The organism is Streptomyces sp. NPDC001156, from assembly GCF_053598275.1.
In genome coordinates this window covers 1-41,707 of sequence record NZ_JBSFJX010000077.1, presented here as the reverse complement: position 1 = coordinate 41,707, position 41,707 = coordinate 1, and the positions used below count along the sequence as shown (strand labels likewise).

The 41,707-nt window shown below is 70.0% G+C and carries 38 protein-coding genes and 1 pseudogene; 6 read left to right on the top strand and 33 right to left on the bottom strand.

All coding sequences use genetic code 11. The features are described from left to right. Window positions 1–793, bottom strand: a pseudogene (locus ACWDA7_RS29425) (hypothetical protein); the annotation flags it as partial. Between the two features lie 335 nt (window positions 794–1,128). Here ACWDA7_RS29425 and ACWDA7_RS29420 point away from each other — a divergent pair. After that, on the top strand, window positions 1,129–1,701 hold the full coding sequence (locus ACWDA7_RS29420; RefSeq protein ID WP_450607826.1) for a transposase: 573 nt from the start codon (window positions 1,129–1,131) through the stop codon (window positions 1,699–1,701). A gap of 122 nt (window positions 1,702–1,823) precedes the next feature. Here ACWDA7_RS29420 and groL read toward each other — a convergent pair whose 3' ends face one another. The 3 genes from groL to ACWDA7_RS29405 form a co-directional block, all read right to left on the bottom strand. Continuing rightward, entirely contained in the window at window positions 1,824–3,449 is a 1,626-nt protein-coding gene (gene groL, locus ACWDA7_RS29415) for a chaperonin GroEL (protein WP_450607824.1), read from the bottom strand. 149 nt (window positions 3,450–3,598) lie between these two features. After that, complete coding sequence (gene groES, locus ACWDA7_RS29410) at window positions 3,599–3,907, bottom strand: co-chaperone GroES (RefSeq protein WP_019066754.1); 309 nt, start codon at window positions 3,905–3,907, stop codon at window positions 3,599–3,601. Window positions 3,908–4,289: 382 nt separating this feature from the next. Further along, window positions 4,290–5,123, bottom strand: a complete 834-nt coding sequence (locus tag ACWDA7_RS29405) for a polysaccharide deacetylase family protein (RefSeq protein ID WP_450607822.1) — start codon at window positions 5,121–5,123, stop codon at window positions 4,290–4,292. A 144-nt stretch (window positions 5,124–5,267) separates the two neighbouring features. Between ACWDA7_RS29405 and ACWDA7_RS29400 the strand changes: the two genes are divergently transcribed. Beyond that, window positions 5,268–6,440 (top strand): THUMP-like domain-containing protein, encoded by a 1,173-nt coding sequence (locus tag ACWDA7_RS29400; RefSeq protein WP_450607820.1) that lies wholly within the window; start codon window positions 5,268–5,270, stop codon window positions 6,438–6,440. Here ACWDA7_RS29400 and ACWDA7_RS29395 read toward each other — a convergent pair. The 7 genes from ACWDA7_RS29395 to tsaB all read right to left on the bottom strand — a co-directional run bounded on the left by ACWDA7_RS29395 (window position 6,437) and on the right by tsaB (window position 11,988). Beyond that, the gene (locus ACWDA7_RS29395; protein WP_450607818.1) at window positions 6,437–7,732 is read right to left on the bottom strand and encodes an RNA polymerase sigma factor; all 1,296 of its coding nucleotides are present in this window, start codon (window positions 7,730–7,732) and stop codon (window positions 6,437–6,439) included. The two genes, ACWDA7_RS29400 and ACWDA7_RS29395, sit on opposite strands and share 4 nt — an antisense overlap. Before the next feature lie 44 nt (window positions 7,733–7,776). Next, the gene (locus ACWDA7_RS29390; protein WP_360990603.1) at window positions 7,777–8,133 is read right to left on the bottom strand and encodes a YciI family protein; all 357 of its coding nucleotides are present in this window, start codon (window positions 8,131–8,133) and stop codon (window positions 7,777–7,779) included. Between the two features lie 158 nt (window positions 8,134–8,291). After that, window positions 8,292–9,365 (bottom strand): LCP family protein, encoded by a 1,074-nt coding sequence (locus ACWDA7_RS29385; RefSeq protein WP_450607816.1) that lies wholly within the window; start codon window positions 9,363–9,365, stop codon window positions 8,292–8,294. Between the two features lie 95 nt (window positions 9,366–9,460). Beyond that, window positions 9,461–9,718 carry a hypothetical protein gene (locus tag ACWDA7_RS29380; protein ID WP_450607814.1) on the bottom strand — a complete coding sequence of 86 codons (258 nt, stop codon included), beginning with the start codon at window positions 9,716–9,718 and terminating at the stop codon, window positions 9,461–9,463. Next, window positions 9,715–10,812 (bottom strand): tRNA (adenosine(37)-N6)-threonylcarbamoyltransferase complex transferase subunit TsaD, encoded by a 1,098-nt coding sequence (gene tsaD, locus ACWDA7_RS29375; protein WP_359396357.1) that lies wholly within the window; start codon window positions 10,810–10,812, stop codon window positions 9,715–9,717. Before tsaD ends, ACWDA7_RS29380 begins: the two co-directional genes overlap by 4 nt. Continuing rightward, window positions 10,805–11,302: a ribosomal protein S18-alanine N-acetyltransferase gene (gene rimI / locus ACWDA7_RS29370; RefSeq protein ID WP_450607832.1), complete on the bottom strand. Its 498-nt coding sequence runs from the start codon at window positions 11,300–11,302 to the stop codon at window positions 10,805–10,807. The genes tsaD and rimI overlap by 8 nt, the downstream gene beginning before the upstream one ends. A gap of 32 nt (window positions 11,303–11,334) precedes the next feature. Beyond that, entirely contained in the window at window positions 11,335–11,988 is a 654-nt protein-coding gene (gene tsaB / locus ACWDA7_RS29365) for a tRNA (adenosine(37)-N6)-threonylcarbamoyltransferase complex dimerization subunit type 1 TsaB (protein WP_450607812.1), read from the bottom strand. A gap of 172 nt (window positions 11,989–12,160) precedes the next feature. Between tsaB and ACWDA7_RS29360 the strand changes: the two genes are divergently transcribed. Further along, on the top strand, window positions 12,161–12,718 hold the full coding sequence (locus ACWDA7_RS29360; protein WP_450607810.1) for a hypothetical protein: 558 nt from the start codon (window positions 12,161–12,163) through the stop codon (window positions 12,716–12,718). A 25-nt stretch (window positions 12,719–12,743) separates the two neighbouring features. Here ACWDA7_RS29360 and ACWDA7_RS29355 read toward each other — a convergent pair whose 3' ends face one another. The 9 genes from ACWDA7_RS29355 to ACWDA7_RS29315 all read right to left on the bottom strand — a co-directional run bounded on the left by ACWDA7_RS29355 (window position 12,744) and on the right by ACWDA7_RS29315 (window position 25,470). Then, entirely contained in the window at window positions 12,744–12,926 is a 183-nt protein-coding gene (locus ACWDA7_RS29355; protein WP_450607808.1) for a hypothetical protein, read from the bottom strand. Between the two features lie 230 nt (window positions 12,927–13,156). Further along, window positions 13,157–13,687, bottom strand: coding sequence for a tRNA (adenosine(37)-N6)-threonylcarbamoyltransferase complex ATPase subunit type 1 TsaE (gene tsaE, locus ACWDA7_RS29350; protein ID WP_450607806.1), 531 nt, complete (start codon window positions 13,685–13,687; stop codon window positions 13,157–13,159). Continuing rightward, window positions 13,656–14,885 (bottom strand): alpha/beta fold hydrolase, encoded by a 1,230-nt coding sequence (locus ACWDA7_RS29345; protein WP_450607805.1) that lies wholly within the window; start codon window positions 14,883–14,885, stop codon window positions 13,656–13,658. The genes tsaE and ACWDA7_RS29345 overlap by 32 nt, the downstream gene beginning before the upstream one ends. A gap of 68 nt (window positions 14,886–14,953) precedes the next feature. Further along, window positions 14,954–16,117, bottom strand: coding sequence for an alanine racemase (gene alr / locus ACWDA7_RS29340; RefSeq protein ID WP_450607803.1), 1,164 nt, complete (start codon window positions 16,115–16,117; stop codon window positions 14,954–14,956). Between the two features lie 208 nt (window positions 16,118–16,325). Next, window positions 16,326–17,756 (bottom strand): NAD(P)H-hydrate dehydratase, encoded by a 1,431-nt coding sequence (locus ACWDA7_RS29335; RefSeq protein WP_450607801.1) that lies wholly within the window; start codon window positions 17,754–17,756, stop codon window positions 16,326–16,328. A gap of 47 nt (window positions 17,757–17,803) precedes the next feature. Continuing rightward, window positions 17,804–18,175 (bottom strand): holo-ACP synthase, encoded by a 372-nt coding sequence (locus tag ACWDA7_RS29330; protein ID WP_359396340.1) that lies wholly within the window; start codon window positions 18,173–18,175, stop codon window positions 17,804–17,806. Window positions 18,176–18,431: 256 nt separating this feature from the next. Further along, the gene (locus tag ACWDA7_RS29325) at window positions 18,432–18,800 is read right to left on the bottom strand and encodes a hypothetical protein (RefSeq protein WP_450607799.1); all 369 of its coding nucleotides are present in this window, start codon (window positions 18,798–18,800) and stop codon (window positions 18,432–18,434) included. A 51-nt stretch (window positions 18,801–18,851) separates the two neighbouring features. Further along, a complete protein-coding gene (gene glmS, locus ACWDA7_RS29320) occupies window positions 18,852–20,699 on the bottom strand; it encodes a glutamine--fructose-6-phosphate transaminase (isomerizing) (protein WP_450607797.1) in 1,848 nt (615 codons plus the stop codon). Window positions 20,700–21,114: 415 nt separating this feature from the next. Continuing rightward, the gene (locus ACWDA7_RS29315) at window positions 21,115–25,470 is read right to left on the bottom strand and encodes an Ig-like domain-containing protein (protein WP_450607795.1); all 4,356 of its coding nucleotides are present in this window, start codon (window positions 25,468–25,470) and stop codon (window positions 21,115–21,117) included. Between the two features lie 463 nt (window positions 25,471–25,933). Between ACWDA7_RS29315 and coaA the strand changes: the two genes are divergently transcribed. Together coaA and ACWDA7_RS29305 are read left to right on the top strand one after the other, a co-directional pair. Next, window positions 25,934–26,902, top strand: a complete 969-nt coding sequence (gene coaA, locus ACWDA7_RS29310) for a type I pantothenate kinase (protein WP_450607830.1) — start codon at window positions 25,934–25,936, stop codon at window positions 26,900–26,902. After that, window positions 26,899–27,027 (top strand): hypothetical protein, encoded by a 129-nt coding sequence (locus tag ACWDA7_RS29305; RefSeq protein WP_450607793.1) that lies wholly within the window; start codon window positions 26,899–26,901, stop codon window positions 27,025–27,027. The genes coaA and ACWDA7_RS29305 overlap by 4 nt, the downstream gene beginning before the upstream one ends. Here the strand turns inward: ACWDA7_RS29305 and glmM are convergent. The 3 genes from glmM to rplM all read right to left on the bottom strand — a co-directional run bounded on the left by glmM (window position 27,024) and on the right by rplM (window position 29,635). Next, window positions 27,024–28,382, bottom strand: coding sequence for a phosphoglucosamine mutase (gene glmM / locus ACWDA7_RS29300; RefSeq protein ID WP_450607791.1), 1,359 nt, complete (start codon window positions 28,380–28,382; stop codon window positions 27,024–27,026). The two genes, ACWDA7_RS29305 and glmM, sit on opposite strands and share 4 nt — an antisense overlap. A gap of 254 nt (window positions 28,383–28,636) precedes the next feature. Beyond that, complete coding sequence (gene rpsI / locus ACWDA7_RS29295; protein ID WP_359396322.1) at window positions 28,637–29,149, bottom strand: 30S ribosomal protein S9; 513 nt, start codon at window positions 29,147–29,149, stop codon at window positions 28,637–28,639. Window positions 29,150–29,191: 42 nt separating this feature from the next. After that, complete coding sequence (rplM, locus tag ACWDA7_RS29290; RefSeq protein WP_360972909.1) at window positions 29,192–29,635, bottom strand: 50S ribosomal protein L13; 444 nt, start codon at window positions 29,633–29,635, stop codon at window positions 29,192–29,194. 370 nt (window positions 29,636–30,005) lie between these two features. Between rplM and ACWDA7_RS29285 the strand changes: the two genes are divergently transcribed. Further along, a complete protein-coding gene (locus ACWDA7_RS29285; RefSeq protein WP_450607788.1) occupies window positions 30,006–30,881 on the top strand; it encodes a hypothetical protein in 876 nt (291 codons plus the stop codon). A gap of 150 nt (window positions 30,882–31,031) precedes the next feature. Here the strand turns inward: ACWDA7_RS29285 and ACWDA7_RS29280 are convergent, their stop codons facing one another. From ACWDA7_RS29280 to ACWDA7_RS29235, 10 genes are all read right to left on the bottom strand, one after another. Then, window positions 31,032–32,123 carry a sugar phosphate nucleotidyltransferase gene (locus ACWDA7_RS29280; protein WP_450607786.1) on the bottom strand — a complete coding sequence of 364 codons (1,092 nt, stop codon included), beginning with the start codon at window positions 32,121–32,123 and terminating at the stop codon, window positions 31,032–31,034. A 90-nt stretch (window positions 32,124–32,213) separates the two neighbouring features. Then, entirely contained in the window at window positions 32,214–32,765 is a 552-nt protein-coding gene (locus ACWDA7_RS29275) for a GtrA family protein (protein WP_450607784.1), read from the bottom strand. Window positions 32,766–32,865: 100 nt separating this feature from the next. Next, window positions 32,866–33,627 carry a polyprenol monophosphomannose synthase gene (locus ACWDA7_RS29270; RefSeq protein ID WP_450607782.1) on the bottom strand — a complete coding sequence of 254 codons (762 nt, stop codon included), beginning with the start codon at window positions 33,625–33,627 and terminating at the stop codon, window positions 32,866–32,868. Continuing rightward, a complete protein-coding gene (locus tag ACWDA7_RS29265) occupies window positions 33,624–34,934 on the bottom strand; it encodes a UDP-glucose dehydrogenase family protein (protein WP_450607780.1) in 1,311 nt (436 codons plus the stop codon). The genes ACWDA7_RS29270 and ACWDA7_RS29265 overlap by 4 nt, the downstream gene beginning before the upstream one ends. Before the next feature lie 47 nt (window positions 34,935–34,981). Continuing rightward, window positions 34,982–36,772 (bottom strand): ArnT family glycosyltransferase, encoded by a 1,791-nt coding sequence (locus ACWDA7_RS29260; protein ID WP_450607778.1) that lies wholly within the window; start codon window positions 36,770–36,772, stop codon window positions 34,982–34,984. Then, window positions 36,769–37,785 (bottom strand): glycoside hydrolase family 26 protein, encoded by a 1,017-nt coding sequence (locus ACWDA7_RS29255; RefSeq protein ID WP_450607776.1) that lies wholly within the window; start codon window positions 37,783–37,785, stop codon window positions 36,769–36,771. The genes ACWDA7_RS29260 and ACWDA7_RS29255 overlap by 4 nt, the downstream gene beginning before the upstream one ends. Then, window positions 37,785–39,200 carry a glycosyltransferase family 2 protein gene (locus ACWDA7_RS29250; RefSeq protein WP_450607828.1) on the bottom strand — a complete coding sequence of 472 codons (1,416 nt, stop codon included), beginning with the start codon at window positions 39,198–39,200 and terminating at the stop codon, window positions 37,785–37,787. The genes ACWDA7_RS29255 and ACWDA7_RS29250 overlap by 1 nt, the downstream gene beginning before the upstream one ends. Window positions 39,201–39,581: 381 nt before the next feature. Next, the gene (gene truA / locus ACWDA7_RS29245; RefSeq protein ID WP_450607774.1) at window positions 39,582–40,445 is read right to left on the bottom strand and encodes a tRNA pseudouridine(38-40) synthase TruA; all 864 of its coding nucleotides are present in this window, start codon (window positions 40,443–40,445) and stop codon (window positions 39,582–39,584) included. Between the two features lie 72 nt (window positions 40,446–40,517). Next, on the bottom strand, window positions 40,518–41,021 hold the full coding sequence (gene rplQ, locus ACWDA7_RS29240; protein ID WP_359396300.1) for a 50S ribosomal protein L17: 504 nt from the start codon (window positions 41,019–41,021) through the stop codon (window positions 40,518–40,520). Between the two features lie 179 nt (window positions 41,022–41,200). Next, a partial coding sequence (locus tag ACWDA7_RS29235; protein ID WP_450607772.1) for a DNA-directed RNA polymerase subunit alpha C-terminal domain-containing protein occupies window positions 41,201–41,707 on the bottom strand: 507 nt, incomplete at its 5' end.

Below are 41,707 nucleotides of genomic sequence, written 5' to 3'. Positions count from 1 at the left end.
AAACCAGCGCGAGGGGGCCGGTGTGGTCCCACCAGGTCGCGGCACGGGTCTTCGGTGTGCCTTTCGACGTGGCCTCTGCGGTCGGCACGCGGCCGAAGGGCCGGGCGGGTGTGGGGAGAGGGCGGGGCTGCGCGAGGACGCTCGTGCCGGACGGCAGTGCGGCGGCCTGCTCCGGCGTCGTCACCGCCGGGCCGAGACCGCGGTGCCGGTAGGCGGCGAGGTGTCCGGCAAGGGTGCCGTGCAGGCGGAACGTCTCCCACTTGTGTGCGGTCGTATGCGAGCGGGCCCGGCCAGGGATCCGCGTGTACTCCCACCAGGTCCCGGTCTTGGGTCGGCCGAACCTGCGGCCGGTCGCATCGGGGAACAGGTGCCGGGCGATGCCTTCCCACACCTCGTCGGCCTGATGCATCACCAGCGCTTTCGTCACGTGGTGGCCCAGGTGGCGGGAGCATTCCATGTGCCGGTAGCCGCGGCGTTCCATCCCCTTTCGGGACAGGCCCAGCACCTGCCGCCACGCCTTCGCGTCCGTTTCGCGGCGCATGTCGCCGGCCCAGTACGCGTCGACTGCGGCGCGAGCATCGCGCTGCAGGGCGCGCTTGAGCGACCACATCGCCGAGTACAGGTTCTCCACCCGCTGCAGGTCCTCAAGACGGTGGACGTCCAGGGGCAGACGGATCACCGCCGGCTCGGTGTCCTCGCCGCGCTTCCAGCGTTCGCCCTTGTTCTTACCCCGGAACCGGCGAACGGGCGCGGCATCGGAGGCGGGCGCGGCATCGAGCAGGCTCGTGCTCATGGACTTTCCCGCCTCCTTGTGGACCCGCCAACGATGGAGACCCGTCCGGGCATGCGCCGCCTCGGCAATCACATCAAAGCTACCTGCCGTCACTGACAACGCCCCCTGCAGCCGGTCAGCTTGACTTCGTATGCTGTCGGTAATGCGCCTGCCTCTCGCCTCCTGCACCGCTGCCGACCTGCGGGCCTAAACCGGGCTGACCGGGCCGCAGATGCACCGGCTCGTGAGGCAACTGTGGGAGAAAACGCCCGACACCGACCGCGGCCGGCCCTGGGGCGCTGCCGTTCACCGACCGGGTCCTGCTGCTCGTCCTCGCCTACCAGACCAACCTCACCATGCAGCAACTCGGCTCCCTGTTCGGCATCTGCGACTCCGCAGACCACCCAGTCGTCGACCCTCTCGCCGGACCCCTCGCCGAGCTCCTCCGCCCGCCGCCCACCGACCGCAGGGAACTGTGGGTCATCGACGGGACTTTGATCCCTGTCCACGACAAGAAGAAGACCGCAAAGTCGAAGAACCACCGGCGCAGCGTCAACGTGCAGGTCGTCTGCCGGGTCCGCGACCGAAGGGTCGTCGCGGTCGGGGACGCGCGGCCAGGAAACCGCAACGACATCGTCGTCTTCCGGGAAACCGTCGCCAGGACCCTGCCCGACCACCCCAGGCTCTCCGGCGACGGCGGGTATCGCGGCAGCGATCGCATCCGCACACCACGACGTGGCCCAGACGGCCGCATCATCAAAGACCGCAACCACCACCGCTTCCGCCGGCGCCGCGCCGTCGCCGAACACACCATCGCCCGCCTCAAAGACCACCAGGTCCTTCGACAGCGCCGACGCAAAGACGACGGCATCAACCACGCCGTCACGGGAGTTGCCGCACTCCACAACCTGAAGCTCGAAATCCGGTAACCGAGGGTTGGCCGGCAAGGAGACCACGGCCCGTTCCGCATGACGGGATAACTCTTAGGCAGGGCGAAGGCCCGGCACCCGAAGGGGTGCCGGGCCTCGCTCAGTACGGCTTGGCGCCTGGATCAGTGGGAGTGACCGTGGCCGTGGCCGGCCGCGGCCGGCTCCTCTTCTTCCTTCTTCTCGACGACCAGGGTTTCGGTCGTCAGCAGCAGGGAGGCGATGGAGGCGGCGTTCTCCAGGGCGGAGCGGGTGACCTTGACCGGGTCGATGACGCCGGCCTTGATCAGGTCGCCGTACTCGCCGGTGGCGGCGTTGTAGCCCTGGCCCTTCTCGAGCTCGGCGACCTTGGAGGCGATGACGTAGCCCTCGAGGCCGGCGTTCTCGGCGATCCAGCGCAGCGGCTCGACCACCGCGCGGCGGACGATCGCGACACCGGTGGCCTCGTCGCCCTGCTTGCCGAGGCCCTCGGCCAGCACCTTGGAGGCGTGGACCAGCGCGGAGCCACCACCGGAGACGATGCCCTCCTCGACCGCGGCGCGGGTCGCGGAGATGGCGTCCTCCAGACGGTGCTTCTTCTCCTTCAGCTCCACCTCGGTGGCGGCGCCGACCTTGATCACGCACACGCCGCCGGCCAGCTTGGCGAGGCGCTCCTGGAGCTTCTCGCGGTCCCAGTCGGAGTCCGTGGTCTCGATCTCGGCCTTGATCTGGCCGATGCGGCCCGCGACGTCCTCGGACTTGCCGCCGCCGTCGACGATGGTCGTGTCGTCCTTGGTGACCGTCACGCGGCGGGCGGAGCCCAGCACGTCCAGGCCGACCTGGTCGATCTTGAGGCCGACCTCCTCGGCGATGACGGTCGCGCCGGTGAGGACCGCCATGTCCTGCAGCATCGCCTTGCGGCGGTCGCCGAAGCCGGGGGCCTTGACGGCGACGGCGTTGAAGGTGCCGCGGATCTTGTTCACGACGAGGGTGGACAGGGCCTCGCCCTCGACGTCCTCGGCGATGATCAGCAGCGGCTTGGAGGAGCCGGCCTGGATGATCTTCTCCAGCAGCGGCAGGAGGTCCGCGATGGCGGCGATCTTGCCCTGGTGGATGAGGATGTACGGGTCGTCGAGGACGGCCTCCATGCGCTCCTGGTCCGTCACGAAGTACGGCGACAGGTAGCCCTTGTCGAAGGCCATGCCCTCGGTGAAGTCCAGCTCCAGACCGAAGGTGTTGGACTCCTCGACGGTGATGACACCGTCCTTGCCGACCTTGTCCATCGCCTCGGCGATGAGCTCGCCGACCTGCTGGTCCTGAGCGGACAGCGCGGCGACGGCGGCGATGTCGGACTTCTCCTCGATCGGGCGCGCGGTGGCGAGGAGGTCCTCGGAGACCGCGGCCACGGCGGCGTCGATGCCCTTCTTCAGGGCGGCCGGGGAGGCACCCGCGGCGACGTTCTTCAGGCCCTCGCGCACCAGCGCCTGGGCGAGCACGGTGGCGGTGGTTGTACCGTCACCCGCGATGTCGTTGGTCTTGGTCGCCACCTCCTTCACCAGCTGGGCACCGAGGTTCTCGTACGGGTCGTCGACCTCGACCTCACGGGCGATGGTGACACCGTCGTTGGTGATGGTGGGCGCGCCGAACTTCTTGTCGATGACGACGTTGCGACCCTTGGGGCCGATCGTCACCTTGACCGTGTCGGCAAGCTTGTTGACGCCGCGCTCGAGGGCGCGACGGGCGTCCTCGTCGAACTTCAGGATCTTCGCCATGGAGCGTTTCAGTCCTCTCGAATGCGATCATCGGCCGCCTCCGCAGGACGGCCGCCATCGCGGTGAAGAACGAACCGCGCCCCCGGCGCCCGGCTGATCATCGGTCGCGGGGGCCAGGGGCGCAGCTCGAAACAGTCTTCTTCGGTGAATTACTTCTCGATGATCGCGAGCACGTCGCGAGCCGAGAGGACGAGGTACTCCTCGCCGCTGTACTTCACCTCGGTGCCGCCGTACTTGCTGTACAGCACGATGTCGCCGGTCTTGACGTCGAGCGGAAGGCGCTCGCCGTTCTCGAAGCGGCCCGGGCCCACGGCCAGGACGACGCCCTCCTGGGGCTTCTCCTTGGCGGTGTCCGGAATGACCAGGCCAGAGGCCGTGGTCTGCTCGGCGTCCAGCGGCTGGACCACGATGCGGTCCTCAAGCGGCTTGATGGCAACCTTGGAGCTGGTGGTCGTCACGATCCGACCTCCCCCTTCGGAGATCTCACGGGGTCAACTGTCTGAGGTGGCGACCAGGTCGATCCGTCGTCGCGGGTGCCGGACCTGCCCGTCGCTTTGTTGGCACTCTCCAGTGGCGAGTGCCAGGGCCGAGACTATGACCGCGATTAGCACTCGGTCAAGCGGAGTGCCAGTCGCCCGCGTCGCGGCGTGGTCGGCCGGGGTCGCCGGGCCTGTGTCCGGCGTCCCGGGGCGGTGCCTTACGGACGGCGACGGCGCCGGCTGACCCTCTTCATCGGCCTGAACCGCCTTGTCCTCGAACGCCGGGCAGGCCCGCGGAATGCCCGGCTCCGTACCGTCCGGGTCTCCGGGGCACGCGCGCTCGGCGCGGCGCGCGAGCGGACTACACGTAGTCCTCGAGGCTGGCCACCGTGAGCCCCCTCGCCTGGATGCGCCGCAGGAGGTGGCTCGTCTCTACGGTCACGGAGGCGAGGGGACGGCTCGGCTCGTGGGGGCGGACGATGTCGCCCGCGCAGACCAACCTGCCCCTGCCGTGCCGCTCCGATGCCGGGCGCCAGAGGACCAGGGCCGTGATGCCGCAGTCCGCGGCCGCGCGGAGCGTGGTGCGGTCGTAGGCGCCGTAGGGCGGGTGGAGCAGGCGGGGGCGCAGGCCGAGGCGGGCCTCCAGCCGGTCTCGCTGGCCGCAGATCTCGGTGTGCTGTTCGTCGTAGGTGCGGCCGCGCAGCGGGGTGTGGTCCATGGTCTGGTTCTGGATGGCCGCACCGGCCTCCCGGAGCCGTGCGACGTGCGCGAGTCCCGGTTCCACGGCGCGGTCCGTGAGGAACACAGTGACCGGCAGCCGCAGTTCACGGACCATGTCGGCGAACCGGGGATCGTCTTGGACGCCCTCGTCGTACGTCAGGAAGACGACCCTGTCATCAGTGGGGACATGGTCGAGGACCTCCGGCAGCCCCGCTCCGGGCCGGCCCGCACTGCCGGCCCGGGGACGAGCCGGCCGGGGTGCCGGGGCGAGCGGGGCGGTGAGACCCCAGTGGCGGAACGTACGGTCGATCCGCCTGTGCGGCCGGTGCACCTTCTGCGCCGCTTTCCTGCCCAGCCGTTCGATGGGGTCCACGGACTGGGCGCAGCCGGACAGGAGCGCGACGGCGAGCGCCCCGGCGATCAGGGGCCGCACCTTCCTCGCCGAAAGCGGGGACTCGATCAGCGGCAACTTCACTGGTCCACAGAGGTGCTTTACGCGCTTTTTGTACTTTTGTCGTACGGACCGCATGGTGTCGGATCCTTCCAGCCGCGGACGGCCGCGGCGGGCCGACACCGCGGCCGGACACACACCGTCCATCGACTGGCCGACAATGATCCCGTGAACGACCTCTCCTTCGCCTCCCTTCTCACCCCCGAGGGCCGCGCCCTCCTGGACGAGGTCCGCGGCACCGACCCCGCGCAGGAACTGGCCGTCGCGACCCGGCTGCGCCGTACGCACCCCGCCGAGCTCGTCTCGGCGGCCCTCGCACAGGCGCGGCTGCGCGAACGGGCGGCGGCGAAGTTCGCCGCCGAGGACGCGCAACGGATGTTCTTCACCCCGAACGGCGTGGAGCAGTCCACCAGGGCCGCGGTGGCGGCCCACCGCGCCGAGCGGCTGCGGGCCCTTGGCGTGGCCTCCGTCGCCGATCTGTGCTGCGGCATCGGCGGCGATGCGATCGCGTTCGCCCGGGCCGGGATCCGGGTCCTGGCCGTGGACCGCGATCCGTCGACGGCGGCGGTGGCACGGGCGAACGCGGACGCGCTGGGGTTGTCCGCGCTGATCGAGGTGCGCGAGGCGGACGTCACGGAGGTGGACGTGTCCCCGTACGACTCCGTCTTCGTGGATCCGGCGCGGCGCGGCGGGCGCGGCAGGATCTTCGACCCGGAGGCGTACTCACCCCCGCTGTCCTGGGCCGTGGCGACGGCCCAGAAGGCGCCGCACGCCGCGCTGAAGGTCGCCCCGGGCATTCCGCACGAGGCGGTGCCCGCCGGTGCCGAGGCCGAGTGGATCTCGGACGGCGGGGACGTGAAGGAGGCGGTGCTCTGGTTCGGCACACAGCCGGGCCACGTACGGGCCACCCTGCTGCCGGGTCCGCGCGTGCTGCACGGCCGCGGGCTGCCCGATCCGCCAGTGCGCACGCCCGGCCGCTACCTCTACGAACCCGACGGCGCGGCGATCCGTGCGCACCTGGTGGCGGAGGTGGCGAAGGAGCTGGACGGCGGGCTGATCGACGAGACGATCGCGTATGTGACGGCGGACGAGCACCGCCACTCGCCGTACGCCACCGCGTATGAGATCACCGACCGGCTCCCCTTCAACGTGAAGAGACTGAAGGCGCTGCTGCGGGAGCGGGAGGTCGGGGTCCTGACCGTGAAGAAGCGCGGTTCCGCGGTCGAGCCGGAGGAACTCCGCCGGAAGGTCCTGCCCAAACCGCACGGGCCCCACGCGCTGACCGTGTTCCTGACCCGGGTGGCGGGCGCGCCGACGATGCTCCTGGGGCACCGGGTCTAGCCGGAGTTCCCTGCCCGGCGGCATGCCTCCGCCCGTGCCCGCAGCAGCTCCCGTTCCCGTTCGTTGCGGGCGAGGCCGGCGGCGCGCTCGAACTCCGCCCCGGCCTCGGCCGTGCGCCCCAGGCGGGCCAGCAGATCGCCGCGGACGCTCGGCAGCAAGTGGTAGTCGCGCAGGGCCGGTTCTGCGGTGAGACGGTCGACGATCTCCAGCGCCGGGCCGGGGCCCTCGGCCATCGAGACGGCGACGGCCCGGTTCAGCTCGACGACCGGCGAGGGCGTCCGCGCGGCCAGCAGGCCGTACAGGATGGCGATGCGCGCCCAGTCCGTCTCCTCGTAGGCGTAGGCGTGCGCGTGGCAGGCGGCGATCGCGGCCTGGAGAACGTAGGGGCCCGGGGCGCCGGTGGCGACCGTGTCGGCGCGGCCCAGGGCGGCGATGCCGCGGGCGATGAGCAGGCGGTTCCAGCGGGCCCGATTCTGGTCCTCGAGCAGCACGGGCCCGCCGTCCGGTCCGGTGCGGGCGGCCGCGCGGGAGGCCTGGAACTCCAGCAGCGAGGCCAGGCCGTGCACTTCGGGCTCCTTGGGCATCAACTCGGCCAGCACCCGGGCCAGTCGCAGCGCGTCCTCGCACAGGGCGGGGCGCAGCAGGTCGTCGCCGGCGGTGGCCGCGTACCCCTCGTTGAAGATCAGGTAGATGACCTCGAGGACGGACCCGAGCCGCGCCTCCCGCTCGGGCCCGTACGGCACCTCGAAGGCCACGCCCTTTGCGGCCAGCGTCCGCTTCGCCCGGACGATGCGCTGGGCGACGGTGGCCTCCGGCACGAGGAACGCCCGGCCGATCTCGGCCGTCGTCAGGCCGCCGAGCAGACGCAGGGTGAGCGCGATCCGGGACTCTGCGGACAGCACGGGGTGGCAGGCGGTGAAGACGAGCCGCAGCAGATCGTCGTCGATGTCCTCGGGGTCGGCGGGCTCGTCGATGTGGTACGGCGCCGTCTCCAGTTCCCGCCCGACCTCGGCGAGCTTGCGCGCATACCGCTCGCGACGGCGGACGAGGTCGATCGCGCGGTGCTTGGCGGTGGCCATCAGCCAGGCGCCGGGATTGTCGGGCACCCCCTCCCGCGGCCACTGCTCCAGCGCGGCGACCAGCGCGTCCTGCGCGAGTTCCTCGGCGATGCCGACGTCCCGGACGATCCTGGCGACGCCGGCGATCACACGGGGCGACTCGATCCGGAATACGGTCTCGATGGCACCGGCGGGGCCGTCGGGGGGCGGGGCGGCGGTGGGCTGCTGTTCCACAACCCACCATGCAACACCCCCGGCGGCCGGGCGCCAAGGCGGTGTCACCCCTCGGCGATCTCCCGCACCTCGCAGGTCACCGTCCAGTACTCCTCGTGGACCTTCAGGAACCGGGTCGTCCACTCGATGGCCTCGGCCCTGTCCTTGCACTGCATGATCGCGTAACCGCCCACGACCTCCTTGGACTCGGTGAACGGGCCGTCCGTGACGGAGATCTTCCCGCCCTCCCAGCGCACCCGGGTGCCCTGCGCGGTCGGCGTCAGGCCGGCGGTGTCGAGCATCACCCCGGCCTTGGTGACCTCCTCGATGAGCTCGCCCATCCGCTGCATCAGCTCGGGGCTCGGGCCCTCGGCGGGCGCGGTGGTCTCGTCGATGCGCACAAGCGACAGATAGCGCGGCATTGGTGTCTCCTCAGGTGTGACAGCCGGGCTCCTCCCGGCCTCTCACCCAGTGCGTCGAACGAGGGCGACGCGGATCGACACGACACGGGGACTTTTTTCGAAGAATTTTTTTCCCGGAGCTGTTCGCCCAGGTCAGAGGCGCGTCTGCGGTCGGCGCCTCACCGCAGCGACGCCCACAGCCCGCTCGCCGCGGGCTCCTTCGCGACCACTCGGTTGGGGTTCGAGGGGGCCGTCACCACCGGCATCATCACCGTCTTCACGTTCTTCGCCGCCAGGCCCTTCAGGCTCTCGCCGAGGCGTATCAGCTCCGGCAGCGAGTCGAGGCCGGTGTCGGTGGTCAGGCTGCCCGTGACGGCGTCGGCGACCTGGTAGAGCTTGCCGGGGTCGGTCAGCAGGTCTCTCGAGGCGATCTGTTCCAGCAACGCCTTCACCAGCTGCTGCTGGAGCCCTATGCGGCCCAGGTCGCTGCCGTCGCCTATGCCGTGGCGTGTACGGGCCATGGCCAGGGCCTGTTCGCCGTCCAGGTGGTGGGTGCCCGCCTTCAGATGCAGATGGCTCTTGTCGTCGTCGATGTCCTGGCCGGTGGTGACCGTGACCCCGCCGAGCGCGTCGACCAGCTTCGCGAAACCCGAGAAGTCGATCTCCAGGTAGTGGTCCATCCGGATGTCCGTGATCGATTCCGCCGTCTTGACCGCGCAGACCGGGCCGCCCGCCGAGTAGGCGCTGTTGAACATGGCGTTGTACGTCACCGCCGTCGCACCGCCCGAGCCGAGCGGGCAGGAAGGCCGGGTGACCAGGGTGTCGCGCGGAATGCTCACCACCGTCGCCGCGGTACGGCCCGCGTCGATGTGCACGACCATCGCCGTGTCCGAGCGGGCACCGGAGCTGTGGCCGCCGCCGAGTGCCGCGTTGGCCTCGCCGCTGCGCGAGTCCGATCCGAGGACGAGGATGTTCAGGGCGCCGCCGGGCAGGGGCGAGGCGGACGCGGAGGCCGAGGCGGCCGGGGGCGCCGCCGCGCGCACCGGACGGCCGGTGCCCAGCGCGCCGTCGATGTCGACGCTTCGGATGTTGTCGTTCAGGTGCCAATACGCCCAGCCCGCACCCGCACCCGCCACCGCGAGCACGAGGCCGCAGGCCAGTACGGCGCCGACGGCCTTGACCAGACGCGGCCGCCGGCCGCTGTGTCCCTCGGTGTCCCCGTTGCCGTCCCCGCGCTCGTCTTCTGAAGTCACGCGGAGGAACGTAAATCCGAATTATGGTGAGCAGGGATTCCTGGGCACCATTCTTCAGAAAATCTCACCTTTCTCACCGGGGTCTCAGCCCGGGATCAGGCCGTGGCCACCGATTCGAAGCGCCAGCGGTGCACCGGCCGGGTGACGAACTCCTCGCCTGGTTCGGGGAGTTCGGGAAGGTCGGCGGTGTCGTCCGCGTCCCACCAGGTGATGACGAGGACGCGGTCCTGGGGCGCCCGGAACGTCTCACGGCGCAGTGGCGACGGCGTCAACTCCTGGGCCAGCGCCCAGGACAGCAGTTCCTCGCCGCGTCCGGCGGCCGCCCGGGCCTCCCACATCAGTGCGACCGTCATGAGTACAGGTTCTCCCGGCTCACCTCGTGCACGTGGTCGTGGGAGTGCGAAGTGCCCGGCACATGCGGGTCCGTGACCGGCAGCGAAGAGTCCGCCGACAGGTCCCAGTCGGACGCGGACCGTCCCCTCGCGACCATCTCCGCGCCGAGCGCCGCGACCATGGCGCCGTTGTCCGTGCACAGCTTGGGACGGGGCACCCGCAGCCGGATCCCGGCCGCCTCGCAGCGCTCCTGGGCCAGCACGCGCAGCCTCGAGTTGGCCGCTACACCGCCGCCGATCATCAGATGGTCGACGCCCTCGTCCTTGCAGGCCCGCACCGCCTTCCGGGTCAGCACGTCCACCACGGCCTCCTGGAAGGACGCCGCCACATCGCGCACCGGCACCTCCTCCCCCGCCGCGCGCTTCGCCTCGATCCAGCGGGCCACGGCGGTCTTCAGGCCGGAGAAGGAGAAGTCGTACGCGGGGTCACGGGGACCGGTCAGACCGCGCGGGAAGGCGATCGCCCCCGGGTCGCCCTCCTTCGCGTACCGGTCGATGACGGGACCGCCCGGGAAACCGAGGTCCAGTACGCGCGCGATCTTGTCGAAGGCCTCGCCGGCCGCGTCGTCGATCGTCGCGCCCATCGGCCGGACGTCGGAGGTGATGTCCGTGGACAGCAGCAGCGAGGAGTGCCCGCCGCTCACCAGCAGAGCCATCGTCGGCTCCGGCAGCGCGCCGTGCTCCAGCTGGTCCACACAGATGTGGGAGGCGAGGTGGTTGACCCCGTAGAGCGGCTTGCCCAGCGCGTACGCGTACGCCTTCGCCGCCGAGACGCCGACCAGCAGCGCGCCCGCGAGCCCGGGCCCGGCGGTGACCGCGATGCCGTCCAGGTCCCTCGCGCTCACCCCTGCGTCCTTCAGCGCGCGGTCGATCGTGGGCACCATCGCCTCGAGGTGCGCGCGGGAGGCGACCTCCGGCACCACGCCGCCGAAGCGCGCGTGCTCGTCGACACTGGACGCGACGGCGTCGGCGAGGAGGGTGTTGCCGCGGACGATGCCGACACCGGTCTCGTCGCAGGAGGTCTCGATCCCCAGAACCAGGGGTTCGTCAGCCATTGTTCTCGGTTCCTTGTACGGAGGAGGTGCCCGCGGCGGAGCCGCCGTCGGGCGCTGTGGTCAGCCGCATCACCAGGGCGTCCACGTTCCCCGGCTGGTAGTAGCCGCGCCTGAAGCCGATGGGCTCGAAGCCGAAGCGTTCGTAGAGCTTCTGGGCGCGCACGTTGTCGACCCGGCACTCGAGCATGACTTCGGCGCATTCGAACGCGGTCGCCGCCCGCAGCAGTTCGGTCAGCAGCTGTCCGCCGAGCCCCGTGCCCCAGAGGTCCCGGGAGACGGCGATGGTCTGGATGTCACCGAGGTCGCCCTGGGCGGCCAGCCCCGCATACCCGACGATCCGCTCGCCCTCGACGGCCACGACATACCGCCGCGTCGCCTCCGAGCCCCGGGAATGCGCCAGCTCGGACCAGAACATGCCCCGGGACCAGGCGTCCTCGGGGAACAGGTCCTTCTCCAGCTCGAGTACGGCATCGATGTCCCACCAGCGCATCTCGCGCAGCGTGGGCGTCACGGGTGCGGCCGTCACTTGGGGGTGACCACCTTGTAGTTCTTGGGCACCTGCGCGTCGGGGCGGCGCAGATACAGCGGACGGGGGGCGGGCAGTTCCTCGCCGGCCGCGAGCTTCTCGGCCGCCAGGGACGCCAGCGCGGCCGCCGAGACGTGCTCGGGCTCCCGCGCCTGCGCAAAGGTGTCCGGGTAGAGCAGCGCGCCGGCCCCAACGGCGGGCAGGCCCGAGACCGTTTCCGCGATGTCGGCGGGGCGGTCCACGGCGGGCTCGGTCACGCGGGTGCGCGAGTCGTCGTACCGCGCCCAGTAGACCTCCTTGCGGCGCGCGTCCGTAGCGACCACGAACGGCACATGGAGATCGGAGGCGTACGCGAGCCCGTCGAGCGTGCACACGCCGTGCACGGGGACGCCGAGCGCGAGTCCGAACGTGTCGGCGGTCATCAGGCCGACCCGCAGTCCGGTGTAGGGGCCGGGGCCCACGCCGACGACGATGCCGGTGACGGCGTCGAGCCGGGTACCCGCCTCGGCGAGGACCCGGTCGACGGCGGGCAGCAGGAGTTCCCCGTGCCGGCGCGCGTCCACCTGGCTCGACGAGGCGACGACGGACGTGCCGTCGTGCAGGGCGACCGTGACGGCGGGGGTGGCGGTATCCAGAGCGAGCAAGAGCACGCAAACAGCGTACGGCGCCCACGCCCGACACACGGCCGACCCGATGCGGCCCGGGCCTGCTGCTACCGTCACAGCGAAGACGTACGACGTGACCGGTGGACCGATCGGAAGGTCGTACGGACGGATACGGGTGACGAGTCCTTCCGCGTGCGGGGACGAGAGGTGGGCACAGGTGGCTAGGAGCAGCTCGGGATTCGTGGCCGGGCTCACCGTGGCGGCGATCGCCGTGGTCGGTTTCCTGGCCTACCAGGCGTCGGCGAACGTGCCCGACTCGCTGGGCAAGCCGCAGGCCAAGAAGTCGGCGCCGGTCACCACGTCCAAGGGGCCGCAGCAGAACAAGAAGAAGCCAGCGGTCCTGCCCGCCGGTTCCGGCACCGGCGAGCGGGTCGTGTACTCGATCGGCGACGACCGGGTGTGGCTGGTCGGCGCGGGCAACAAGGTGCAGCGCACCTTCAAGGTCACCCCGGGGACGGTGGACCCGCTGCCGGGCACGTACCCGGTGACCTCGCGGACCGCCTCCGCGACCGGCTCGGACGGGACGCCGGTCGAGCACATCGTGCGGTTCGCGAGCAACGGGGGCGTGGTGATCGGCTTCAGCGCGGCGATCGACGGCTCGACGCCCAGGCCCGACACCTCGAAGAAGCTGGGCGGTATCCGCGAGTCCCGGGCGGACGGCACCGCGATGTGGGAGTTCGCGACGAGCGACCAGAAGGTCGTCGTCGTCAAGTAGCCCCGGGCTGCGCAGTACCGGGCGGCTACGCGGCCCTGCGGTCCTTCTCGGGCCCCCGCGCCGCAGCCGGCACCTCGGGAGCCGGGTCCCGCGGCGGTGTCGAGACCGCCTTCGCGGCGGCGCACGACGCCAGCAGGTCCCGCATCGACACTCCGGCCGCCCCTGCCACCACGCGCGGCGGCGCCTCGTCTCGTTCTGAAGCCGGCATGGACGCCTCCTGGTGTCGCGGGGGCGGCATGGTTAGGTAGGCCTAACCATGGACTGATGTCCATGGGACCATGCCCGGCACCTGCGGCGCAAGATTTTCCCGACGCGTTGTCGGGACGTGGGCAGCAAGCGGCCCGGGACGGTGCGACCAGCACAGACGGCCCGGAAGGGAACGACCGCCGGGACCACACGCGGTGTCCCGGGGTTCGGGGCGGCGCCCCGTGACCGCTCTCAGGCCGACAGCACCGTCAGATCCACGGTCGCCCAGCGCCGGCCGACTCCTGTGACGGAGACGTGCCGCACCTCGTCGGTGGTGTCCCCGACGGCACGGTGGATGACCACGTGGAGCCGGTCGTCCGTGAGGTCCTCGACCTTGCCCTCGCCCCACTCCACGACGATCACGGACTCGGGCAGCGAGACGTCAAGGTCCAGGTCCTCCATCTCGTCGAGGCCGCCGCCCAGGCGGTACGCGTCCACGTGGACCAGCGGCGGTCCGTCCCCCAGGGACGGGTGCACCCGGGCGATCACGAAGGTCGGCGAGGTGACCGCGCCCCGCACTCCGAGCCCCTCGCCGAGCCCTCGGGTCAGCGTGGTCTTGCCCGCGCCCAGCTCGCCGTTCAGCATCACGAGGTCGCCGGCGCGCACCAGCTTGGCCAGGCGACGCCCCAGCTCCTGCATCTGTTCGGGGGAGGTGACGGTGAACTCGATGGTGACGCCCGGCATCGGGGCGTCAGCCGGGCTGTACGGTGCTGCTGCTTCCATAGCCACCCACGGTAGCCCCTGCCGGAACCGCTCCCGAGCGCATCAGGAGGTCGGCGAGGCGGTCGGTGACGACCTCTGGGTGCTCCAGCATCACCAGGTGCCCGGCGTCCGGCACCAGCACCAGTTCGGCGTCCGGCAGCAGACCGGCGATCGCCTCGCTGTGTTCGCTGGGCGTGACCAGGTCCTTGATGCCCGCGAGCACCAGCACGGGCATGTCCGCGAAGCAGGCCAGCGCGTTCGTCTTGTCGTGGTCGGCGAACGCGGGATAGAACTCGGCGACCACGTCGATCGGAGTGCTCTCGATCATCCGCTCGGCGAACCGTGCGACGGCCGGGTCGACGTCCCGCAAGGCGAACGAGTACCGCTTGATGATCCCCGCGAACAGGTCGGCGGTGGCCCTGCGCCCCCTCTCCACCAGCTCGGCCTGCTGCCCCAGCGCCTTGAGCACACCGGGGAGGATGCGCCGGACGGCGTTGACGCCCGCGACCGGCAGTCCGAAGTTGACCTCGCCGAGCCGTCCGGACGACGTGCCGACGAGCGCGACGCCGACGACCCGGTCGCGGATCAGTTCGGGGTACTGGTCGGCCAGGGCCATGATCGTCATGCCCCCCATGGAGTGGCCGACGAGCACGAGGGGCCCCTCGGGAGCGGCCGCGTCTATCACGGCCTTGAGGTCGCGCCCGAGCTGGTCGATGGTGAGGGGCGTGCCCTCGGCCTGGGCCATTCCCCGCGCCGAACGGCCGTGGCTGCGCTGGTCCCAGTGCACCGTGCGGACGACGCCGCGCAGCGCCGCGCGCTGGAAGTGCCAGGAGTCCTGGTTCAGGCAGTAGCCGTGGCTGAAGATGACGGTGACCGGGGCGGGAGCCTTGCGGCCGAAGAGCCGACGGCGGCGGGGTGCGGAGCCGCCCTCCGGTTCGACGTCGTCGACCTCGTAGTACAGAGCGGTGCCGTCGTCCGCGTACGCCTTGCCCGGGGTGCCGCGGAGTGTGCCGTACGGTCCCGCGGAGTCGAGGGCGAGCCGCGCCTTGCGGCGCATACCGCGGCCGACCGTCATGCGCTCTATCGCGACTCCGGCGGCTGCGCCTGCCGCGACCACGCCTATCGCGGCGCCGGCGATGCCGGCCACACGCCAGCTCCCGAAGCCAGAGGCAGTGGCGCCGGCGACGGCCTCCACGGCCTCGGCGCTGCTCTCGCTCACGTCCCGCTTCCTCCCCGCCGGGGGCTCCGCCCGTCCGGCCTTCGGTTGCCCAGGTTCACCCGTGTGGGCTACCCAACTTGTTCCGCATTCACATTCACGTAGACGCGGGGAACTCGGGTTCCGATCCGGGTCACGATTTCGTAAGCGATGGTTCCGGCCGCCTGCGCCCAGTCCTCGGCGGTGGGCTCGCCGCGGTCGCCGGAGCCGAACAGGATGCCCTCCGTGCCGGGCGGGGGCTGGTCGCCGCCCAGGTCCACGACGAACTGGTCCATGGCGATCCGGCCGGCGACCGTGCGCAGCTTGCCGTCGACGAGGACCGGTCCGGCGCCCGAGGCATGGCGCGGAATGCCGTCCGCATAGCCGACGGGGATCAGGCCGAGGGTCGTGGTGCCGGGAGTGGTGTACAGGTGTCCGTAGCTGACGCCGTGACCGCCGGGTACCTCCTTCACCAGGGCGAGCGAGGCCTTCAGCGTCATCACCGGGCGCAGTCCGAGGTCGGCCGGGGTGCCGAGCTCGGGGCTGGGCGAGAGACCGTAGATCGCGATACCCGTGCGGACCAGGTCGAAGTGGGACTCGGGCAGGGTCAGCGTGGCGGGCGAGTTGGCGATGTGGCGCACCTCGGGCCGTACGCCCTGCTCCTCGGCGTACGCCACCATCTCGCGGAAGCGGGCGAGCTGGGACTGTACGGAGGGGTGGCCCGGCTCGTCGGCGCAGGCGAAGTGCGACCAGAGTCCGACGACCGTGAGCAGGCCGTCCGCCTGGGCACGCAGGGCCTCGGCGACGAGTTCCGGCCAGTCGGCGGGCTGGCAGCCGTTGCGGCCGAGGCCGGTGTCGGCCTTGAGGTGGACGCGGGCGGGCGCGCCCGCGGCGGCGGCCGCCTCCCGCAGCTCCTCCAGCGCCCACATGCCGCTCACGGACACGTCGACGTCCGCCTCGATCGCACGGCGCCAGGGGCCGCCGGGGGTCCAGAGCCAGCACAGGACGCGCCCCGGCAGGCCGGCCTCACGCAGCGCGAACGCCTCTTCCGGCGTGGCGGTGCCGAGCCACTCGGCACCGGCTTCGAGCGCGGCGCGGGCGCACGGCACCGCCCCGTGGCCGTACGCGTCCGACTTCACCACGGCCATCAGGGCGGCGCCGGGCGCGAGGGCGCGCAGGGAACGGACGTTCGCCCGCAGGGCCCCCAGATCGATTTCGGCACAGGCACGCAGGGGTGCTGTCTCAGAACTTGTCATCGCGCCCCCAGTGTCTCAGAGGGGTCCGACGCGGCTGCGGCGCCGGTCCCGCCCGTGGCCTTCCGCATGCCGGGCCCGCGCCACCGCGGGTGCCGCTGGCGCGCACGCGATCAGCAAAACGCGGAGTCCGGCGGACACCCGGGCGCCGCGCTGACAGGTCCCCCGTACGCAGCGCCGGGGCACCAAGAAAGGGGCGTGCCGCGGCCGTTCAGACCCGTACGTCCCGCCATGCCTCCGGGAGCGCGTCCGCCACGTCATGGGCCCCGGCGGGGGCGCCGTCGGCCGCGTACCGGCCCGCGAGCCCGTGCAGATACGCCGCCACGCTTCCCGCGTCCCGCGTCGACAGGCCGGCGGCGAGCAGCGAGCCGGACAACCCGGACAACACGTCCCCGCTGCCGGCGGTCGCGAGCCACGGAGTGCCGGTGGCGTTCACACGCACCGGGCCGCCGCCGGGGTCCGCGACCAAGGTGGTGGACCCCTTGAGGAGCACGGTCGCCCCATAGCGCGCCGCCAGCTCCCGCGCCGCCGTGAGCCGGGACCCCTCGACCTCCTCGCGCGAGACCCCGAGGAGCGCGGCGGCCTCACCGGCGTGCGGGGTCATCAGCGTCGGCGCACCCCGGCCGCGTACGGCGTCGCGGTCGGCCAGCCGCAGCCCGTCCGCGTCGACGAGCACCGGCACCTCCGCCTCCAGCACCTCCGCCACGGTCGCCGCGTCGTCCCCGGCGCCCGGCCCCACGACCCAGGCCTGCACCCGGCCGGCCTTCGCGGGCCCCCGTTCGGAGACCAGGGTCTCCGGGAAACGGGAGATCACCGCGCCCCCGGCGGGCCCCACATACCGCACGGCTCCCGCGCCGCCCCGCAGCGCCCCCGCCACGGCGAGCACGGCCGCCCCCGGGTAGCGCGCGGATCCGGCGGCGATCCCGACCACCCCGCGCCGGTACTTGTCGCTCTCGGCCTGCGGCAGCGGCAGCAGCGCCGCCACGTCCGCGTGCTGCAGCGCCTCCAGCTCGGGCTCCTCCGGCAAGGCGAGCCCGATGTCGACGAGCCGTACGGAACCGGCGTACTCCCGCGCCGGGTCGATGAGCAGGGCCGGCTTGTGGGTGCCGAACGTCACCGTCAGATCGGCCCGTACGGCGGGGCCGCGCACCTCGCCGGTGTCGGCCTCCACGCCGCTCGGCAGGTCGACGGCGACGACGGCCGCGCCGGACTCCCCGGCAAGTGCGGCCAGCCGTGCGGCGTCCGGCCTGAGGCCGCCCTTGCCGCCGATCCCGACGATTCCGTCGACGACGAGGTCGGCGCTCTCGATCAGTTCCTCGGCCGCCCCGGGCTGCGCCACGGACCCGGCCGCGCGGCGCAACGCCGCCAGCCCGCCGGGGTGTGCACGGTCGGGGGCGAGCAGCACGGCCGTGACCCCGGCGCCCCGCCGGGCGAGCCGGGCTCCGGCGTAGAGGGCATCACCGCCGTTGTCCCCGCTCCCCACCAGCAGCACGACGCGGCTGCCGTACACCCGGCCGAGCAAGTCCGCGCAGGCGGCGGCCAGTCCGGCGGCGGCGCGCTGCATGAGCGCGCCTTCCGGAAGCCGCGCCATGAGCTCTCGTTCGGCTGTCCTTACGGTGTCGACGCTGTAAGCAGTACGCATGCGGTCGAGTCTGCCCCGGATGCGCACGGGGTGCCGCGTTATCGGCCTCAGCCCTCCGCGATCACCACGGCCGACGCCACCCCGGCGTCATGGCTCAGCGACACATGCCACGACCGCACCCCCAACTCGGCCGCCCGCGCCGCCACGGTCCCGGTGACCCGCAGCCGGGGCTGGCCGCTGTCCTCGACGAACACCTCGGCGTCCGTCCAGTACAGGCCCCCCGGGGCACCGAGGGCCTTGGCGACCGCCTCCTTCGCGGCGAACCGGACCGCGAGCGAGGCGATACCCCGACGCTCACCGCTGGGCAGCAACAATTCGCTCTCCAGGAAGAGCCGTTCGGCCAGCCCCGGCGTACGCCGCAAGGACGCCGCGAACCGGTCGATCTCGGCCACGTCGATTCCGACCCCGATGATGCTCATGCCGAGCACCCTACGACCGCCTGTCTCCGGTCTCCGCGAAAGCGTCTGTCACAGCTGACTGTTGGCCTACGGCGACTTTGCTCACGTCAGGTCTTGGGCGCTGTACAAGGCACGCCGGATCCGACGCCGGTGGCGGGGGCGACCCAGTGAGCGGGTCCGGGGATTCGTCGAGCAGTAGCGGCAGATACGGTCGATGACCTGCTTCAAGCAGGTCCGACGGCGCGTTGTGTCGTCTGTTCTGCTGGTCGGCCGACGCTCAGGCCCGCTCAGGAGTGGTCCCCGGAACCTCCGGACCCTCGGTGAACAGGTCCTCGGCCGTCGCGGCTGTCAGGGAGCGGTCGAACCAGATGGCGAGGGTATCGAGGTCGATGCACGAGGTGATGCGCTCCCGCGTGTCCTCGGAGACGGGGATGCCGCGCTTCTCCAGGACGCGCAAGATCAGCGAGGCGCGGTCTTCGGTCTTGCCTTCGGCCTTGCCTTCCAGGTAAGCGGTTTCGCGGACCGTTCCCCGGCCAGGAAAGTAGCTGACGAACGACATGATTTCCCTCAGTTTCTGTCCGGCTGGGGTGTCACCCAGGCTGATTCCCAGGAAGTCGAGTGACCAGAAGGCCCCGGCCAGGGCCACTCACTCCTTCCCGGCCGGAGCCTTCAGCGCCTTCGTCGAAGCCCTGGAAGCTCACTCCACCGTCACCGACTTCGCCAGGTTGCGCGGCTGGTCCACCTCGTTCCCGCGGGCCGTTGCCAGCTCGCAGGCGAACACCTGCAACGGCACCGTCGCGACCAGCGGCTGAAGCAGCGTCGGCGTCACCGGGATGCGGATCAGATGGTCGGCGTACGGGGCCACCGCCTCGTCGCCCTCCTCCGCGATCACGATCGTGCGCGCACCCCTCGCCCGGATCTCCTGGATATTGGAGACGATCTTGTCGTGCAGGACCGAACGGCCGCGCGGCGAGGGTACGACCACGACGACCGGCAGGTCCTGCTCGATCAGTGCGATGGGCCCGTGCTTCAGCTCGCCGGCCGCGAAGCCCTCGGCGTGCATGTAGGCCAGTTCCTTGAGCTTGAGGGCGCCTTCGAGGGCCACGGGGTAGCCGACGTGCCGGCCCAGGAACAGCACGGTGTTCTTGCCCGCGAGCGAGCGTGCGAGCTCCCGTACCGGTTCCATGGTCTCCAGGACCTTCTCCACCTGGCGGGAGATCTGCGACAGGTCGCGGATGACCACGTGGATCTCGTCGCCCCACTTGGTGCCGCGCACCTGGCCCAGGTAGAGGGCCACCAGGTAGCAGGCGACGAGCTGGGTCAGGAACGCCTTGGTGGAGGCGACCGCGACCTCCGGGCCCGCGTGCGTGTAGAGCACGGCGTCCGACTCCCGGGGGATCGTCGAGCCGTTGGTGTTGCAGATGGCCAGCACCTTGGAGCCCTGCTCGCGGGCGTGCCGCAGCGCCATCAGCGTGTCCATCGTCTCGCCGGACTGGGAGATGGCGATGACCAGCGTGCGCGGGTCGAGGATCGGGTCCCGGTAGCGGAACTCGCTGGCCAGCTCCACCTCGCAGGGGATCCGGGTCCAGTGCTCGATGGCGTACTTGGCGATCAGCCCGGCGTGGAAGGCCGTACCGCACGCGACGACGACGATCTTGTCGACCTCGCGCAGCTCGGCGGCGGAGATCCGCACCTCGTCCAGCCTCAGCGAACCCGCGGTGTCGATCCGGCCCAGCAGTGTGTCGGCGACCGCCTTCGGCTGCTCGGCGATCTCCTTGAGCATGAAGTAGTCGTAGCCGCCCTTCTCGGCGGCCGAGGCGTCCCAGTCGACGTGGTACGAGCGCACGTCGGCGGGCCGGCCGTCGAAGCCGGTGACCGTCACGCCGTCCCGGCGCAGCTCCACCACCTGGTCCTGGCCCAGTTCGATCGCCGACCGGGTGTGGGCGATGAAGGCCGCCACGTCCGAGGCGAGAAAGGCCTCGCCCTCCCCGACACCCACCACGAGCGGCGAGTTCCGGCGCGCCCCGACGACCACGTCCGGCTCGTCGGCGTGCACCGCGACCAGCGTGAACGCACCCTCCAGCCGCCGGCACACCAGCCGCATCGCCTCCGCGAGGTCCGCGGTCGCGGAGAACTCCTCCGCCAGCAGATGCGCGACCACCTCGGTGTCCGTCTCGGAGCCGAGCGCGTGACCCCGCTCCTCCAGCTCGGACCGCAGGAGCGCGAAGTTCTCGATGATCCCGTTGTGGACGACGGCGACGCGGCCCGCGTTGTCGAGGTGCGGATGGGCGTTGGCGTCGGTCGGAGCGCCGTGGGTGGCCCAGCGTGTGTGCCCGAGGCCCGTGGTGCCGGTCGGCAGCGGCCGGTCGACCAGTTCCTTCTCCAGGTTGACCAGCTTCCCCGCCTTCTTGGCGGCGGCCAGGCCCCCGTCCGCGAGCACGGCGACGCCCGCCGAGTCGTAACCCCGGTACTCAAGCCGCTTCAGTCCCGCCACGACAACGTCGAGAGCCGACTGCGGTCCCACGTATCCCACAATTCCGCACATGTGCCGCAGCCTACGGTCCGAGTGGCGCCCGGACCTCCCGGAACGTGCCCGAAATCGGAAATTCCCACCGGGGTACGAACGCTCGGACGGGAACTGCGGCCGACCGCGCTCGGCGAGCCACGGTTTCGAACACAGGTTTGCTCCGATCGTTCGTGGGCCGGCTATCCGCGTCGGCTGGCGCGTGAGGGTCTCACCGGCCGACCGACCGACCTACCGACCGAACGGACTGACTGACTACAAGGCGCAGGCGCTGGTGGGGCACGTATACGTGGAGCCCCTGCGCCATGTCCACACCCGGCCTACGCGACCCCTTCGCCCGGCACCCGCGCCGCGCGGGCCCGACCGGCTCTGACGGACAAGTGAAAGCCCCGCCCTGCAGTGCAGGGCGGGGCTTTCACTGGATCGGACTCACTGCTCACTGCCTGACGGTGAAGTACTGCCAGGCGCCCCAGGTGGTGAGGTTGGTGTTGTCCTTGCTGCTGTGGACGTACTCCGCAGCCACGCGGAACCTGCTGTTGACGGCCTTGGTGAGGGACATCTGCTGGTGGCCGGTACTGGTGGAACTGAGGGAGGAGCAGGGGGTGGTGCTCTGCGTGTGCCAGGCGCCGCTGTAGTACCGCTGCACGCGGAAGACAACGCACTGGCCGGCCTTGTTCGGCGAGACGGTGACGGCGAGTTGCTCCTTGGCCGTGTGGTGGTACACCCGGTAGAGGGTGCTGCCGTAGTGCGTGTTCGTGTAGTAACCGGACAGTTTCTCCGAGATCCCCACAGAGGTGTGCACGCTTCGGGCGACGGTCTTCGGGGCGTAGCGGTAGTCGCCGGCGAACACCGCGCTGAACGTGGTGTTGCGGGTGAGTTTGTAAGACCCCGTCAAGTTGCCGTGGGAGTCCACCGTGCCCGACTTCACCAGGATCGCCTTGCCGCCGTACGGCTGAGCGTAGATCGCCACCACACGCCGGTTGTAGGTCGTGCCCAGGTGGGCGGTGACCTTCCCGTACTGGCCGTACTTGTACGTCGAGTGGTCGGTGGCGATGGTCAGGGACGTCGAGGCCCGGGAGACCTGGACGGTGGCGGTACGGGTGCTCGGCTTGTGTGAAATGTCGCCGTTGTAGGCCACCTTGTAGGTGTTGGCGCCGCCGACCTGCGGGGTGTCCGAGAAGCTGAACGAACCGTCCGCGGCGACCTTCGCGTCGGCGAGTGCGACACCCGACGAGTGGGCGAGGTCGCTCTTCGTCACCTTGACGACCCCACCGGCGGCGAAGGGCGAGCCGGAGAGCTTCCCGGACACGGTCAGTGTGCGCGTGCGGGTCGCCGTGGCCGGAGCCGTCAGAGTGACCGAGGTGGTCAGCTTGGACACCTGGACGAGGCTCGCAGCGCTCGCCGACTCGTGGGTCTCGTCCCCCGCGTAGCTTGCGGCGTAGGTGTAGGTGCCCGCCGCCGGCGGAGTGTCGCTGAACGTGAAGGAGCCGTTCGTCGCCGTCGTCGCATCCTTCAGTGCTGCTCCGTTCCGCGTGATGTGCACGACCTGACCCGCCGGAAGCGGCGCGGACGACGTCAGCGTGCCGCCGACGGTCAACGGCCGGCCCGGGACACCCGTGCCCGGGGCGGTGAGGTTGAGCGAGGTTGCCGCCTTGGGCTGCGGAGGCGGAGGCGCCGCCTCGCTGACGACCAGGCCGCTCACGGTCTGCGCGTCAGCACTGTCGCCCGTGGCGCCGGAGAAGGCGACGAGTGCGCTGGAGGTCAGCTTCGGTGTTGCGTCCAGTACCTGCGTCCCGTCGACCCAGACGTACACATGGCCGACGTCCACCTGGACGTCCACCTGGTGCGTGCCCTGGCGCAGGGAGGTGCTGAGTTTCGCCACCGACTGGTAGTCGATCGCCGATGAGTTCGCTGAGCTGTAGCCGACACCCACGAAGTTCATCGTTCGCAGCGTGCTGTTCCAGGCAGTGTCGAGCGCGATCACCACGCCCGGCCGCCCCGCGATGCCGAGGCCGCTGCCGGCCGCGCCCAGTGCCGAGGCGGAGTTCTGGGCGGGGTCGAGGAGGGAGAGCGTCATGCCGTTCCCGCCGCTACCAGGGCCGAACTTCGCGGTGAAGGTGGCCCGCAGACCATCGGTGCGCAGCGGCTTGGTGTACACCACCGTGCCCGCCTGGTTGCCGGTGGCCGGGGTCAGCTGGACGCTGCCGTCGTCGGCCGGCACCGCCGAGCCGTTGGCCTGCCACAGCCCGTCCTTGGCCGAGGTGGTCGTGGCGGTGCCGGTACCGGTGCCCTTCACCGACACGTACATGGCCCCCTGGGCGGTTCCGTTCGCGTCGACGCCGGTTCCGGTGACCTCGTAGAAGGCGCTCAGATCCGCGGCCGAGCGCGGAGTGAACGTCACGCTCTGCACGGCGGTCTGTTCGGGACCGATGACCAGGCCCTCGGACAGCTGCATCGGGCTGTTGAAGTCACCCGTCGGCGCCTTGGCCTTGGTCACGGTCACCGGGATGTTGCCGGTGTTGGTGATGGTGAACGAGAGCGACTTCGAGCTGCCGATCGGGACCGAGCCGAAGTCCAGCGAGCTCGTGGAGAACTCCAGGTGCCCTTGTCCCGTGATGGCCGTTCCGTTGACCGGCACGCTCAGAGTGTGCGTGGCGCCGCCGCTGCTGCTGCTGACGACGAGTGCGTCGCTGTCATCCTGGCTGCCGACCGGCTTGTAGGTGACCGAGAGCACGAACGAACCACCGGCTGGGACGAGCGTGCCCGCGCTCGGCAGGCCCGAGACGGCGAACGAGCCGGTGGGCGGGTCGATCGAGTCGATCGACTCCGCTTCGGTACCGGTGTTGGTGATCTGCAGGTTCAGCGTCGAGGTGCTGCCGGTGGGCACTTCCCCGAAGTCCATGGCGGCTGGTGCCGCCCCGAGACCGGGCCTGGTGCCGACGCCGTGCAGTGCGAAGACCAGCTTCTGGCCGTCCGACAGATTCGCTGTCAGTGTGCCGTTGATGCCGCCGCTGGTCGTGGGAGCGAAGCTGATCGGTACATCCAGCGTGGCATCCTTCGCCAGCGCCGTGGGCTGCTCAGGCGTGGGCACGGCGGACGGGTCGACCGAGAACGCGCCTGAGGCCTTGAGGCCGGTGATACTGACGTCCTGCGTGGCTGTCAGCTTCATGTCGGCCAAGTTGCTGCTGCCCACACCGATCTGGCCGAAGTCGAGAGAGGCCGCGGTCAAGGCGGTCCTGGCCGGGCTGCCGAAACCGTAGAGCACCCCGTCTCGGGTACCGACGTAGACCTTGCCGTTGTTGGCGGTCGGAGTGCTGAACTTCGTCGCCGTGCCGATCGGTGCGGACCACAGCAGCTGCAGCAGGCCGTTGCCGTCCGGGGTGGGGCTGTAGGCGCGCAGGGTGCCGTTGGCCCCGGAGGCGTTGCTCGCGGAGACCACCCACACCAGGGCGCTGGAATCGTCCCTGCCGTTGGACGTGACGAGGGGAGAGCCGCTGGTGTAGCCGAAGGTGTCCTGACTCTGGCCGGTGAGGGTGAGCGCGGGCGTGCCGCCGTTGCGTACGCCGTACTTGAGTGCGCGCAGAGGTCCGTAGTTGCCGACGACATAGACATAGCCGCCGTCACCGCCCCAGAACGCGGGGTGCCCCCACATTCCCTGGTAGGGGCCGGACACGCCTACCGCAGCGTCGCCGCCCGAGCCTCCCTGGCCCATGCCGCCGAGGTTGTCGCGGTCGAGCAGGAACACCCGGCCGTCCTTGCCCTGCTGGACCAGCAGGTGGGGGTGCTCGCTGGTGCCGAAGCCGTCCGGCAGCGCCATCGGGGCGCCCGAAGAGATGTCCTGGTCGTTCAGGTCCAGGGTGGAGGCGTTGCTCGGGCTGAAGAAGTCGGCCGTACTGAGGCTGTTGTCCGCGTTGACCTGGAGGCGGACGACGGACTCGGCCAGGGTTCCCTGCACGGTCTTGCCCGGCCCAGGGGCCGGGCTGATGCCGTTTCCGGTGCTGAAGAAGATCCGGCCGGAACCGTCGGAGACCAGGCCGCCGCCCGCCTGCCAGATGCCGGCGCCGCCCGTGCCGGCACCGGTCACCGAGGCCCACATCGAGGTCATGCGGTGTTCGGTGGTGCTCACGCCGACCACGTATCCGCGGTACGGCCATGCGTCGCAGTGGCCGCCGAAGCCCGCGTAGACAACACCGTCCATCAGCAGCAGGCCGGGGCGCTGCTGCTCGTAGTAGGCGTCGAAACTGTTGCTCGGGTCATTGCTCGGGCTCCCGCTGATGGTGACCGGCCACCCCGAGAGCTCGGTTCCTGATGTCGGGTCCACCGCGTGCATCAGCCACTTCGGATGGCGGTGCGTGGACGTTCCGTCGTCCACCTTGGTGGTGAAGTAGAGGGCACGGGTGGCGGGGTCGTAGACGGGGGTCGCGGTCGCCCCCACATTGGGCACCAGGTCACCGCAGCCGATCGCGGAGGCCGGCCACGCCGGTCCGTAGTTCTTGCTCCACTTGATCGCCCCGGTGGTGCGGTCGAGGCCGTACACCGTGTTGCTCTCGGTGACCGCGATCACCTGGTCACCCAGCACCAGCGGCTGGGCGTATATCTGCCCGTCCAACTTGGTGGCGAAGAGCTGGCCGAAGGCAGACGACTGGACAACCGCCGGGGAGAGCCCGGCTTCGTTCTGGTCCCAGTTGGTGCGCAAGTTCTCGACGCCCTGCGTGGTCTGGTCGGCCCGGGCCGAAGGTATCGCCGGACCGATCAACGTTCCGATGAGTGCCGCACCAGCCACAGCTGCCATGGCGAACAGCCGTCTGTGTCGCCGCTCGCGATTGCGCCCACGGCGTGCGGACGCAAAAAACCCGGCCAAACCGGACCCCCTCCGATATTCGCGCCCGGAGTTGTCACAGGCACGACACAAACGTGAAGAACAAGTGGTTGTTCATACCATCGAATGGCCGATTACCACACTGCTTGCGCACACTTCGTACTAAGATCGTCATCTCTCGCGGTGCGAGCGCAGGAATCCCGCGATGGCGAGGCCCCCCGCCTGAGCCAGACGCAGTCGCGAGATCGGCGCTCGACACCGGCCCGACCCGCCATCCGCCACGTGAGCAGAAAAGCGGGGCCCGAACGACCGCTACTTCTTCTCCAGCAGCTTGGCCGTGATCGCTTACGGATCCCTGGCGCCCACGTGACGCACCCCACCCACCGTCCAGTTCAAACTCCGTTAACAATGGACTGTGATCTCTCCGGTCTCCTCGATGCCCCGGAGCGCCCACCGGCCCAAGCCGGAGGCGACTCCCTACGTCGACCTCACCCGTGCCGAGTGGAGCGCGCTGCGCGACAAGACGCCGCTGCCGCTGACCGCCGAGGAGGTCGAGAAGCTGCGCGGTCTGGGCGACGTCATCGACCTCGACGAGGTGCGGGACATCTACCTGCCGCTGTCCCGGCTGCTCAACCTCTACGTGGGCGCCACGGACGGCCTCAGAGGTGCCCTGAACACCTTCCTTGGTGAGCAGGGCTCCCAGTCCGGTACCCCGTTCGTGATAGGCGTGGCGGGTTCCGTGGCGGTCGGCAAGTCGACCGTCGCCCGCCTGCTCCAGGCCCTGCTCTCCCGGTGGCCCGAACACCCGCGCGTGGAACTCGTCACCACCGACGGCTTCCTGCTGCCCACCAAGGAGCTCCAGGCCCGTGGGCTGATGTCGCGCAAGGGCTTCCCCGAGTCGTACGACCGCCGTGCCCTGACCCGTTTCGTCGCCGACATCAAGGCCGGCAAGGACGAGGTGACGGCCCCGGTCTACTCCCACCTGATCTACGACATCGTCCCCGGCCAGAAGCTGACCGTCCGCCGCCCGGACATCCTCATCGTCGAGGGCCTCAACGTGCTCCAGCCCGCCCTCCCCGGCGAGGACGGCCGCACCCGCGTCGCCCTCGCGGACTACTTCGACTTCAGCGTGTACGTCGACGCCCGTACCGAGGACATCGAGAGCTGGTACCTCAACCGGTTCCGGAAACTGCGTCAGACGGCCTTCCAGGACCCGTCGTCGTACTTCCGCAAGTACACCCAGGTCGACGAGGAGGAGGCCCTCGACTACGCCCGCACCATGTGGCGGACCATCAACAGGCCGAACCTGCTGGAGAACGTGGCTCCCACGCGCGGCCGTGCCACCCTGGTGCTGCGCAAGGGCCCGGACCACAAGGTGCAGCGGCTCAGCCTGCGCAAGCTTTGAACCCGTTCGCCGAGGAGGAGGCGCCGGCGAGGGCGATCGTGCTCGCCGGCACGCTCATCCTGCCGGCCCAGAAGTGGTTCTGGGCCGGACAGCGCGAACATGCCCTCAGGGCCGGGCAGTTCTAACCGAGCGCCGACTTCACGGCGTCCGCAAGCCGGCCCGCCACGGACCTCGCCTGCTCGATGTCGGCGGCCTCGACCATGACCCGGACGAGCGGCTCGGTGCCCGACGGCCGGAGCAGCACCCGCCCGGTGGTGCCCAGTTCACGCTCGGCCTCGGTGACGGCGGTGGCCAGCTCCGCGGAGGTGGCGACCCGGGACTTGTCGACGTCCGGGACGTTCACGAGGACCTGCGGCAGCCGCTCCATCACGGACGCGAGGTCCCTGAGCGTACGGCCGGTCTGCGCGACCCGGGCGGCCAGCATCAGGCCGGTCAGCGTGCCGTCGCCGGTGGTGGCGTGGTCGAGGATGATGACGTGGCCGGACTGCTCCCCCCCGAGGGCGTAGCCCTTCTCCTTCATCTCCTCCAGCACGTACCGGTCGCCGACCGCGGTCTGCACCAGGTGGATGCCCTCGCGCTCCATGGCCAGCTTGAAGCCCAGATTCGACATGACGGTCGCGACGACGGTGCCGGAGCACAGTGCGGAACGCTCCCGCATCGCCAGCGCGATCACGGCCAGGATCTGGTCGCCGTCCACCTCCGCGCCCGTGTGGTCCACGGCGAGGCAGCGGTCGGCGTCGCCGTCGTGCGCGATGCCGAGGTCGGCGCCGTGCTCGACCACGGCCGCCTTCAGCTTGTCCAGGTGGGTGGAGCCGCACCCGTCGTTGATGTTGAGCCCGTCCGGCTCCGCACCGATCGTGACGATCTCGGCACCGGCCCGCGCGAAGGCCTGCGGCGAGACCCGGGAGGCCGCGCCGTGCGCCTCGTCGAGGACGACCTTGAGCCCGTCGAGCCGGTTCGGCAGGACGTCGAGGAGGTGGGCCACGTACTGGTCGAAGCCCTCGTCGTAGGACTTCACCCGGCCGACCCCGGCGCCGGTGGGCCGGTCCCAGGGAGCGCCGGTGCGGTGCTCCTCGTAGACGGCCTCGATCTTGTCCTCAAGCTCGTCGGCGAGCTTGTGCCCACCGCGGGCGAAGAATTTGATGCCATTGTCGGGCATGGCGTTGTGGCTGGCGGAGAGCATCACGCCCAGGTCGGCGCCGAGCGCGCCGGTCAGGTACGCGACAGCCGGAGTGGGCAGCACACCGACGCGCAGCACGTCCACGCCGGCGCTGGCGAGCCCGGCCACCATCGCGGCTTCCAGGAACTCCCCGGACGCACGCGGGTCCCGTCCGACCACCGCCGTCGGCTTGTGGCCCTCGAAGGTACCCGTCTCGGCGAGTACGTGCGCCGCCGCGACGGAGAGACCGAGCGCCATCTCGGCCGTCAAATCCGCGTTGGCGACGCCGCGCACGCCGTCCGTGCCGAAGAGTCGTCCCACTGTGGTGTCCTCCGAACCTTGCTGCCTATGTGCGGCTCTTGCCGAGTGTCCAGACGGGGACGGGATGCGTACACCCTCGGGCCCCTCTTCAGGCTTATCCCCTGCAGCTCTCCCGCGCCTGTCGGGATTGCTCCATAAGCCTGTGATAAGCGACTCCCCCCGAAACGAACCGCCCCGGCTGCACAGAGCGTGCTGCCGGGGCGATGCGTGCGTGCTTCAGGCGGTGCGACGCCTGCCGCGACCAGCGAACGCGATCAGCGCTTGCTGTACTGCGGAGCCTTGCGGGCCTTCTTCAGACCGGCCTTCTTCCGCTCGACCGCGCGGTCGTCGCGGCGCAGGAAGCCGGCCTTCTTCAGCGGGCCACGGTTGTTGTCGACGTCCGCCTCGTTCAGCGCACGGGCGACACCCAGACGGAGCGCACCGGCCTGACCGGAGACGCCGCCACCCGCGATGCGGGCGATGATGTCGTAGCGGCCCTCGAGCTCGAGCACCTTGAAGGGCTCGTTGACTTCCTGCTGGTGCACCTTGTTCGGGAAGTAGTCCTCGAGGGTGCGGCCGTTGATCTTCCACTTCCCGGTGCCCGGAACGATCCGGACGCGGGCGATGGCGTTCTTGCGGCGGCCCAGGCCGGCGGCCGGCTGGGGCTCGCCGAAGCGGGACGCGAGGGACTCGGAGGTGTACTCACCCTCCACCGGGACCTCGGTCTCGGTGGTGTAGCTGTCGATGTCAAGCTCTTCGAGCGGCTGCTCGGCAGTGGTCTCGGCCACGATTCTCCTCAGATTCTCTTCAGTCTTAGGGGGTGGCCGGACTTACTGCGCGACCTGGGTGATCTCGAACGGCACCGGCTGCTGGGCAGCGTGCGGGTGCTGGTCACCCTTGTAGACCTTCAGCTTCGAGAGCATCTGACGGCCCAGGGAGTTCTTGGGGAGCATGCCCTTGACGGCCTTCTCGACGGCCTTCTCAGGGTTGTTGGCCAGCAGGTCGTCGTAGCGGACGGAGCGCAGACCACCCGGGTAGCCGGAGTGGCGGTACGCCATCTTCTGGGTCCGCTTGTTGCCGGACAGGTGCACCTTGTCCGCGTTGATGATGATGACGAAGTCACCGGTGTCCACGTGGGGCGCGTAGATCGGCTTGTGCTTGCCACGCAGAATGGAGGCGGCAGTGGTGGCCAGACGACCCAGGACAACGTCCTGGGCGTCGATGACGTGCCACTGGCGCGTCACATCGCCGGGCTTGGGGCTGTACGTACGCACGGTTCGTAGCCTTCGCTTCTTCAGTGAGGATCCTGACAAGGTCACCGAAGACGATCACGACAGCCCTGACCGCACCGCGGTGACGCAAGCCGCGTGCTGGTCGCTGGTCATCGGCCCGGCGGACCGGTGTAAGGGCCCCTCACGTGAGAATGAGCAAGCCAATACACATAACGAACAGCCAGGATAACGGCGGCACCGACACGGGTCAAAACGGGGCCGCCGCCGGGGAGCCGCCGCGGGTTCGGCCGTTCGGGTGCCGGCCGGTTGCACCCGGGCTGAGGCGTTTTGTTGCCCCGCCTTCGCTGTGCCGTCGCCGTGGTGCCTACTGAGGGGGAACATGACAGTCCACGGCACGTCTAAGATGCGCCGCATGAGTTATGGGCAGGGGGAGCCCCAGTGGGATCCCTGGAAACCGACTTCCCAGCAGCCCCAGTGGGACGGCCGTGGCGGCACCCCCGACTGGGCCGCGCTGGCCGAGGCCTCGGAGGCGCGCAACAGGCGCCGCCGGCTGCTGCTGATCTTCGGCGGTGCCCTGGCCACGGTAGCCGTAGGTGCCGCCGTCGCCGTGGCCGTCGTGTCCGCTGACGGGAGCCCCGGGGCCTCGAACAAGTCGGCCGGCGCCCTGCCGGGCACCCCGGACATCCCGAGCCAGAGCGCCGCCACCGTCCCGTCGTTCGCCCCGACCTCGGCCCCTCCCCCGCTGGACCCGATGGACTTCATCTCCAGCGCCAAGAAGGACACGGCCCCGGTCAGCGCGGACACCCTGTTCCCCGGCACCCAGCTGACCGTGGGCACGAACATCTACAAACGGGGTCCCGCGGCCTCCACGACGAACTGCGCGTCGGCCGCGCAGGGCACCCTGCCCGCTGTGCTCACCAAGAACGGCTGTACCCGTGTCCTGCGCGCCACCTATACCAAGGACGGCGTCGCGGTGACGGTCGGAGTGGCCCTCTTCGACACCGCGGCCCAGGCGACCAAGGTCAAGCAGGAGGCGGGCAACAAGAGCAACATCGCGTCGCTGACCGGCAAGGGCGTGCCCGCCTTCTGCCGTGCGAAGATCTGTCGCCGCACCACCAATTCGTACGGTCGCTACGCCTACTTCACGCTCAGCGGCTTCACCAACGGCAAGGACGTGACGACCAAGGACACGAAGGTCTTCACCGCCGGCGACGACCTGGCCGAGTTCACCTTCCGCCAGATCCGCCGCCGCGGCGAGGCACAGGCGGCCGCGGCCTCGGCCCAGTGACGGCGGGCGGTCGACCGCTGTCCTGACGGCGCCGCTTCAGGACCCCTGGACGTACGACGTCCAGGGGTGGACGTAGAAAGGCCGGAGCGCCGCCCGGCCCGCGCCCTTGCGGCCCTCACCTCAGGCTCGTGGACGGCGCCCTCCCGGGCGTCAGCCGAGATGCGTGGGAGCGGAGACGCGGACGGCCCGTTCGGGAAGGCGGACGCCGCAGTCGACGCGCACGCCTGCGGGGAGCTCGTTGTGCGGCCCGACATGCGCATGGTCACCGACCACCGCGTCGACGACGCTGGTGCCCTCGCCGACGACCGCCTGCCGGCCCACCACGGACCGCTGGACCAGCGCTGCCCGGCCGATGACGGCCCCGGGCAGGACGACGCTGCCTTCGACCACGGCCCCCGCCTCCACCACGGCGCCCGCGCACACGGCCGTCCCCGCCGTCAGCACCGCCAGCGGGTCGACGCGCGCACCCGGCATGACCAGGGCGTCCCCGGCCGGGCCGGGGAGCGCCGGGGAGGACACGTACCCGCGCACCAGGTCGGCGGACCCTGTCACGAAGGCCGACGGAGTGCCGAGATCCAGCCAGTACGTCTGGTCGACGACACCGCGCAGGACGCCGCCGGCGGCCAGGAGCTCCGGGAACGTCTCCCGCTCGACGGAGACGACCCGGCCCTCGGGGATGGCGTCGATGACGGAGCGTGTGAAGACGTAGCAGCCGGCGTTGATCTGGTCGGTGACGATCTCCTCGGGCCGCTCGGGCTTCTCGAGGAACGACAGGACTCTGCCGTGCTCGTCGGTCGGGACCAGCCCGTAGGCCCGCGGATCGGCGACCCGGGTCAGGTGCAGGGTGACGTCGGCGCCGGTGGTGCGGTGACCGTCCCGGAGGCCCCGGATGTCGACGCCGCTGAGGATGTCGCCGTTGAAGACCAGGACGGGTTCGTCTGGGCCGCAGGTCAGATGGCGGGCGGCGTTGCGGATCGCGCCACCGGTGCCCAGGGGCTCGGTCTCGGTGACATAGACCAGCTCCAGGCCCAGTCCGGACCCGTCCCCGTACTCCCGCTCGAACAGTTCCGCCAGGTAGGACGTGGCGAAGACGATCCGGGTCACCCCCGCCGCCGCGGCGCGGGCCAGCTGGTGCGTGAGCAGCGGCACCCCGGCGACGAGCAGCAGGGGCTTGGGCGTGAAGGTGCACAGCGGATGCAGCCGGGTGCCCTTGCCGCCGACGAGGAGAATGGCTTCGCTCATGATCTCTGTGTTCTGTCTTCCGGTGAGGCCGTCAGTGCGCGGGCGAGACGGCGCGGAAGCGGCCGGCCTCCGCCAGGTATGCCAGGTCGGTCATGTCTGCTCCCAGGAGACGTTCCAGAAGGGCTCCGTGGGCGCGGCCGCAGGCACCCGGTAGGTCGGCGCTTCAGCGGGCAGGGCCACCGGGGGCTGTTCCGGTTGAGGGCCGGTGGTCCTGAAGACCCATGTCCGGTACGACCAGAAGCGGAAGAGGGTCGCGACGCCGATACCGACGAACTTCCAGACGTTGTTGGCGAGCGCACCGTCCCAGCCGAATCCGTACGTGGTCAGGTAGAGCACCGAGTTCTCGATGACCAGACCGATCGCACTGAAGAAGAGGAAGAGACCCAGCTCCTTCTTCTTGTCGAGCTGGTCCTCCTGGCCGCGGTCCCGGTAGGCGAAGTACCTCAGGCCGAGGTAGTTGCCCATGATGGCGACAGCCGTCGCCACCACGCTCGCTCTGACGGTCTGCCAGTGGGCGAGATTCCTGATGAGGTTGAAGACCACCAGATTGATCACGAATCCCGAGAGCCCCACCAGGCCGAACTTCGCGATCTCGCGGTACAGATTCCCCAACCGCGAGGGAAGCGCGTGTCGTCCGCCCATGGTGAAGTCCTGTCCTTGTCTCGGGATTCTGGTGACTCGTCGTCCTGGTCGTCGCCCACCGGCCGGCCTCCGGGCGGGCCGGTGGGCGACGCGCTCCGGTTCAGCTCCGCCGGTTGCGCAGCCGCAGTCGCAGCGGCACCAGCGCCGACTCGATCTGCGTCCCGAGGTTCATCTTGGACACGCCCTCGGTGCGCTCCTCGAAGCGGATCGGGATCTCGACCGCGCTGTGACCGGCGCGGACGGCCTTGAACTTCAACTCCACTTGGAAGCTGTATCCGGCGCTGTCCAGGGTGGCCAGGTCGACGTCCCGGAGGGTGCGCGCGGACCACAGGTTGAAGCCAGCGGTGATGTCCCGGATCTTGGTGCCCAGCACCGTGCGGGCGTATCGGTTGGCGAAGCGCGACAGCAGCACCCGGTGCTTGCCCCATTCCTCGTCCAGCGAGCCGCCCTCGACGTACCGGCTGCCGATGACCAGGCCGACTCCGGACGCCACGGCCGTGCCGAGCATCCGCGGCACCGCCTCCACCGGGTGGCTGCCGTCGGCGTCCATCTGGACGACGTACTCGGCGCCCTCGGCGAGCGCGGCACTCATGCCCGCCATATACGCCCGCCCCAGGCCGTCCTTCTCGGTGCGGTGCAGGACACTCATCCTCCACCGGCCGTCCCAGTTGTACTTCTCGGCCAGTTCCTCGGCGATCCGCCCGGTGCCGTCCGGGCTGGAGTCGTCGACGATCTTCAGATGCAGCCCGTCGAGCGGCAGCCCCAGCACCGCCTCGGCCATCCGCGGCAGGTTCGCCGCCTCGTTGTACGTCGGCATCACCACGGTGACCCGTATGTCGCCGTACGCCTCCTGGTCCGTCATCTCCCTACCCCTCCCCTATGGGACGCGGATCTCCCCAGCGCCCGGAATTGCCAGCCCGCCGCGATCCACAGGTCCGCGTCGAGCACCCCCCGGCCGTCCACGATCCGCGGACGGCACACCAGTGATCCGGCCCGCTCCGGGTCGATCTCACGGAACTGCGGCCACTCGGTCAGGTGCAGTACGAGATCGGCCCCACGCAGGGCCTCCTCGAGCGACATCGCGTATCCGAGCAGCGGGAACGCCTTGCGGGCGTTGTCCATGGCCTCCGGGTCGTAGACCGTGACGTCGGCGCCGTCGAGGTCGAGGCGGGCGGCGACGTTCAGCGCGGGCGAGTCGCGGATGTCGTCCGAGTCGGGCTTGAAGGCCGCGCCCAGGACGGCCACGCGGGCCCCCAGCAGTCCACCCCCGCACAGCTCACGGGCCAGCTCGATCACCCGGTCCCGGCGCCGCATGTTGATCGCGTCCACCGCGTGCAGGAAGCCCAGGTCGACGCCCAGCTCGCCGGCCCGGTGGGCGAAGGCGCGGATGTCCTTGGGCAGACAGCCGCCGCCGAACCCGACCCCCGCGCGCAGGAACTTCTTGCCGATCCGGTCGTCGTAGCCGAGCGCCTCGGCAAGCGTCCGCACATCACCGCCGGCCGCCTCGCACACTTCGGCCATCGCGTTGATGAAGGAGATCTTGGTGGCCAGGAAGGCGTTGGCGGCCGTCTTGACCAGCTCGGCGGTCGCGAAGTCGGCGGTGACCAACGGGGTTCCGGCGGCGAGGACGGGGGCGTACACCTCGCGCAGCAGTCTCTCCGCCCGCTCCGATTCCACCCCGAACACCAGCCGGTCCGGCCGCAGGGTGTCCTCGATGGCGAAACCTTCTCGCAGGAACTCGGGATTCCAGGCGACCTCGGCGTCGCAGGCGTCGGCGAGCCTCGCGGCCGTGCCGACCGGCACGGTGGACTTGCCGACCAGCAGGGCGTCCTTCGCCGCGTGCCGCGCGATCGCCGCGAAGGCAGCGTCGACGTAGGTCAGATCGGCGGCGCCGGACTCCTTGCGCTGCGGAGTGCCGACGCACACGAAGTGCACCTGCCCGAAGGCACCGGCCTCTTCGTACGAGGTCGTGAAGCGCAGCCGGCCGCTCGCCGTGTGGCGGGCGATCAGCTCGGCCAGCCCCGGCTCGTGGAACGGCACCCTGCCGGCGCTCAGCGCGGCCACCTTGTCGGCGTCCACATCGACCCCGACCACCTCGTGCCCGAGCTCCGCCATGCAGGCGGCGTGGGTGGCACCGAGGTAGCCGGTGCCGATGACGGTGAGCCGCATGGGTTACGGCCTTTCATGAAACGGAATTGAACAAGGGCGGGCGGTCTTCAGGACGTCTTCGCCCAGATCCGGTACGCACCGGTTACGCCGCCGCTGAACGTGAAGGGGATCTTGCCGATCAGCCGGTAGTGCCCGCTTACGGTCACCTGCTGCTCGATGTACTTGTCCACGTCTGGCGTGGCGACGCCGTCCAGGACGACGAGGTCGAAGTAGCCGTCCTGGATGGCCAGGCGGTATCCCTCGTTCCCGTGATGGATCGTGCCTTTCTTGTCCGCGTACCCGATGCCGTACGTCGACGTCCACTGGGACGGCTTCGTCTTGTCCCGCAGGTAGTAGACGGGCACCTCATAGGTGGCTCCGAGATAGCGGCCCTTGGGCTTCATGTACGGCTCGATCGCCTTGACCATCGGCGTCGAGTCGGGCCACAGGCCGAACCGCCACTCCGACTGCGACACCCCGAGGCACAGCGCCGTGACCCAGATCAGGATGCCCAACTGCGGGTAGCGGAAGTGCTTGCCGACCAGCCGGATCACGCCGACGCCAGCCATCGGGGCGGCGAAGAGCAGACCGAAGTCCAGGTGCTTGTAGAGCGAGACCGAGGTCTGGAGGTGGATCTGGTATGCCGGTGCCAGCAGTGCGGTGCCGGTCAGGGTCAGGCCGAGCAGGACGCGCCAGCGCCTGCCGGGACCATTGAGGTCGTAGGAGCGCGGAGACTCGTTCATACGGCCGCGCACCGCGTAGGCGATCGCGCCGGCGACGGCGGTGGCGAACATCAGGCCACCCCACTGGGCGGACTTGTCCAGCAGGGACGCCGCGGCGTCGGTGCCGTGGGCGCGGTTGGTCGTGGTCTGTCGTACACCCGCCAGCACGTCGGTGTACAACAGGCCCGCTCCGACGAGCGCAGCCGTGCCCACCGCCAGCAGGAACGCCCTGATCAGACAGCGCCAGCCGCGGTAGTGCCAGGCGGTCAGCGCGGCGAGGACAACGAGAGTGGGCACATACAGCGCGGACGCGTACTTCACCGCAACCGCCAGCACCATGACCGGCGCCGCGAGCAGGACCATGAAGGCAGGGGCCCGGTTGGTGCGCACGATGATCCACGCGGACAGCGCCAGCAGGAAGATAGCCGGAGCGTCATAGGTGGCGAACCAGCCGAGCACGATCGTCGGCTGTGTGACCGCGAACAGGGCGGCGGCCACCAGTGCGACTCGCTCGTTGAACATGCGCCGACTGAAGGAGTACAGCAGAGCGGTCGCGCCCAGCATGCACACCAGGCTGAGCAGACGGGCGCCCGACAACCCGAAGTACGCGTCGACCACTGCTGCGGCCACCGGGTACAGCGCCGGCGACCCGGAGAAGTACGAGGCATAACCACTGTGCAGCGCGGTGCCGCTCCTCCAGTGGTCGATGATGTCGTGACCCGCCGCCAAGTAGAGGGCCTCATCCTGGAACGCCGTGTTGGACAACCGGAGCGACAGGAGCGCCTGGACGACGAGAAGCACCGCCAGCAACCCGCGGCTGACCCAGTCGCGGCGTCGGCTGGGCGTGTCGTCCCAGCCGGCCTCCGGTGTCTCCGGGATGTGGTAGCCGGGATCGGCCTGCTCGGCCTCCGGCACCGTGCGCAGGGCGTAGGTCGGCTGGTCGTCGTGCTGACCGTCGTGCTGGCCGTGCCACTGCTCCGGGACCACGGGTGCGTACTGCCCCTGCTGGTCGTCGTACCCGTAGCCGGGCTGCTGCGGAGGCTGCCCGTCCGAGTTGAACCAGGTGAAGGCCGACTCCTCGTCCTCGGCGTACGGATCGTAGGGCTGAGGCGTGTAGTGGTCGTGTCGAGAGGTCATCGCGGCTTCCGTACGTCGAAGCCGAAACGGTCGTCGGCGGCGAGGCGCTTGAACTCCTGCAGCGCCAGCGGGCTCGCCTCCAGTCGCCAGTCGGCGCGTTTGCGGTGGTTGAACCAGATGAAGCCGATCATGTTGTCGTCCGCCTCGACGCCCGTGAACAGGTTGTGGATGTCGGCGCGGCGCCGCTCACCGGGCATGGAGGCGGTCTCCAGCAGCAGCATCGGCTTCTTGGTGAAGGTACGGACCTGGTCCCGGGTCGGCCCGAAGACGCTGTCGAAGGCGTTGGACTCGCCGAGCGTGAAGTAACCGATCAGCCCGACCCAGTCGACGTAGGCATCACCCGGGTAGTACGGCTTCAGCTTCACGTCCGCGACCGGGTTGATGATGTTGGGCGACCAAGCCCAGATGACGTTGGAGGCCCCGATGTCGATGAACGTCTGGTGGATGTGACGCCAGGCCGCAACGTACTGCTCAGGGCTCACGTGATCCGTGCCCCATTTCTCCCATTGGCCGTTGAACTCGTCCGCGAAGTCGATGACCACGGGGAGGTTCAGCCTCCGGACCGCCGTCGCGTACTCCTTGATGTACGCGTCCGACTTGCCCGCCGCGATGTCGGCGACCGTGGTGTCGAACGGCTCCCAGGACATCAGCGTCATGGCGCCGTCGGCCCAGGCGTTGCGGACACCGGTGGCGTCGAATCCGTCACCCCAGCCGGCGTAGTACTCGATCAGGTTCGGCTGTTTGCCGACCATCTTCGCGTACGCGTCCACGTTCTTCATGGAGGTCGGCGCACCGTCGACGGCGGCCCCGAAGTACTTCTTCGCGGGCTTCAGCAGCGGTACGACGTCATAGGGGACGTCGGCGTCGGCGCTCGCCGACGACTTCGCCCCGGGCTGGGCGCGGTCGGCCGACGAACCGCCCGAGTCAGCGCCGGCCAGGGAGCAGCCGCTGAGTACCGACAGCGTGAGCAGACAGGCGGCCGCGGCCGCACGGGTACGGAGGAAACGATGCATCAGGCGGCCGCCCCTGCCCGCGGCTGGACCAGGACACGGCCCACGACCAAGGCATAGAAGAGTCCGGAGGACAGGATCAGCGCGAAGTCCGGCGCGTTCATGGTGAACGTGCGGTACACCGCGGCGGTCACCCACACCAGGGCCGTGCCGCCACTCCACACCCACAGGCCGATCCAGAAGCGCCGGGTCTTGTTCTTCTTCGCACCGGAGGAACCGGTGGGCTGCCAGCCCATGCGGTTCTTGCGCAGGATGTCCCAGATCGCGAACACGTGGGCCCAGCCGTACATCATGCGGGCCGCCCAGGCCTCCAGGCGGTAGGGCGCCTTGTGCCACATCGGGAAGATGATCGCGGTGTAGATGATGCTGGGCACCACCAGGAGCAGATGCTCGACCTTGAGCTTCTCCGGCATCATCAGCAGCAGCACGATCGGGATCACCGGCGCCGCGAAGGTGAACAGCGCGGTGTGGATGTAGTAGAAGAAGCCGGACATGTAGCACAGGCGGCTGGACATCTTGATCTTCGCCTGCCAGAACTTGCGACTCCCGAGCAGGCTCATCGAGCCGGAACACCAGCGGTACTGCTGGTTGAAGAACGCGCCCGCGGTGTCCGGGCACACACCGGTCGAGACGGCGACCGGCACATAGCGCAGGTCCCAGCCGAGGCCCCGCAGGTCGAAGCCGGTGTGCACGTCCTCCGAGTGCTCGATCAGCGTCGTACCACCGTTGGTGTCCAGCGCGGCCCGCCGGTAGATCGCGCACGATCCGACACAGATCGCACCGTCGCTGCCCTGCCGGGACACCTGCACGGACCGGTAGAACAGCTCCTGCACGGCTCCCGCGCCGCGCTCGATCCAGTTCTGCGAGTCGAGCACGCGGAAGTACTGCGGCGACTGGACGATGCCAATGCGCGGATCGGCGTCCATGTACGGCAGCAGTTCCTCGAGCAGGTCGGCGCGAGGCGTGAAGTCGGCGTCCAGGATCAGAATGTACTCGCCGTCGGACTGACCGAACCCGAAGTGCAGGTTGCCGGCCTTCTTGAACCACCCGCGGTTCTCCCGGGTGCCGTAGCGGAACCCGAAGTCGCGCGCCATGGCCTCCAGTTCGGGGCTCGCGCCGTCGTCGAGGACGAACGGCTGGCAGTGACCCGGGTAGCGGTCGGCCATGGCGCGCACATGCGTCCACGTGTTGTGCAGCACCTCGATGGGCTCACCGCACACCGGCAAAAACACATCGACTGTCGGGTACACCGCGGGCCGCCAGTTCTGCACCAGCTGCTTGTGGTACGCGATGTCGAAGTCCCGGGTGAAGCCGTTCACCCGCAACGACACCAGGTAGTAGATGACCGTGAAGACCAGCAGCGGCGTGTAGATCCACAGCACCGGGGTGGACTGCGCCAACTTGAACTGGCTCACCACCAGGCAGCAGAAGCTGACCAGCGAGCTGATCGTCAGGATCCACAGATGCCTGCGCGCGTAGGAGTACTTCTCCTTGTTCGTCGGTGGGAGCGGCAGCAGTCCCAGTCTGGCGCTGTCGCCACGTCCCGCCCTACGTCGCCCGCCGCCCTGACGTACGGCACGGCGTCCCCCGGTCCGCACGGGACCAACTGAAGTCATCACCAATCCAACCCCGGGCCGCAGAAGGCCCGTCACCCCCACGTGTGCTCAGCCGCCCCATTCGAACCAATGGCCAAGCGTCGAAAGAGTAGTCGAACGGTGAAAAATATGTAAGAGGCAACAAGGGGACTATGTCCCAGTAGGGATACATGTGAGGGGAACGTCGTTGAACATTGGATGGGGCTAACAGGTTTCGCAGCCGCCCGAAGCGGCCAAGGTCCGCTTGTTCCGCGCCTGCCTGTTCCGCTCGGCGAGCAGTTCGTCGGCCGGGTAGCCGACCTCCTCCAGCGTCAGACCGTGCGGCCGTACGACATGCACGGCCGAGTCCCGCACCCCCGCGGCCAGCACCTTCCCCGGCCAGTCCGGCGCCCGGTGCCCGTCCCCCACGAACAGCAGCGCTCCGATCAGCGAGCGCACCATGTTGTGGCAGAAGGCGTCCGCGCGCACGGTGGCCGTGATGATCCCGTCGTCGCCGCGCACCAGGCTCAACTCCTGGAGCGTGCGGATGGTGGTCGCGCCCTCACGCTTCTTGCAGTAGGCCGCGAAGTCGTGCTCGCCGAGGAGCCGCTGAGCCGCCTCGTTCATGGCGTCGACGTCGAGCGGCCAGTCGTGCCACAGCACGTGGTTGCGCAGCAGTGGGTCGACACCGCCGGGGTTGTCCGTGACCCGGTAGGCGTAGCGCCGCCAGACGGCCGAGAAACGGGCGTTGAAGCCGTCGGGCGCCTCCCTGAGAGCCCATACGCGGACGTCCTTGGACAGTCGGCCGGCGAGCCGCTTGAGCAGCTTCCCGCGGTGCTCGCCCCAGACCGTCAGGGGCAGATCGACATGGGCGACCTGGCCCCGCGCGTGCACCCCGGCGTCCGTACGTCCGGCGACGGTCAGCTCGTAGGTCTGCGTGGACCGCGTGACCGTACGCAGCGCATCCTCGATCTCCCCCTGCACGGTGCGCTTGCCACCGGCCTGCTTGGCCCAGCCGTGGAAGTCGGTTCCGTCGTAGGAGAGGTCGAGCCGGATGCGGACGTGTCCGGGCTGTACTTCGTCACTCACCCCTAGATCCTCTCAGCAACGCGAAAGCGGGCCCGCCCCCCAGGGACGGACCCGCTTCCGGTGAGGTCGGGCTCAGGCGTCCTTGGACTCCTCAGCAGCCTCCTCGGCCGGAGCCTCGGTGGTGTCCTCGACCTTGGTGTCCTCGGCCTTGGTCTCGGCCTCCTTGACGGCGCGCTTGGTCGCCGCCTCAGCCTCGCCGACCGCCTTCTGCTGCACCGTCAGCGCCTCGACCAGCTCGATGACAGCCATGGGCGCGTTGTCGCCACGGCGGTTGCCGATCTTGGTGATGCGGGTGTAACCACCCGGACGGTTCTCGTAGCGCGGGCCGATCTCGGAGAACAGCGTGTAGACGATGTCCTTGTCCGTGATGACCTGGAGCACCTGGCGGCGGTTGTGAAGGTCGCCCTTCTTCGCCTTGGTGATCAGACGCTCCGCGTACGGGCGCAGGCGGCGGGCCTTCGCCTCGGTGGTGGTGATACGGCCGTGCTCGAACAGCGACTTCGCGAGGTTCGCGAGGAGCAGCTTCTCGTGCGCGGCGCTGCCGCCCAGACGGGCACCCTTGGTGGGCTTCGGCATGGTTGATCTCCTAGTCATCTGCCCCGGCCGTGTCAGGTACCGGAGTCAGTATCCGAGCGAGCGGTTGCCCGTCGGAGATCCGGGAGCACCCCGAGGGGCGTTCCCGGAAGGAGCGCGGGCAACTGCGCGACAAGCGGCAGTCCACCCGCACCCTGTGTCGGACCGTCGAGCCCGAGCTCTCAGTACTGCTCGGTCTCGACGAACCCGGCGTCCACGTCGTCGTCGGCACCGAAGGCGTCGGCGGCGGCGGTCGGGTCGAATCCAGGCGGGCTGTCCTTCAGGGCCAGGCCCATGCCGACCAGCTTCGCCTTGACCTCGTCGATGGACTTCGCACCGAAGTTGCGGATGTCCAGCAGGTCGGCCTCGGAGCGGGCGACGAGCTCACCCACGGAGTGGATGCCCTCGCGCTTGAGGCAGTTGTAGGAGCGGACCGTGAGCTCCAGCTCCTCGATCGGCAGCGCCAGGTCGGCGGCCAGGGCGGCGTCCGTGGGGGACGGGCCCATGTCGATGCCCTCGGCGTCGATGTTCAGCTCGCGGGCGAGACCGAACAGCTCGACCAGGGTCTTACCGGCGGAGGCCATGGCGTCACGGGGACGCATGGCCTGCTTGGTCTCGACATCGACGATCAGCTTGTCGAAGTCGGTGCGCTGCTCGACACGCGTCGCCTCGACCTTGTAGGTGACCTT

Excerpts from the sequence above, each read along its gene's own strand:
- ACWDA7_RS29355 (WP_450607808.1), bottom strand. The coding sequence starts at position 12,926 with ATGCCGGCTTCAGAACGAGACGAGGCGCCGCCGCGCGTGGTGGCAGGG.
- ACWDA7_RS29265 (WP_450607780.1), bottom strand. The coding sequence starts at position 34,934 with ATGCGGCTCACCGTCATCGGCACCGGCTACCTCGGTGCCACCCACGCC.
- tsaE (WP_450607806.1), bottom strand. The coding sequence starts at position 13,687 with ATGGAAGCAGCAGCACCGTACAGCCCGGCTGACGCCCCGATGCCGGGC.
- ACWDA7_RS29260 (WP_450607778.1), bottom strand. The coding sequence starts at position 36,772 with ATGACCTCTCGACACGACCACTACACGCCTCAGCCCTACGATCCGTAC.
- ACWDA7_RS29335 (WP_450607801.1), bottom strand. The coding sequence starts at position 17,756 with ATGCGTACTGCTTACAGCGTCGACACCGTAAGGACAGCCGAACGAGAG.
- tsaD (WP_359396357.1), bottom strand. The coding sequence starts at position 10,812 with ATGGCTGACGAACCCCTGGTTCTGGGGATCGAGACCTCCTGCGACGAG.
- ACWDA7_RS29315 (WP_450607795.1), bottom strand. The coding sequence starts at position 25,470 with ATGGCAGCTGTGGCTGGTGCGGCACTCATCGGAACGTTGATCGGTCCG.
- rimI (WP_450607832.1), bottom strand. The coding sequence starts at position 11,302 with ATGCGCTGGTGGGACATCGATGCCGTACTCGAGCTGGAGAAGGACCTG.
- ACWDA7_RS29270 (WP_450607782.1), bottom strand. The coding sequence starts at position 33,627 with ATGACGGACCAGGAGGCGTACGGCGACATACGGGTCACCGTGGTGATG.
- ACWDA7_RS29420 (WP_450607826.1), top strand. The coding sequence starts at position 1,129 with ATGCAGCAACTCGGCTCCCTGTTCGGCATCTGCGACTCCGCAGACCAC.
- ACWDA7_RS29380 (WP_450607814.1), bottom strand. The coding sequence starts at position 9,718 with ATGACGGTCGCACTGATGTGGGAGGCCCGGGCGGCCGCCGGACGCGGC.
- ACWDA7_RS29255 (WP_450607776.1), bottom strand. The coding sequence starts at position 37,785 with ATGCATCGTTTCCTCCGTACCCGTGCGGCCGCGGCCGCCTGTCTGCTC.
- rplQ (WP_359396300.1), bottom strand. The coding sequence starts at position 41,021 with ATGCCGAAGCCCACCAAGGGTGCCCGTCTGGGCGGCAGCGCCGCGCAC.
- ACWDA7_RS29280 (WP_450607786.1), bottom strand. The coding sequence starts at position 32,123 with ATGAGCGAAGCCATTCTCCTCGTCGGCGGCAAGGGCACCCGGCTGCAT.
- coaA (WP_450607830.1), top strand. The coding sequence starts at position 25,934 with ATGCCCCGGAGCGCCCACCGGCCCAAGCCGGAGGCGACTCCCTACGTC.
- groL (WP_450607824.1), bottom strand. The coding sequence starts at position 3,449 with ATGGCGAAGATCCTGAAGTTCGACGAGGACGCCCGTCGCGCCCTCGAG.
- ACWDA7_RS29275 (WP_450607784.1), bottom strand. The coding sequence starts at position 32,765 with ATGGGCGGACGACACGCGCTTCCCTCGCGGTTGGGGAATCTGTACCGC.
- ACWDA7_RS29390 (WP_360990603.1), bottom strand. The coding sequence starts at position 8,133 with ATGCCGCGCTATCTGTCGCTTGTGCGCATCGACGAGACCACCGCGCCC.
- ACWDA7_RS29330 (WP_359396340.1), bottom strand. The coding sequence starts at position 18,175 with ATGAGCATCATCGGGGTCGGAATCGACGTGGCCGAGATCGACCGGTTC.
- glmS (WP_450607797.1), bottom strand. The coding sequence starts at position 20,699 with ATGTGCGGAATTGTGGGATACGTGGGACCGCAGTCGGCTCTCGACGTT.
- ACWDA7_RS29285 (WP_450607788.1), top strand. The coding sequence starts at position 30,006 with ATGAGTTATGGGCAGGGGGAGCCCCAGTGGGATCCCTGGAAACCGACT.
- alr (WP_450607803.1), bottom strand. The coding sequence starts at position 16,117 with ATGACAAGTTCTGAGACAGCACCCCTGCGTGCCTGTGCCGAAATCGAT.